At 45.8% G+C, this 57,671-nt stretch carries 53 protein-coding genes and 1 pseudogene (1 of these 54 running past the window's edge); 27 read left to right on the forward strand and 27 right to left on the reverse strand.

What is annotated here, in order from left to right:
* Positions 1–511 (reverse strand): ISAs1 family transposase (locus QUB39_RS16300; protein WP_333057251.1); only part of this gene is annotated, 511 nt, incomplete at its 3' end.
* A 79-nt stretch (positions 512–590) separates the two neighbouring features.
* Between QUB39_RS16300 and QUB39_RS16305 the strand changes: the two are divergent.
* Together QUB39_RS16305 and cas6 are read left to right on the forward strand one after the other, a co-directional pair.
* Positions 591–1,001, forward strand: a pseudogene (locus QUB39_RS16305) (class I fructose-bisphosphate aldolase); the annotation flags it as partial.
* 280 nt (positions 1,002–1,281) lie between these two features.
* On the forward strand, positions 1,282–2,163 hold the full coding sequence (cas6, locus tag QUB39_RS16310) for a CRISPR-associated endoribonuclease Cas6 (RefSeq protein WP_333055298.1): 882 nt from the start codon (positions 1,282–1,284) through the stop codon (positions 2,161–2,163).
* Here cas6 and QUB39_RS16315 read toward each other — a convergent pair whose 3' ends face one another.
* Positions 2,164–2,490: an antibiotic biosynthesis monooxygenase gene (locus QUB39_RS16315; protein WP_333055299.1), complete on the reverse strand. Its 327-nt coding sequence runs from the start codon at positions 2,488–2,490 to the stop codon at positions 2,164–2,166.
* A 119-nt stretch (positions 2,491–2,609) separates the two neighbouring features.
* Positions 2,610–3,569 carry an Rpn family recombination-promoting nuclease/putative transposase gene (locus tag QUB39_RS16320; protein WP_333055300.1) on the reverse strand — a complete coding sequence of 320 codons (960 nt, stop codon included), beginning with the start codon at positions 3,567–3,569 and terminating at the stop codon, positions 2,610–2,612.
* Between the two features lie 170 nt (positions 3,570–3,739).
* On the opposite strand from QUB39_RS16320, the gene QUB39_RS16325 reads away from it, so the two are divergent.
* Positions 3,740–4,207: a response regulator gene (locus tag QUB39_RS16325; protein WP_333055301.1), complete on the forward strand. Its 468-nt coding sequence runs from the start codon at positions 3,740–3,742 to the stop codon at positions 4,205–4,207.
* A 100-nt stretch (positions 4,208–4,307) separates the two neighbouring features.
* The gene (locus QUB39_RS16330; protein WP_333055302.1) at positions 4,308–4,601 is read left to right on the forward strand and encodes a DUF2103 domain-containing protein; all 294 of its coding nucleotides are present in this window, start codon (positions 4,308–4,310) and stop codon (positions 4,599–4,601) included.
* Here QUB39_RS16330 and QUB39_RS16335 read toward each other — a convergent pair.
* The 8 genes from QUB39_RS16335 to QUB39_RS16370 all read right to left on the reverse strand — a co-directional run bounded on the left by QUB39_RS16335 (position 4,590) and on the right by QUB39_RS16370 (position 12,670).
* Positions 4,590–5,216: a HEAT repeat domain-containing protein gene (locus QUB39_RS16335; protein WP_333259992.1), complete on the reverse strand. Its 627-nt coding sequence runs from the start codon at positions 5,214–5,216 to the stop codon at positions 4,590–4,592. The genes QUB39_RS16330 and QUB39_RS16335 overlap by 12 nt on opposite strands.
* Positions 5,217–5,617: 401 nt before the next feature.
* Positions 5,618–7,612, reverse strand: coding sequence for a hypothetical protein (locus QUB39_RS16340; protein ID WP_333259989.1), 1,995 nt, complete (start codon positions 7,610–7,612; stop codon positions 5,618–5,620).
* A 399-nt stretch (positions 7,613–8,011) separates the two neighbouring features.
* Positions 8,012–8,851 (reverse strand): HEAT repeat domain-containing protein, encoded by an 840-nt coding sequence (locus QUB39_RS16345; RefSeq protein ID WP_333485104.1) that lies wholly within the window; start codon positions 8,849–8,851, stop codon positions 8,012–8,014.
* A 237-nt stretch (positions 8,852–9,088) separates the two neighbouring features.
* A complete protein-coding gene (locus tag QUB39_RS16350; protein WP_333055307.1) occupies positions 9,089–9,361 on the reverse strand; it encodes a phycobilisome linker polypeptide in 273 nt (90 codons plus the stop codon).
* A gap of 172 nt (positions 9,362–9,533) precedes the next feature.
* Positions 9,534–10,403, reverse strand: coding sequence for a phycobilisome linker polypeptide (locus QUB39_RS16355; RefSeq protein ID WP_333209621.1), 870 nt, complete (start codon positions 10,401–10,403; stop codon positions 9,534–9,536).
* Positions 10,404–10,596: 193 nt separating this feature from the next.
* Positions 10,597–11,412: a phycobilisome linker polypeptide gene (locus QUB39_RS16360; protein WP_333209623.1), complete on the reverse strand. Its 816-nt coding sequence runs from the start codon at positions 11,410–11,412 to the stop codon at positions 10,597–10,599.
* Between the two features lie 148 nt (positions 11,413–11,560).
* A complete protein-coding gene (gene cpcA, locus QUB39_RS16365; protein WP_006631256.1) occupies positions 11,561–12,049 on the reverse strand; it encodes a phycocyanin subunit alpha in 489 nt (162 codons plus the stop codon).
* Positions 12,050–12,151: 102 nt separating this feature from the next.
* The gene (locus QUB39_RS16370) at positions 12,152–12,670 is read right to left on the reverse strand and encodes a phycocyanin subunit beta (RefSeq protein WP_332948147.1); all 519 of its coding nucleotides are present in this window, start codon (positions 12,668–12,670) and stop codon (positions 12,152–12,154) included.
* A gap of 1,280 nt (positions 12,671–13,950) precedes the next feature.
* Between QUB39_RS16370 and QUB39_RS16375 the strand changes: the two genes are divergently transcribed.
* The 6 genes from QUB39_RS16375 (at position 13,951) to QUB39_RS16400 (ending at position 23,832) form a co-directional block, all read left to right on the forward strand.
* A complete protein-coding gene (locus tag QUB39_RS16375; protein WP_333055312.1) occupies positions 13,951–16,773 on the forward strand; it encodes a cation-transporting P-type ATPase in 2,823 nt (940 codons plus the stop codon).
* Positions 16,774–17,212: 439 nt separating this feature from the next.
* Positions 17,213–18,445: an AAA family ATPase gene (locus tag QUB39_RS16380; protein ID WP_333209625.1), complete on the forward strand. Its 1,233-nt coding sequence runs from the start codon at positions 17,213–17,215 to the stop codon at positions 18,443–18,445.
* A 585-nt stretch (positions 18,446–19,030) separates the two neighbouring features.
* On the forward strand, positions 19,031–19,429 hold the full coding sequence (psb27, locus tag QUB39_RS16385) for a photosystem II protein Psb27 (protein ID WP_333055314.1): 399 nt from the start codon (positions 19,031–19,033) through the stop codon (positions 19,427–19,429).
* A gap of 359 nt (positions 19,430–19,788) precedes the next feature.
* Complete coding sequence (locus tag QUB39_RS16390; RefSeq protein ID WP_333055315.1) at positions 19,789–21,432, forward strand: family 10 glycosylhydrolase; 1,644 nt, start codon at positions 19,789–19,791, stop codon at positions 21,430–21,432.
* Positions 21,433–21,857: 425 nt separating this feature from the next.
* Positions 21,858–22,481, forward strand: a complete 624-nt coding sequence (locus QUB39_RS16395; RefSeq protein ID WP_333209628.1) for a restriction endonuclease subunit R — start codon at positions 21,858–21,860, stop codon at positions 22,479–22,481.
* A gap of 73 nt (positions 22,482–22,554) precedes the next feature.
* Positions 22,555–23,832 carry a bifunctional sterol desaturase/short chain dehydrogenase gene (locus QUB39_RS16400; protein WP_333209666.1) on the forward strand — a complete coding sequence of 426 codons (1,278 nt, stop codon included), beginning with the start codon at positions 22,555–22,557 and terminating at the stop codon, positions 23,830–23,832.
* A 158-nt stretch (positions 23,833–23,990) separates the two neighbouring features.
* Here QUB39_RS16400 and QUB39_RS16405 read toward each other — a convergent pair whose 3' ends face one another.
* Positions 23,991–24,590 carry a glyoxalase-like domain protein gene (locus QUB39_RS16405; RefSeq protein ID WP_333209630.1) on the reverse strand — a complete coding sequence of 200 codons (600 nt, stop codon included), beginning with the start codon at positions 24,588–24,590 and terminating at the stop codon, positions 23,991–23,993.
* 119 nt (positions 24,591–24,709) lie between these two features.
* On the opposite strand from QUB39_RS16405, the gene QUB39_RS16410 reads away from it, so the two are divergent.
* A complete protein-coding gene (locus QUB39_RS16410; protein ID WP_333209632.1) occupies positions 24,710–25,114 on the forward strand; it encodes a gamma-glutamylcyclotransferase in 405 nt (134 codons plus the stop codon).
* A 20-nt stretch (positions 25,115–25,134) separates the two neighbouring features.
* Here QUB39_RS16410 and QUB39_RS16415 read toward each other — a convergent pair whose 3' ends face one another.
* Both QUB39_RS16415 and QUB39_RS16420 read right to left on the reverse strand, forming a co-directional pair.
* Positions 25,135–25,803: a response regulator transcription factor gene (locus QUB39_RS16415; RefSeq protein ID WP_333055369.1), complete on the reverse strand. Its 669-nt coding sequence runs from the start codon at positions 25,801–25,803 to the stop codon at positions 25,135–25,137.
* Positions 25,804–26,093: 290 nt separating this feature from the next.
* The gene (locus tag QUB39_RS16420; protein WP_333209634.1) at positions 26,094–26,696 is read right to left on the reverse strand and encodes an ATP-binding protein; all 603 of its coding nucleotides are present in this window, start codon (positions 26,694–26,696) and stop codon (positions 26,094–26,096) included.
* A gap of 202 nt (positions 26,697–26,898) precedes the next feature.
* Between QUB39_RS16420 and QUB39_RS16425 the strand changes: the two genes are divergently transcribed.
* The 4 genes from QUB39_RS16425 to QUB39_RS30635 all read left to right on the forward strand — a co-directional run bounded on the left by QUB39_RS16425 (position 26,899) and on the right by QUB39_RS30635 (position 30,116).
* Positions 26,899–29,337 carry an NACHT domain-containing NTPase gene (locus QUB39_RS16425; protein ID WP_333055323.1) on the forward strand — a complete coding sequence of 813 codons (2,439 nt, stop codon included), beginning with the start codon at positions 26,899–26,901 and terminating at the stop codon, positions 29,335–29,337.
* Between the two features lie 88 nt (positions 29,338–29,425).
* The gene (locus tag QUB39_RS16430; RefSeq protein WP_333055324.1) at positions 29,426–29,707 is read left to right on the forward strand and encodes a type II toxin-antitoxin system ParD family antitoxin; all 282 of its coding nucleotides are present in this window, start codon (positions 29,426–29,428) and stop codon (positions 29,705–29,707) included.
* Complete coding sequence (locus QUB39_RS16435) at positions 29,704–30,018, forward strand: type II toxin-antitoxin system RelE/ParE family toxin (protein ID WP_333055325.1); 315 nt, start codon at positions 29,704–29,706, stop codon at positions 30,016–30,018. The genes QUB39_RS16430 and QUB39_RS16435 overlap by 4 nt, the downstream gene beginning before the upstream one ends.
* A complete protein-coding gene (locus QUB39_RS30635) occupies positions 30,003–30,116 on the forward strand; it encodes an NACHT C-terminal helical domain 2-containing protein (RefSeq protein WP_445243033.1) in 114 nt (37 codons plus the stop codon). The genes QUB39_RS16435 and QUB39_RS30635 overlap by 16 nt, the downstream gene beginning before the upstream one ends.
* A gap of 215 nt (positions 30,117–30,331) precedes the next feature.
* Here QUB39_RS30635 and QUB39_RS16440 read toward each other — a convergent pair whose 3' ends face one another.
* The 3 genes from QUB39_RS16440 to QUB39_RS16450 form a co-directional block, all read right to left on the reverse strand.
* Entirely contained in the window at positions 30,332–30,937 is a 606-nt protein-coding gene (locus QUB39_RS16440) for a zf-HC2 domain-containing protein (RefSeq protein WP_333055326.1), read from the reverse strand.
* 139 nt (positions 30,938–31,076) lie between these two features.
* On the reverse strand, positions 31,077–31,736 hold the full coding sequence (locus QUB39_RS16445; protein ID WP_041622468.1) for a sigma-70 family RNA polymerase sigma factor: 660 nt from the start codon (positions 31,734–31,736) through the stop codon (positions 31,077–31,079).
* Between the two features lie 93 nt (positions 31,737–31,829).
* Positions 31,830–32,321 (reverse strand): molybdenum cofactor biosynthesis protein MoaE, encoded by a 492-nt coding sequence (locus QUB39_RS16450; protein WP_333055327.1) that lies wholly within the window; start codon positions 32,319–32,321, stop codon positions 31,830–31,832.
* A 636-nt stretch (positions 32,322–32,957) separates the two neighbouring features.
* On the opposite strand from QUB39_RS16450, the gene QUB39_RS16455 reads away from it, so the two are divergent.
* Positions 32,958–33,362 (forward strand): SH3 domain-containing protein, encoded by a 405-nt coding sequence (locus tag QUB39_RS16455; RefSeq protein WP_333055329.1) that lies wholly within the window; start codon positions 32,958–32,960, stop codon positions 33,360–33,362.
* A gap of 280 nt (positions 33,363–33,642) precedes the next feature.
* Here QUB39_RS16455 and QUB39_RS16460 read toward each other — a convergent pair whose 3' ends face one another.
* Positions 33,643–34,623, reverse strand: coding sequence for an aspartate carbamoyltransferase catalytic subunit (locus QUB39_RS16460; protein ID WP_333055331.1), 981 nt, complete (start codon positions 34,621–34,623; stop codon positions 33,643–33,645).
* Between the two features lie 32 nt (positions 34,624–34,655).
* Between QUB39_RS16460 and QUB39_RS16465 the strand changes: the two genes are divergently transcribed.
* Positions 34,656–34,793 (forward strand): hypothetical protein, encoded by a 138-nt coding sequence (locus QUB39_RS16465; RefSeq protein WP_333055332.1) that lies wholly within the window; start codon positions 34,656–34,658, stop codon positions 34,791–34,793.
* A 469-nt stretch (positions 34,794–35,262) separates the two neighbouring features.
* Complete coding sequence (locus QUB39_RS16470) at positions 35,263–35,481, forward strand: DUF4327 family protein (RefSeq protein WP_193973492.1); 219 nt, start codon at positions 35,263–35,265, stop codon at positions 35,479–35,481.
* Positions 35,482–35,625: 144 nt separating this feature from the next.
* Here the strand turns inward: QUB39_RS16470 and QUB39_RS16475 are convergent, their stop codons facing one another.
* From QUB39_RS16475 to QUB39_RS16500, 6 genes are all read right to left on the reverse strand, one after another.
* Positions 35,626–36,867 carry a protein kinase domain-containing protein gene (locus QUB39_RS16475; RefSeq protein WP_333055333.1) on the reverse strand — a complete coding sequence of 414 codons (1,242 nt, stop codon included), beginning with the start codon at positions 36,865–36,867 and terminating at the stop codon, positions 35,626–35,628.
* A gap of 803 nt (positions 36,868–37,670) precedes the next feature.
* Complete coding sequence (locus QUB39_RS16480; protein ID WP_333055334.1) at positions 37,671–39,974, reverse strand: serine/threonine phosphatase; 2,304 nt, start codon at positions 39,972–39,974, stop codon at positions 37,671–37,673.
* A 481-nt stretch (positions 39,975–40,455) separates the two neighbouring features.
* Positions 40,456–43,032, reverse strand: a complete 2,577-nt coding sequence (locus QUB39_RS16485) for a DHH family phosphoesterase (protein ID WP_333209639.1) — start codon at positions 43,030–43,032, stop codon at positions 40,456–40,458.
* 118 nt (positions 43,033–43,150) lie between these two features.
* Positions 43,151–43,966: a PD-(D/E)XK nuclease family protein gene (locus QUB39_RS16490; RefSeq protein WP_333055337.1), complete on the reverse strand. Its 816-nt coding sequence runs from the start codon at positions 43,964–43,966 to the stop codon at positions 43,151–43,153.
* Between the two features lie 16 nt (positions 43,967–43,982).
* Complete coding sequence (locus QUB39_RS16495; RefSeq protein WP_445243032.1) at positions 43,983–44,351, reverse strand: DUF433 domain-containing protein; 369 nt, start codon at positions 44,349–44,351, stop codon at positions 43,983–43,985.
* A 121-nt stretch (positions 44,352–44,472) separates the two neighbouring features.
* Positions 44,473–45,141 (reverse strand): Uma2 family endonuclease, encoded by a 669-nt coding sequence (locus QUB39_RS16500; protein WP_333055339.1) that lies wholly within the window; start codon positions 45,139–45,141, stop codon positions 44,473–44,475.
* Here QUB39_RS16500 and QUB39_RS16505 point away from each other — a divergent pair.
* Positions 45,140–45,274: a hypothetical protein gene (locus QUB39_RS16505; protein WP_333055341.1), complete on the forward strand. Its 135-nt coding sequence runs from the start codon at positions 45,140–45,142 to the stop codon at positions 45,272–45,274. The two genes, QUB39_RS16500 and QUB39_RS16505, sit on opposite strands and share 2 nt — an antisense overlap.
* 14 nt (positions 45,275–45,288) lie before the next feature.
* Here the strand turns inward: QUB39_RS16505 and QUB39_RS16510 are convergent, their stop codons facing one another.
* From QUB39_RS16510 to QUB39_RS16520, 3 genes are all read right to left on the reverse strand, one after another.
* Positions 45,289–45,549, reverse strand: coding sequence for a hypothetical protein (locus tag QUB39_RS16510; protein WP_333055342.1), 261 nt, complete (start codon positions 45,547–45,549; stop codon positions 45,289–45,291).
* A gap of 321 nt (positions 45,550–45,870) precedes the next feature.
* Positions 45,871–46,455 (reverse strand): PAP/fibrillin family protein, encoded by a 585-nt coding sequence (locus QUB39_RS16515; protein WP_333209642.1) that lies wholly within the window; start codon positions 46,453–46,455, stop codon positions 45,871–45,873.
* Positions 46,456–46,710: 255 nt separating this feature from the next.
* Positions 46,711–48,387 carry a glycosyltransferase family 4 protein gene (locus tag QUB39_RS16520; protein WP_333209644.1) on the reverse strand — a complete coding sequence of 559 codons (1,677 nt, stop codon included), beginning with the start codon at positions 48,385–48,387 and terminating at the stop codon, positions 46,711–46,713.
* 412 nt (positions 48,388–48,799) lie between these two features.
* Between QUB39_RS16520 and QUB39_RS16525 the strand changes: the two genes are divergently transcribed.
* From QUB39_RS16525 to QUB39_RS16560, 8 genes are all read left to right on the forward strand, one after another.
* The gene (locus tag QUB39_RS16525; protein ID WP_190659900.1) at positions 48,800–49,039 is read left to right on the forward strand and encodes a DUF3134 domain-containing protein; all 240 of its coding nucleotides are present in this window, start codon (positions 48,800–48,802) and stop codon (positions 49,037–49,039) included.
* Between the two features lie 130 nt (positions 49,040–49,169).
* Positions 49,170–50,285 (forward strand): phospho-N-acetylmuramoyl-pentapeptide-transferase, encoded by a 1,116-nt coding sequence (mraY, locus tag QUB39_RS16530; protein ID WP_333209646.1) that lies wholly within the window; start codon positions 49,170–49,172, stop codon positions 50,283–50,285.
* Between the two features lie 325 nt (positions 50,286–50,610).
* A complete protein-coding gene (locus QUB39_RS16535; RefSeq protein ID WP_333209648.1) occupies positions 50,611–51,318 on the forward strand; it encodes a L,D-transpeptidase in 708 nt (235 codons plus the stop codon).
* Positions 51,319–51,400: 82 nt separating this feature from the next.
* Positions 51,401–52,387, forward strand: coding sequence for a glycosyltransferase (locus tag QUB39_RS16540; RefSeq protein ID WP_333209650.1), 987 nt, complete (start codon positions 51,401–51,403; stop codon positions 52,385–52,387).
* 498 nt (positions 52,388–52,885) lie between these two features.
* Complete coding sequence (locus QUB39_RS16545; protein WP_333055347.1) at positions 52,886–54,745, forward strand: NAD(P)H-quinone oxidoreductase subunit F; 1,860 nt, start codon at positions 52,886–52,888, stop codon at positions 54,743–54,745.
* A 104-nt stretch (positions 54,746–54,849) separates the two neighbouring features.
* A complete protein-coding gene (locus QUB39_RS16550; RefSeq protein WP_333055348.1) occupies positions 54,850–55,569 on the forward strand; it encodes a carbonic anhydrase in 720 nt (239 codons plus the stop codon).
* A gap of 290 nt (positions 55,570–55,859) precedes the next feature.
* On the forward strand, positions 55,860–57,413 hold the full coding sequence (locus QUB39_RS16555) for an NADH-quinone oxidoreductase subunit M (RefSeq protein ID WP_333209652.1): 1,554 nt from the start codon (positions 55,860–55,862) through the stop codon (positions 57,411–57,413).
* Positions 57,414–57,564: 151 nt separating this feature from the next.
* Positions 57,565–57,671, forward strand: the beginning of a protein-coding gene (locus QUB39_RS16560) for a NirD/YgiW/YdeI family stress tolerance protein (RefSeq protein WP_333209654.1). The gene runs 280 nt beyond the window's last position; 107 of the gene's 387 nt are visible here — the first part of the coding sequence; the start codon lies at positions 57,565–57,567; its stop codon lies off the right edge, out of view.

The raw sequence follows: 57,671 nt of genomic DNA on the forward strand, positions 1-57,671 counted from the left end.
TCTTATTGACTTTTTTTTGCCCTAAAACTAATTGATGGGATGAAGACCATGCACTGACTATATGCAATGGTTTTTGGCTGTGATTCCGGTCATAAGATTGTTTCATTGTTTTGCCATCAATGGCTATGACTTCTAGCTCCAATTTTTTGGTAATTGAATTTACCCAACTCAAAAAACACTCTTGAAACTGCTTCGGTTCAATTCGAGCAAATACTCGACTAAATGTATCATGAGAAGGAATTCCATTCGGCAGTTCTAGAAAACCTTTTAGCCATTCATATTTAGTTTTTCCATAGAGTTCTATTGCCCCCCATCCATCCGCACCGCTAATGACAGCTAGAATCGCAATGGCTACAATATCTATTAGTAAATGCTCTTTACTTCTTTCTATTCTTGGATCGGTCAAGGTCTCAAAATGGTTTAAAAAACTAACGTTCAATAAGTCTGTCGGATTCGATACACCTATTGTTTTTTGTTGGGAAGTTAAAGTCGAAGTAAACCCTTTCGCCATCGATCGCACCTATCAATTACGCACTTGATTTAGCTAAACACTTCATCTTATCATGTTTGAGGTTGAAATTAAGATGCGTTTACCCTGGCAAGCAAATCACTTGGGAGTGACAATTCAAGCTGACATTATCAAGCAGAAATTGCCCGAATGCAACAACGGTTACGAAGCTGTTGCTAAAGCAAGCGACAAGACTTACGGCAAAACCGACAAGCGCGTTTATTCGGATTTGACAACGGATCACCCGATCGATCTAACTCGCTATCAAGTGCTCAACTGTTATGCGGGAAGGATGGGTTTAATTAACTCCGGCGGTGCTTCCGGTAAAAGCGATTTTGCAGAAGCAATTCGCACGGCGGTAATTAACAAGCGGGCTGGCGGCTGCGGCTTAATTTCCGGTCGCAAAACTTTTCAGCGTCCCTTTGAAGAAGGCGTAAAATTGTTCCACGCCATTCAAGATGTTTATTTGTCGCCTGAAATCTCGATCGCCTAAAAATTTCCCGCACTCAATATCACCACCTAAACCTAGGGTGCACTAGGCGTACAAATCCCCCTCAACGTAAGGTGCAGAGTGTGCACCTTACGTGATTAAAATTCTTTAATCTAAGGATCGCGAATTAAATAACTTACAATTTTAATTGTTATTGTGGGATGGGCGGGACGCCCATCCCACAAACTTGTGGAAGTTATTTAATTCTCATTCCTAAGTGCCAACTTAGCTGTAATATTAATACGAGCTGAAAATATATAGAGACACAGTATAGAATTTAAAAATGCCGCACAGCCTTGTTTTAAACCTGCTGCCAGTTGCACCAATTCCATCCCAGTTTTTAACGGGGCGACATCTCCACGCTTTGTTTTTGAATCTTGTGAGTGCTGTAGACAGCGATTTGAGCGCGTACCTGCACGATCAATCTCATGAAAAAGCTTTCACTTTAAGCCCTTTTCAAGTAAGCAGAAAAGAGGCTTACAAAAGCAGCACGCCCCAGCCACAAAAGAGAGTTTTGCCTCCGGCTTCCCGCACAATATCTCCGGCCCTACAGTGGGAACACAAGCAAGCTATTCAGGAAAATACGCCGATTTGGTGGCGAATTTCTCTGCTGGATGACGGTTTGTTCGATCGCCTAACTCAACTTTGGCAGCAACTTAATTTCGCTCGCCCCTGGCATCTGGGCCCGACAAATATATACATTACTAATATTTTGAGGGAACCGCAATCCAACCAGCCGTGGGTAAACTTTTGTAGTTACACCGAATTGTTCGAGAGAGCTTCGGAAACTGAGCGCCAAATAGCTTTTAGTTTTTGCACTCCTACTAATTTTCGGCAAGGTGTCTACGATAGTGCTATGCCCACTCGTGAGAGTATTTTTGGCAGTTTAGCGAATCGCTGGAACAAGTACAGCCGGATGGCGATCGAACCTACTTTCACAGAAGCTATTTTTCCCAGTTTCTTCGATATCAGAACAGAAGTTAGTACGGATTCTCGCAGTAAATTTATTGGCTGCGTCGGCGATATTAGTTACCGAATTATGGGAGATATAGCTCCTGCTACTATCAAGCAAATTAACACTTTAGCAGATTTTGCGCTTTACAGCGGAGTCGGGCGAAAGACGCCGATGGGCATGGGAATGACGCGCCGATTGCAGGTTTTTTAATCATTCACTTTTTGGCTGAATTTCACTAACAATTTCATAAACATCAGTGTCTGGTATTTTCGCAAACAAAGGCGCCATCTGCTTCAATATTTCCTGATAAGCTTCGCTTTGATTGGCTGCCATATCTTCTACGCTTTCCCAAAAAATGATGGCAATACCTTTGTCTGTATTGGGCAATTGCAGCAGGTATGCTCCCTTAAAACCTGTGGCATAAGTTGCAACGGCTTTTTCAAAAAGTTGCTCTGCAGCTTCAAATTTTCCTGGTTTAAATTCGCCAATGGCAACGTAGGCAAACTGATGTCGGAGAAAGTCTAGAAATTCTGACATATCTTTTTCCTCACTTAATAGCGATACACTAAGTTATATTTTACCCGATCGCCCGAAATTTGTGAATATGGCTGTTTATAAGTCGATCGACCTAAAAAAACCTCACAGCGCTCTCTCTCTTATTCTGCTCTATCCAACCAAACCATTAAATCGGATAAACTAGAAAATCCGACTACCTCCTCCACCAAACTCTCTAATTGCTCAACCGATAATTCCCCAATCCGCGAAACTACATCGGGATTTACGGCTCCTACACGTCGCTCCAGCAGACGCAGAATTAATGCTCTTTGGCCTGCTCTAATCCCTTCTTGCATCCCTGCTTGACGGCCTTCTTGCATCAATTGAGCCCTAGCTCGCTCCAAACCTTCTTCTATACCTCTAGAAACTATTCCCCGCTGTTCTTCGATCGCCGCTTCTTGGGCTTCCATATCCTGGAACTCTTTCAAGCTTAAGTTAGCTTCATTGGCAATTTGAAAAGCTTTTTCTAGTTCTGGAACTGTTTCCATTGTGGCTGGGATTGTTTCTAGATCGGGAGTGTGCTTCATAAAATAAATCCATTTATCAGTCAAACTTGTGAGTTCATCTAACTCTTTTTTGAACTTCGGCAATTCCACAAAAAACATTTCAACTTGGAGATGGGGATAATCAAATAGTTTCTCTTTTTCCTTGAACACAAAATGAGAAATAACATCAGGTTGTTCTTTAAACATTTCAAAATCAGTGATCGTCAAAGCAATTACTGGTTTTAATCTAGGATAACCTTCTCTGATTTTGAGTTGGTTGGCATAGGTTTTGGCTAGGTTGTAGACGACTCGTTTTTCAAAAGCGGCTACATTCAGAACTTGCATTTCAATAATTACCGTCTTGTTGCCCGTAATTCGAGCTTTGACATCCAAATAACTATCTTTGAGTCCGCTAACGGTAGCAGCCGAGTAAGGGTCAATAATTTGCAAGTCTTGGATGATTGGCTCACCGGCGTAAATTAGAGCATTTAAGAAGCTGATGAGGATGTCTTGGCTGTCGGTGGAACCAAAGATTTTTTTGAAGGCAAAGTCTGTTTTAGGGCTGATAAATTTCATGATATTTTTCCCGAACTGTTTTATTGATTTATGAAAAATTTTGAGCTAGTGCGATCGCTTCGGGGCTGCGAAAACTGGGTAGCTGCAATAGCCCACTTGAATTTAGGAAAATACGGGTGATATAAATTTAACATACAAGTAAAAATAAAACCAACATAAAAGTAACAAAAATGACCAAAATATTAGTAATTGAAGACAATAACTTAATTCGAGAAACCGTATTAGAACTTCTGCAATCGCGCGGTTTTGAAGCTGTGGGTGCTGAAAATGGAAAAGTCGGTATCGAGTTAGCAGCCCAAATTCCAGATTTAATTTTGTCAGATGTCATGATGCCAGAGCTAAACGGTTTTGAAGTATTCGCAGCCGTGCGATCGCACCCTGCAACCGCCAGCATTCCGTTTATTTTTATGACAGCCTCCGAAATGGAAAAAGCCCTGGAACTCAAAGCAGACGGCTATCTCCAGAAACCTTGCAGCCTAGCAGAAATGCTCGCGGCGATCGCCACTCAACTAGAAAAACCGACAGTTAGCAACCCACAACATCAAAAAGTACAGGACAATTCTGCACCATCAAATCTCAGCTTGCGCGCCAGCCATCAAAAATCTCGGTTTGAGATTGCCTCGGTTTGCTCGCAATAACACGCACAGTAACGTTATTGATACATAAGTTGAGGGAATTTCAAATTGGTTCCCCCCAGGGGTGGCTTAGACTGGGTATGTTGAATTTGGTTAAATATTTATGAACGCACAACCCAAAGGCCGCCTAGTTTGGAATCACTCTACCCACCTTCCCGGTTTGATACCAATTTTAGAGCGCCTCACCCTAAAAATGGGCATTCAAACAGTCACTCCCGGCGTCATCAACAAAGTTAAAGGACACATCCCCCGCATGACATTAAGAGTGTCAGTACCCATCCGCGGGGGATTTAAAATCATCGCCAGACAGGGCAAAACCGTACAAGAAGTCTTTATATTAACCACTCTCACTCAAGGGGACTTGGAAGAGACGATCGCCCAAACCCTACCCAAGTGACAATTTTTCCTTAGCAAGCAAAGCCCGAGCCCTAACTGAAGTAGTTTCATCGCTTTGGGTGATTTCCTCAAGTCGGGCCGAAACTTCCGCTAACCAATCCGGTTTAACAGTCGCAGCACCCGCCAAAGCTTGCAAACCCCCCGCTGCTGCGTAGCGCACCACCCATTCTGGATCTCGGGACGCTTGCAGTAGCGTTTTCACAGCGCGAAGTTGAGCATCTGCAATTTGTTCTGCCGGCATCAATTCCCAGCAAATCGTCCCCAAACCCCTAACCGCCGCCCGCCGCACGCTCAAAGCAAAGTCATTCGCCCCTGCATCGAGCAAAATCTCCAAACCCCTGGGGTCGCCAATTCCCGCCAAAGCCCGAACAGCCCAAGCTCTCGCCCCGTAATTGTAGCCGTCAAGCTGTTCTAGAAGCGGCAGCACGGCAGCTTCTCCGAGTTGAATCAGCCCGTCAACGGCGGCAACAGCGGCGCCTGGGTTGTTGTAACCGAGGACTGTAATTAAGGTAGGAATTGCTTGTGTTGAGGGAGTCGCCGCCAGTGCTTTGACCGCATTTAACAAGCCTTCGGAAGAATCTGCTTTTTCGACAGCCTGAATTAGTTCTAATGCCATTTATTTGTAAGCTTTACCGTGACTATTGTAATTGTAGGTTGGGTCGTAAATTTTTGACCCCACCCCAACCCTCCCCTTATCAAGGGGAGGGAGTAAGAAATTTACAAATGATTTAGGATGGCTATATTGTAATTGTAGGTTGGGTCGATCGCGCGATCGAACTTTTTGCAGCGTGCGTGAGGCGCGGCGATCGACTTGAAAAGCTTACCCTACTCGAAGTAGGACAGTCTGAGGAATGAGAATTAAATAACTTCCACAAGATTGTGGGATGGGCGTCCCGCCCCTCCAAAAAGGACGGGCGGGACGCCCATCCCACAATAACAATTAAAATTGTAAGTTATTTAATTCGCGATCCTTAGTTAAAGAGTCGAATCCGCAAAAAACTCGACTCGATACCCGCGCTAGGAATTCTTGCGCTGTGCATCCTCACCGCCTTCGCGCTTCCGATAAGCCTTAGCCCAAGCATAGCGCTGCGGATCTTTTTTCAGCAGATATTCCACAACTTCCCGACGCTTCCCATTTTTAGCATTTTTGACAACCCGCTTCATTTCCGCATCCTGATCTCTGGGTGAAGCACCGCGTTTAATTGCCTCATTAAACCAACGCTCACCCTCTAAAAATTGACCCCGCTCAAAACAAATAGCTCCCATCAAAGTGTAAGGATGATGACTCTGAGGCTGATACTCAATAGCTTTTAGCGCACATTTTTCGGTATCATCTAGTTTATTAATATCTCGAAAAGCACCGCCCCTAGTTGTTAGCAAAGCGGACTTGAGCTTATTTTCTTTAATTTTGTCTAAGTCCAGATTTTCTGTCAGGTTCAATGCACTTCTCGGTTGCTCTGCCTTCCGCCAATGACTGCTGGCATTAGCCAAGTTCCATTTATTTCCAGTGCCTTTGTACTGCTGTTCATAAAAAAGTGCTTCGATTTTGTGGTAACCTGTAAAAATCTTGCCAGAGAACAGTCTCTGCCCTTGATATCGGCGTTCTTCCTGCCACCCATAATAGCTATAGCTGGGTTGAGATGCTTCAATTTTATTCTCCTCAAGCCAAGCAACATCTGTTGGTTCCAGTCGCTCTCCTTTATCCAGTTTTTGCAGAATTACGTATAACGGACTAGAAGGTGTCTTATCTTTATAGTTCGAGACATCATACTTAGACTTCAGAGCAGCAAATTCCTTTTCTTGGGCAAAAGTAATTACGTCTTCATATCCATTCTGTTTTAGCCAATCAATATCAGCCTCACTTAAATGCTCTCCCGATTGGATTTTGGATTTCAGACTAGCAGCATATTTGTCTTGGGCAAAAGTAATTACATCATCACGTCCATTCTGTTTCACCCAATCAAAATCAGCCTCACTCAACGGCTCTCCAGATTGAATTTTGGACTTGAGACTAGCAGCATATTTGTCAAGCGCCAGAGTAATTGTCTCGGTCAGTTTACGCTTTTTCAGAAAGTTAATATCCTGCTCACCTAGCGGATTGTCTAAATCAATTTTCTTGAGAACTTTATACAGATGGCTAGAGAGCGATGAATCCTCATAAGTAGTAGCTTTATACTTAACTTTCAGTTCAGCAAAGTGTCGTTTCTGTTCAATCTCCAAAACAATGCTAAGCGTTTCGCTAAGTTGATGCTCTTCTAGCCAGTTAAGTTCTGACTCGCTCAACTGCCGATCTGCCTCAAGATTTTTCAGGATGGGATACAACGGACTTGATACAGATGTTTCTGGGTATTCACTAGCTTTGTACTTATCCTTGAGTTGGGCAAACTTAGCTTCCCGTACAGCTTTTTGTTGCCAAAAAATTTCTAGAGTATCAACCAGTTGGTTATTGAACAGCCAGTTAGCCTCTACATCACTTAATATTTCTCGTGCATCCAGTTGCTTGAGAATTTGATACAAGGGGCTATCAAGTGAACAATCTGGGTATTCAGTTGCTTGGTACTTAGCCTTTAGTGCAGCAAATCGCGCCATCTCTTGAACGATAGCAACTGTTTCAGTAAGCCCCTGTTGTTGCAGGTATTTAACTTCTAAGTCAGTTAGCTGATTTTCTGAGTCAAGTTTCCAAAGGATAGGATACAAAGGACTGGATAGCCGTAAATCGCGATGTCTGGCTACTTTGAACTTAGACTTGAGTTGAGAAAAATTAGCATCTAGTTTTGTTCGTTCTTCAGCCTTATGTAGTGGCTCTTGCTCGATAGCTTTTATTGTTTCCAAAAGCTCTTGGTTTAGTAACCAATCCCACTCGAAGTCGGTAATTGCACATTCTAAATCAGCTTTTCGCAGAATGAGATACAGAAGACTACAAGGAGATGAATCTTCATATTTTGTTGCTTGATACTTGGACTTAAGCGCTGCAAAATGTTGCACCTGGACTTCAAAAGGATCGTTGCTCATGATGAATCCCCCGATTTATACTTCTAGTCGCTACACAACCATCTCCCAGCATTCCGCGATCGCCCGCAGTCAAAACCCAAACTTTTTTAACTGAAAACTCATCCAGATGGTAATATTATTTTAACAGTTCGGTTTCACCAACTACAGCTACAAACCTCAGTATTTTCACTGAAATTTATAATAATTAATACTTAAAGCCTCGTTTCTTATTCCATCAAATCATCAGCCATCGGTTCACCGGGATAAAAGCGAGAAAATAGCAGTTCTCAACTCCATGAAATACAGATATGCGGTAGGGAAACAGCACGGCGCTGTGTCCTGAAATGTGCTGTCTATTGAATGTACGGCAGACTATTGAGAATCTCTACAGCAATCCTATTTTAGTTGTGAACTAATTTTTCAAAGTAAACTATCCATTAAATCCATAACGCGGATAGCTTCATCTGACAAAGATAGAGATTCTTGTTGATTGAGGTGATGCTCCAAAACTCCTTTGAGCGCAATCAATTTCAGGCTATTTTCTGCTAAAGTCTCAGAAATAGCTTGCGCTCCCGGCAAATAGCCGATCGCCCCCAAGTCCATCAAAGCCGATCGCCTCAACTGCAAATTATCCCCATTCAAAGCACTTACCAACCGCTCTCCGTAAACCCGCTCACCAGTTAGCTGATACATCGCCCGCGCCGCAGCGTACTGCACCCGCTCCACAGAATGTTCTAAAAAAGGTGAAATTAGCGGTATTGCTTCTGTCGCTTGCAGCGTTCCCAAAGCTTCAATTACCGAGTCGTAAGGTTGCACGAGGTGCGATTTTCCTGGTACTCGCACAGCAACAACTACGCCCCCATCCAATAGGTTCATTAGCGGCTCAATAGAATCGCGATAGCCCAGCATTTCTAGAGCTTGAGCTGCCGCTTCCCGCACGTAATAATCGGCGCATTCCAAACAACGAATCAGGGCAGGTAAGGCTTGTTTGTCGCCCAATTTACCCAGGGCCCGCGCCGCATTTCGCAATAGGGAATAGTCGCCGATTTTCGTTTGTTCTGACTCTTCTTCCAATGCGGCAATTAAAGCTGCAATAGCTGCCGGTTCCTTGACTCGAAATCTGCCCACCCACCAAGCAGCATAATACCGGAGACTGTAATCTTGGGAGTGCAAATTTGCGATCGCCTGTTCAACAGTTAAAGACTCGCCCTCAGCTACACCCGCCGGCGGTGAGTCGGATTCGTAATAATTCATAGTCATTAGTTATTAGTTATTAGTTATTAGTTATTCGGCTCTTGAAATGGCTGCTATCCAGAAAAAACCTGCAAGGGTTAGGGAAACTGGCCGATTAAAATCGCTACTAAACAGACAAAACCCGCCGGGGCGGGTTACATTAACTCTTAGTCCGCTTGGAGTGGACGAAAGTTTGTCTAGGAGCGATTTTCATCGCCCCTTCTAGCTTGTGTCGGAGCGATTTTCATCGCCCCTGCAACCAAACTATTGGTGATCGTGGGATGATTCATGGGATGATTCTGCACCCGCGTTTAAAGGATGAATGCTGACAATTTTCCCGCCCATGCGAGTAATCCGCTGCATTTCTTGATTCATCCGATTGTAAGGCACAGTGATAAATGTACTCGCGCTCGATCGAATCGAATAATCCACATTATCTGTTTCATCGCTTTGGCGCAAGCCGACAACTTCATACCGAAAGCAGCGACTAGCCGAAGCTGTATTGCCACTTTTTCCAGCTACAATTTGACCCAACATAAGCTTCTTGGTAATTGGTAATTGGTCAGTAGTCCTTAGTCCTTAGTCCTTAGTCCTTAGTCCTTAGTCTCTAGTTCAGAATTTACGCAGAACCTAATTATGTAGGTTTCCGTGCACCTCGCACCTTACGCAGAAACTAATTATCTAATGACTAATGACTGATGACTAACAACTAAATTGGAGTAATGCTGGCGATTTTCGCGCCCATGCGTTGAAATTTCTGCATTTGCGAGGACAACTCCTCAACAGGTACGATGAAAGCCTTGCTGCTGCGGCGCACGCTGGGATATCCGCCCGTGCGAATGCCCGAAACTTCCACGCGCACCAGCCGCCCTTCTTTGCCGTAAGCTGCCGCACCGCCGAAAGTGCTGGCGGGAGTTACGTTTCTGGCGGAAGGCCGATATGCCCAACCTTCGTTACCGCCAGAAGGCCCAACTACAGCCGTAGCGGTGTTAGTGCCGAGTTCGACAGCTAAGCGAGAGATATTGCCTTCTAGCTGAGATGTATCGCTGTTTGCATAGCCCCGATACAACCGGAACATCCGGGTAAAACCGACGGTTTTTTGACCGCGCTGGGTGTTAAAGCCGCGGTAGTAAGGGACGATACTTTCGCCGAAGTTTTCTTGATACTCTACTGAATCGATGTAAGAATCAATATCAGCGTCGTAGCCTTTTGTTTGGTACAAATCTAAGTGCTCAATTACTTCAGATTCGTCGTAGGTAGCGCGACCGAGCAAGTGTTTGTAGTTTAGTTCGATCGTCCGAGTTTGGAAGCTGTTGTAGAAAAACTTGGTTTTGTACAGTTCTGACTTAGCTACAGCGCGTACAAATTCTCGTACACTCAAACTGCCGTCTCGCAGCAAAGACTCGGAACTTGTAAGTCGCTCGGATTTCATTAAATAGTCGTTGCCGAGCACCTGACGGTAAACGGCACGAATCACCGTTTCAACGTCGTCTTTGGTGTAGTTCGGGCGCAATTCTACCTTCGGCGCATCGCTCAATGCGGATGTGCCCAGTCTGGACGCTGCTGTTGTAATCGCCACCAGATTTTCTCCTAAATTATTAATGACAAAAGTTTTATGCTTCGTTGCACTTGAAATTTTTAGGACTAAGGATAATATGCCTCAAAGTAGGGTGTGCACTGCACACCTTACCTATACATATAAAATTGAATAATTTTTTAGCCTTAGTCCTAATTTGCTAAAGACGTTTCACAAAAACGTCAATACACAAACTTTAAGCTGTGGTAATACTTACCACTTTGCCGCCACGTTTGTTGATTTGCTGCAAGCGGCTCGAAAGTTGCTCGTAAGGCACGAGATATTCGGTAGTAGTCCGCCGCACTTGGGGCAGAAAATTACCCGCACCTTGCATTGCGGTGACTCGGTAGAGTTGGTCGCGAGAACCGCCGGATGTGCCGCCAAGGGCTTTTCCGGTGGAGGCCGTGTATATCGGCGAAGCCATATTTCTCGCTACTTCCCAAGTCAGCCGGGCTTGGGTTTGGTTTTGCGATCGATCGCTGGAAGCAAAACCCCGGTACAGTTGAAACATCCGGTTAAAACCGACGGTTTTTTGACCTCTTTGAGTCGCGAAACCGCGATAGTAAGGCACTACACTTTCGCCAAAATTTTCTTCATACTCAACGGAGTCAATGTAAGAATTAATTTCAGCTTCGTAGCCTTCTGCATTGTACAAATCAACGTGGAAAGCAATTTCCGACTCGTCGTAAGGAGCGCGGCCCAACAAATGCTTATAATTAAGCTCAATTAACCGCGTTTGCGAGTTCGGATAAAAAAACTTTTTCCGATAGGTTTCGGAATGTGCAATTGACCGCACAAAATCTTTCACTGAAATCTGCCCTTGCAGCAGCAGAGATTCAGCACTGGTAAGTCGTTCGCTCGACATTAAATACTCGTTGCCTAAAACTTGGCTGTAAGCAGCGCGAATTACTGCTTTCGCATCCTCTTGCGTCCAGTGGGGGCGCAGTTCTACCCGTCCCGCTTCTTCAAATGCTTTTATTCCCAACCGTTCTGCAGCTGCTAGTCCCGCCATCTTCGCTTCTTCCTTTTTTGCTGTAAAAATTGAAAACTGCTTAAAAAAGTATTTGCAAAACTAGGCTTGGATCGCAGATGCCCGGAATTGTAAACAACCGCTAACACTTAAGCTAACAGCAGCTTACAATCCCGGGCATCACGCAAATCTAGCTCAGAGCGTTGATTGCGTAGTCGATGTAGGAATTCGCTTCAGTTGCAGCGTCGCCACTGAGACCGTGGTTGCCTTTGATGTACTTGAGAGCTTCAACGTACCAGCTAGGAGACAATTCAAATGTCCGGTTGATTTCGTCAACACCTGCAATCAGGTACTCGTCCATCGGACCTGTGCCACCTGCAACTAAGCAGTATGTTACCATCCGCAGGTAGTAGCCGATGTCGCGAGAACACTTGGCTTTACCTGTTGGGGTAGAAGCGTAGTTCGGGCCTTGCATTTGTTGCGTGTACGGGAATTTGTTGTACACAGCTTGAGCTGCACCGTCGATCAAACGCTGAGAGTTGGCGGTCAACGCTTTGGCTGCTTCCAAACCTGCTGCTGCTTGGCGGAAACGGCCGAAGGCGACTTGCAGTTCAGTGCTGCTCAGGAAACGGCCTTGAGAATCGGCTGCGGTTACTGCTTCAGTCAAAGGGGTTTTCATTGTTCTGGTTTCTCCCTAATGTTGTGTTGTTTTTGTACAAAAATGATTGTTTGCAAAAATGCGATGCTCGCTTCTTTACAAGAAAGGTTCGCTTGGCTATTTTTAGCCGACTGCACTAGCTGCGCGGTCGAAGTAGCTGCCGATTTCAGACATTAGCGAGCTACAATCACCACGGGTAACACCGTTGGGGTCGTTAGCGATCGCAATTGCTGCTTCCTTCATTTTTTGCACACCGGCTGCAACTGAGCCACCGGGAACTCCCAGAGCTTGGTATGTTTCACGCAGACCGTTCAAGCAGCGGTCGTCCAAAACGCTGGCGTCGCCTGCAAATGTTGCATAGGTGACGTAGCGCAAGATGATTTCCATATCGCGCAAGCAAGCTGCCATGCGGCGGTTGGTGTACGCATTGCCACCAGGAGCGATCAGTTGTGGCTGTTCGGCGAACAGGGTGCGAGCTGCATTGGCTACGATGCTGGATGCGTTGCCGGTGATGCGGTTTACTGCATCAATCCGCTTGTTGGCGTCGGAAACCATGCTGCTGAGAGCATCTAGTTGACCCTGAGCTAGAAATTCGCCCCGAGCGTCAGATTGGGAAACCACTTTTGTAAATGCGTCAAACATGAAAGAACTCTCCTACTTGAGTTAATTGAGTTTGGTTGCGGTATAAAACCGTTAAGTTAAATTTGTTCAGGCTACGAGTGCCTGCAAGGGTTGAAATTTGATGCCAGCTAATCTGCTGGTCCGATCGAGTTTTCCCTTTCCGCTACCTGCACTATTGTTACATCGTAACGGACGTTTAAGAAACCTTAGAAATTTTAACATCTTTTATGAGATGCGACAAACCTTGTCAATCAGTGTTTTTGTTAACTTTGGCCTGTCGTTTCAACCCTCTGATAATCTTTATACAACGCCCGCCCATCTTTGTTTATTACAAATTATTACAGAAAGTTATCTCTCTAAGAAGGGAAATGTCTGGGTGGAGAAGTGCAGGCTAATCTCCTTCCTGCGATAGATGCGGGGTTGCACAACCCAACGCACAGTTTGCTTCCCTCGCCCCAGCAGTCGCGGTTGAACCGCCCCGAACCCTCTCGTGGGCCGATCGCCTTTGTTAGCTTTCTGTGGAAAAGCGGGATTGTTAAGAAGTGTTAAGTAAATTAAAGTTTTGGTAATAGAAGGCTGGGGGAACAGGGAAAAAACCAAAAATTCTGCCCAATGTCAGGAGGCCTGCAAAATTCGGTGTGGGAAAAATCCCCAAGATTGTGAAGCCCCTCGCCAGAGCCTCAGCTTTTGCCGGAAATATCACCATTTGAAGAGTAAACTCAGCCGTTGGGCATTGGGTAAAAGCCGAAGAAATTGCTAATTTTTAGTAGTAAGGTGGATAGGTGCTATCAGATACATTTAACCCGGTAAATCCAGGATTGCGCCTCGATATACTGTGTATGGCAGATCGGGCATCGCTTTTAGCGATCCCTAATAGGGAGGTATCTCTCAAAGCTTTCAACAAAATATTGAAAGCGCTATTCAATGCGTTACGTTTTTGGGGGCTGAGCCGTTACGCTTACTACGAAACTTTTTCGCTTAGTCCGATGCTTCGGCGCTGGTTTTAAACGGTAGCCTATCCTATTACATACTGCCAATGTCTACCGCTATCTTCTAAGAGTTTACAAGAATTCGTTTACTATACGAAAACAGCCGTAGGTCTACAAACGGCGCGATCGAGCCACCAGACGCATTGAAGTTAAAAGCTTTTTGCTTCCCCGGCATCGAAGCGCCCAAAACGAGTAGCAAGTTAAACAGTTTTTTATTCAGAACTCAAAACTCTCTCTCTGTAATCAGCCAGATGGATCGGCTGTAGCTGTCCGGCCGCAACCACCTTTATCCCCCATGCTCGATCGTAATTTATGTCTTCAAATTCTCCCTCTTCTTGGCACACCGTAGCAATTGACCAAACTCTCCAGCAGCTAAGCAGCAACAAAGACGCTGGCTTGAGCAGCAAACAGGTGTCAGAACGCTTGCAGCAATACGGCCCCAACGAACTCGAAGAAACAGGAGGCCGCAGTCCGTGGTCGATTTTTGTCGATCAGTTCACCAACATCATGTTGTTGATGCTGATGGGTGTGGCCGTGATTTCGGGTTTTTTGGACATCAGGTCGAATACTTTTCCCAAAGATGCGATCGCCATTTTTGCGATCGTCATACTCAACGGCATTCTCGGCTATTTCCAAGAGCAAAGTGCTGAAAAAGCCCTCGCAGCCCTCAAAAACCTCGCTTCCCCCCTAGTCAGAGTCCTGCGGGACGGCAAAACTTCGGAAATAGCCGCCAAGGAACTCGTACCCGGAGACGTAATGCTGTTGGAGGCTGGGGTAAAAATAGCAGCAGACGCACGCTTGATCGAAACATCAAATCTGCAAGTCAGAGAATCTGCTTTGACAGGAGAAGCCCTAGCAGTAACCAAGCAAGCCGATCTAGAACTTCCAGAAGATGCTTCCTTGGGCGATCGACTCAACCTGATTTTTCAGGGCACAGAAGTTGTTCAGGGACGAGCAAAGGCGATCGTCACCAACACCGGAATGAAAACTGAACTGGGCAAAATTGCCACCATGCTTCAGTCAGTAGAAACCGAACCGACTCCCCTGCAACAGCGGATGAGCCAGTTAGGAAATGTTCTAGTCTCCGGTGCCCTAACCTTAGTCGCAATTGTCGTCATCGGCGGCATGATTACCTTCCAAAACGGCGGCATCGGGTTCGATACCAGCAGGTTTGAAGAGTTGTTAGAAGTTTCTCTAAGCATGGCTGTGGCTGTGGTTCCCGAAGGACTCGCAGCAGTCGTGACAGTTACTCTGGCACTCGGAACTAGGCGGATGGTGAAGCGAAACGCCCTGATTCGCAAACTCCCTGCGGTAGAAACTTTGGGTTCGGTAACTACCATTTGTTCTGACAAAACAGGTACTCTGACTCAAAATAAAATGGTAGTTCAGCTAGTGTCTACGGGCGACTGCACTGTCGCCGTCGCAGGGGATGGCTATGCCCCGATCGGAGATTTTACCGATCGCCTGACAGCGGCCAAAATTAATAATTTAGAGGAATATCCAGAACTCGAATCTTTATTAATTGCCTGTGCAGTTTGCAACGACGCAGTATTGCAACAAGAAAAACAAGAATGGCAGATTTTAGGCGACCCCACAGAAGGAGCTCTGCTTTGTGTAGCGGGAAAAGCAGGCATTTATAAGGAAAAACAGTCTCAATTGCTGCCGCGGACGGCGGAATTTCCTTTTTCTTCCGAACGCAAGCGGATGAGCGTGATTTGCGAAGTGCCCGGCCGATCAGGACATTCGGGATTTCCCGCAGAAACAGGACAGCAGTCGAATTATTTGATGCTGACCAAAGGTTCTCCAGAGTTGACTTTGGAGCGCTGCAAAGGCATTATAGTCGGCGATCGAGTACAACCTTTAACCCAGGAAATGCGCGATCGCATCCTCGTCGAAAACAACAACATGGCAAGCGGCGGTTTGCGAGTCCTCGGGTTTGCGTACAAACTCTGGGAAAGCCTGCCGCCCGAAGGTTCTGAGGAAATTAGCGAACAAGACATGATTTGGCTGGGACTCGTCAGTATGCTGGACGCCCCGCGGCCGGAAGTGCGGGAAGCTGTGGTTAAGTGCCGCAATGCTGGCATTCGGGTGGTGATGATTACAGGAGACCACCAGTTGACTGCAAAAGCCATCGCCTACGATTTAGGTATTGCAACAGAGGGCGATCGAGTTCTCACCGGTCAAGAATTAGAAAAGCTCAGCCAAGAAGAACTCAAACAGCAAGTCGAACAGGTTAGCGTTTACGCCCGCGTCTCCCCAGAACACAAATTGCGGATTGTCCAAGCTTTGCAAAGTTGGGGCAAATTTGTCGCCATGACCGGCGACGGCGTTAACGACGCCCCCGCCTTGAAACAAGCCGATATCGGCATCGCCATGGGGATTACCGGCACCGATGTCAGCAAAGAAGCTAGCGATATGGTGCTCCTCGACGACAACTTCGCAACTATTGTCGCCGCCGCTGAAGAAGGGCGAGTGGTTTATAGCAATATTCGCCGCTTTATTAAATACATTTTGGGCAGCAACATCGGCGAAGTTTTGACAATTGCGGCCGCACCTTTAATGGGTTTGGGAGGAGTGCCGCTGACGCCGCTGCAAATTTTGTGGATGAACTTAGTAACAGACGGCGTTCCCGCTTTGGCTTTGGCGGTGGAACCGGGGGAACCGAACGTGATGAAAAGGCCTCCTTTCAGTCCGCGAGAAAGTATTTTTGCGCGGGGTTTGGGTTCTTACATGATTCGGATCGGGATTATTTTTGCAATTTTGACGATCGCAATGATGTCCTGGGCTTACGGATATACTCACTCTCCCGGACACGGCAATCCAGATGCTTGGAAAACAATGGTGTTTACAACTCTTTGTTTGGCACAAATGGGTCACGCGATCGCAATTCGGTCTAACACTCAGCTAACTATCGAGTTAAATCCCTTGACTAATATTTTTGTTTGGGGAGCTGTGATTGTTACTACTGCTTTGCAATTAATGCTGATTTATGTTCCGCCACTGAGAGCATTTTTCGGCACTCACTATTTGTCGCCTTTTGAATTGCTAGTTTGCTTCGGTTTCAGCGCTCTGATGTTTGTCTGGATTGAAATGGAAAAACTGTTTGTGCGCTTTTACAACAAATCTAGGAAATAGTGTTAACGGCTGACGGATAGTGAGCTAAGTTTGATTATTAGCTAGAGCGCTCGATTGGGTACTAAGCTGTTGGGCATTTAAAAGAGGATAGTAGGGTGCGGATCGTACATAAGTATTTCCCATATCCCGCCAGTGTTCGCGGATGACGCACCCTACCTCTATCGTTATTGGTTTAAATGTGTAACAGCTTATTTTCAAGAAGATCCGCCAGGGTTGAAACCCCTGGCTCACAGCGAAAGTCATTGCTACGAAAACTAAATAGATTGTGTCACAATTAAACATTTATTAGTTCGTTATAATGTCATTACGAATGCAACGTTCGGCGAAAATCGCCATCGTAAAGGCTCACGGCTACCAACCCTTAATGTTCGCCCTACGATGACTGTATTACAATTACCAATTACCGATTACCAATTATCGATTACCAATTACTAATATTATGTATTTGAAAACGCTGCACCTACGGCAGTTTCGGAACTACTTCGATCAAAAGGTAGCGTTTGACGCTCCCAAAACAATTTTAGTAGGAAATAACGCTCAAGGAAAATCTAACTTATTAGAAGCGGTAGAGTTGCTTTCTACACTAAAAAGCCACCGGGTAGGGCGCGATCGCGATTTAATACTCGACTCAAAGCCGATCGGGCAAATTGATGCTACACTCGAACGTCAAACCGGAGCGATCGACTTAGCTTTAACTCTTCGCTCAGGGGCGCGTCGGACACTGAAGCTCAACGGTGAACCGCTGCGCCGCCATTTAGACTTTTTGAGCGTCTTAAATGTAGTGCAATTTTCTTGTTTGGATTTGGACTTAGTGCGGGGCGGGCCCGAAGGAAGGCGTAATTGGATCGATCGCCTAGTCATCCAGTTAGAACCGATTTACGCTCACATTTTGCAGCAGTACAACCAAATTTTGCGCCAGCGAAACGCTCTGTTGAAACGTTCTAAAGAAATCAGGAAAGCGGAATTTTCCGACAGTTTTGACAAGATGCGATTTATTGCACCCGAAAGTCCCGAACCAGAAAATACAGAAGACTTACCAATTCCCAATTCCCAATTCCCCATTCCCAGTTCAGAATTAGCTTTGTGGGACGCGCAGTTGGCGACAGCGGGCGCTCGCGTTATCCGCAGGCGCGATCGAATTTTGGAGCGTTTGATGCCTTTAGCTCGAAATTGGCACCGTTCAATTAGCGGTTCAGCAGAAATTTTAGATGTGAAATACGATGCTAATATTGAAGTAAGTTCAGAATTTATCGCTAAAGACAATCTCGAAGGAGTGCGGCAAGCATTTTTAGAGAAAATTCAAAAAAGGGCGATCGCAGAACAGTTTCAAGGAACCACTTTAGTCGGCCCCCACCGCGACGACATTACATTTACCATTAACAATACCCCAGCTCGTCAATACGCATCCCAAGGTCAGCAGCGAACTCTGGTATTAGCATTAAAATTAGCCGAACTGCAGCTTATTGAAGAAGTCGTCGGCGAAGCGCCTTTACTGTTGCTCGACGACGTACTTGCAGAACTCGATCTGAGCCGCCAAAATCAACTTTTAGAAACAATTCAAGAACGATTTCAAACTCTGATTACTACAACTCACCTAGGCGCTTTTGATGCTCAGTGGCTGCGACAAACCCAAATTCTCTCCGTCGTTGCCGGACAAATCAATCGATTTTAGATTTTAGATTTTAGATTTTAGATTGACAAATTTTCTGTTTCATGGTATGAGAACAAAAAAAAGTAGAAAGTGGCATTATTACCTCAATTCGAGATAGGATAAAGGTTAATTTTGATTACCGCTTTCGCTTCCATTTTTGTAAACCTTGTCAACGACCCAGGTCTAAAGACACTGGGCTTCTAGCCTAAGACTTAAACCACAGTTGACCAGACTAAGTACCTCGCGTACTACGTTAACGGTAAGAGTTTAAAGACCTACCAAGGGATGCGAAGCTAGTTCCTTGCTCTAGAAATTTAGGATTAAACAGACTTATTGGGTTAAATCAGTGTCCTAGATATAGTACCGGCCGTTAACTTTGTCGAAGCTAACATTACCCCGAAAGGGAGGCTCATAAAAGAGCGAACATTATGCGTACAGGGTTGCGAAGTTTGAGATGGTAATTGTCCCATCGAAAGTACACTACAAAAGTACACCGAATCTAGCAATCCCAAGGCGGTAATGGAAAGATTCACGCCGGTTTCAACCGCCGAGTCGTTTCCCTCTCAGCACTCTTCGTGACTGAGTTTCCCACTTACCGAATTTTTTATGAAGCATTACATTTCCCGTCTGTTAGCCCTGGTATTAGTTGTTGTCATCGGCGTAGCGGGCTGTACCAATGTTCCCGCCACTCTGAGTGGAGATTATGGCCAAGACACATTAGCATTAGTGAACAGCTTGAGAACAGCGCTCACTTTGCCAGAGGGCACGCCGGAAAAAGCAGCCGCTCAAGCCAAGGCTCGCACGAGTATCAACGATTTTTTTGCTGAATACCGCCGCGATCCCGCTCTTACCAAGCTGGCCTCTTTCACGACAATGCGGACGGCATTAAACTCTTTGGCCGGACATTACAGTTCCTATCCAAACCGTCCCGTTCCTGAAAAATTGAAAAAGCGTCTTGAGTCAGAATTTCAGCAAGTAGAAGCTGCTCTTAACAGAGGAGCTTAATCTCAAAATTTAGGATCGAGGATAAATTTCACTAATTCATCTTTCATCCTTGATATTTGAGTGTTAACAATTTTTAGTAGAAATATCAACTGCTTTTAGCGCCCACTGTATTCAGGCGCTTTTTTATGCAGCAGTTAGGGAAAAAATACTGCAAAACCGTTTAATCGCGGAGTCTTGTCTTACCCGATCGCCTTTATTGAATTTAAATAGCCGCCAGATAGAATTTGCACTGTGCGATCGACTTGTGCCATAACTAAGTCAACAGAAAAAAGTAGAAAATTTGTAGCTGCTTGTGGAGCGCGATCGCAAAAATGCGATAGCCACCCAATTTAAACCAGAAAACCCCATTCAATTCTCCCATGAAAATTGCACCAACTCGCATCGCGAATTTTCAACACCAGCGACGCTTTTTAAGTGCGGTAACTGCTGTTTTAACCAGTAGCATCATCAGCCAGCTTGTTTGGCCGTTTATCGGAAATCAACCAGCTTTTGCCCAAACATCAGCCTATTGCCAATTATCCCCAGAACAGGTCAATCAAAAAGAAGACTTGCGCCGCGCCGCGCTGTCGGGAAAACGGGAATCTCAGCAAGCATATTTTGCTGTTTTGAACAAACACGCGCGGGAAATAGCAGAATGCCGTAAAAAAACTTGGCCCGAAACCCAAGCAGTTTGGCTGCGTTTGTATCCCTGCGATGTCAGACCCGGAGAACTCGATCGAGTATTAGACAAAGTTGTGAATAAAGGCTACAACCAAGTCTATGTCGAAGTGTTTTACGATGGTCAAGTGCTTCTCCCAGTTGCAGACAATCCTACGGCTTGGCCTTCTGTTGTGAGAAATCGCGGTTACGAGAAATACGACTTGTTAGAAAGGGCGATCGCCAAAGGCAAACAACGAGGTTTAAAAGTTTACGCCTGGTTATTTACCATGAACTTTGGCTATAGCTATGCTCAGCGTCCAGACAGACAGCAAACCCTCGCTATCAACGGTAAAAATCAGACAAGTTTAATAGTAAGCGAAGACGCAGCAATTAACCAGGACTTCGGAGAAGTTCCGGGCAATCAAGCCTTTATCGATCCGTACAACCCACAAGCACGGCAAGACTATACTTTGTTAGTAAATCAAATAGTCAAGCGCAAGCCCCAAGGAATGTTATTCGACTACATTCGCTATCTAAGGGGCATCGGGCCCGCTTCAGTTGCTACCAAAGTTCAAGACTTGTGGATTTACGGCCCAGCATCGCAGCAAGTTCTTTTGCAGCGGGCTAGCAATCAGCAAGGGCGAGATTTAATTCAGCGATATTTGACTAAGGGATTTATCAATCCTAATGACGTTCAAGCAGTAGTCAAACAGTATCCAACTGAGCGAGAACCTCTTTGGCAGGGTCGAATTCCGCAGGCGATGTCAGTAGCAACTCCACCTTCTAGAAGCCAGAATGCCGCATCAAGATCGGCCTCAACAAATCCCGCCCCTAACAAGCCAAACCCTGCAACTCCCACACCAAAACCGACACCGCGGCTTCCCGATACCGGCACTCTGCAAAAAGACCTGTGGAAACTGAGTGTTGCTCACGCCGTTCAAGGGATTTTAGATTTTTTTGGACTAGCTATTCAGCCAGCTCAAAGGATGGGAATTCCTGTAGGAGCAGTGTTTTTTCCTACTGCAAATCAAGCGATAAATCAAGGGGGATATGATTCGAGATTGCAGCCTTGGGACAGCTTTCCGGCTGCCGTAGAATTCCACGCCATGTCTTACGGAAATTGCGGGGATGTAAGCTGCATTGTCCCACAAGTGCAGCGGACTGTAAGTTTAGCGCCTCCGGGAGCAAAAATCATTCCTGCCATTGCTGGAGATTGGGGAAAACCTCTCAAAAATCGACCGTCTTTGGAGATTCAAATGGCGGCAATTCGCTCGGCGACTCCGCAAATTAATGCGGTAAGTCATTTTGCTTTTGGGTGGCAAGAACCGGAGGATGAAAGGGCGCGGCAAACTTGCCGATTGTAGATATATTCCTGGACGAAAAGGGTGTCATCATCTTGTTTTATGGTTGCGGAGCCTAAAAGCGTAGATTTTGGATCAATAAACCGGGTTTTTCTATCGGAATCGGCTGCGAACCACGATTGATTTGCCTAAAAAAACCCGGTTTTTGCCTCAGTATTGATTGAGTGCGATCGACCTTTTGCAAAAAAAATAATTTACCCAACTTTTAAGCTAGCTGAACAATCAGGCATAATGAGATTGTTCAAAAATTGCTGGAAATGCAAGCGGGACAAAAACAGCGAATTGCCGATCGCAAATCCCAATGAACAGACATCTGGGCCAAATTAACTTACTCAGAATTTCATCTGCGTTCATTTGCGTTCATCTGCGGTTAAAAATCCAAATTCTGCTAAACTTATTAATAACCATAAAAGCCTTGCTTAATCATAATGCAAAAAGTACAAGCAAGAGATATCAACCTCCGCTATCTAATCGATAACTTCGGTTTACAGCGAGTTCGCAACAGCGAATTTTTCCGAGAATGGCAAGAAAACTTACCCGAAGTAACCGACTCAGAAAAACAATTGCTCGATCGCGTCCAAGACATATACTTCAACTTGGTAGACAACCCGCCTGTATTGGAAAATGCAGTCAAGCTAACAATCATCAGCCCCATTTTGTTTATTGCCGGTCTGTATGAGTCTCCTTTTCAAGTCAAAGCCGAAAAGTCGATCGCAATTCAAGAGGAAGACGAAGGCAGAATCATCGAAGGCAGAATAGATATTTTAATTATGAAAGCAAACTTGTGGGTGACAGTAATAGAATCCAAACAACTTTCGTTTTCAACAGACGAAGCAATCGCACAACTCCTGACATATATGCTGGCATATCCGAACCCAGAAAATCCTACTTTTGGAATTATTTCCACAGGTGCTAACTTCAATTTTGTCAAGTTAGTTAGAGGCGAAACTCCCCAGTATGCGCGATCGGCTGAATTTGTTATTTCCAATTCCGGCAATGAATTGTACCGCGTTTTGCTGATTTTAAAACGCCTGAGTCAACTGCCAGACTAGCAATAAAAGCCATTTTGAGTTATCTTTCAAAACAGACAATCTCTAATATCTCAAATTTCAAACTAATGTGAGCATGGTAAATTACTGGATAGTCGGCGCTGTGGCAATAGCTTCTGTCTGCTGGGCAGAAATAATACGAGACTTTTATCACGTCGTGTCCCATTATTGGGCACCGCTGCAAAAGCTGCACACTTGGCATCACCGCGTTTTCCGCCCGAATTTGACCCCCGTCAGCGAGACAATTTACAAGCAAGCACACTGGCGTCACGACGTGCCCGAAGGTGCGGCGATGATGGTTTTAGGCTTGTTGCTGTGGGTTGTAGCTTATTTTGGGCTGCCGGAATATCACTGGGGTGCAGCAGCCGGTTGTATTTATACTTTAGGCTTTTTGTTGAGCGCGATCGCCCGCGGGTGCGGCATCAAAGGCGCAGACGAATTAACAGACATCACCCACCAACCGGGAGACTTCCTTACTCCCCCTGGCAAGTGGTTAGTTAATAAACCTTATCACTGGCGGCATCACTTCGACAATCAAAATGCTTACTATTGCGGTACTTTCACCTTAATAGATAAACTTATGGGTACAGCACTTTCTCTCAAAGGCAAAACTGTAGCCGTCACCGGTGCATCGGGAACTTTAGGACGTTTGCTACTCAAACACCTGCACAAAGCTGGTGCAAAAGTGATCGCCCTCTCATCGGGAAATGAGGAAATTACTTTGGATGTAGACGGCGAAAATTTACCTGTAAAAACCGTAACTTGGCAAGCTGGCCAAGAGGCAGACTTAGCCCTATTGTTAGAAAAAATCGATATTCTCGTCATTAATCACGGGATTAACGTACAGGGAGAAAGAACAGGAGAGGCGATCGCAAACTCATACGAAATTAACACTTTTTCCGCGTGGCGGCTGATGGAACTCTTTTTCTTAACAGTCCGCACTAACGAAAACATCGCTTGCAAAGAAGTCTGGATCAACACTTCCGAAGCAGAAGTAATTCCCGCTGTCAGTCCCCTGTACGAACTCAGCAAGCGCGCCCTGGGAGATTTAGTCACCCTGCGCCGGCTAGACGCACCCTGCATCGTTCGCAAACTGATTTTAGGGCCGTTTAAAAGCAACTTAAACCCGATCGGCATCATGTCTCCCGACTGGGTAGCGCAGCAAGTTGTCAAACAAGCTAAAGCTGATGCCCGCAATATCATCGTGACAATTAATCCTTTGACTTTTATCGTTTTTCCAGTCAAAGAGTTTTTTGTTTCCCTCTACTTCCAAATTTTCAGCCGGAAAGCGATTTCAGAGATTAAAGCAGTGGCGACATCGGAAAAATCTAGCGTTGAATCTAAGATTAATTGACAAAAAAGAAACCCGGTTTTTTAGATAAACCGGGTTTCTAACTTGGTTCTAACTTGGGATGTAATACCAAATTCGGCTTTAATACCCCTTTTATTCTTTAGTCGCTCTCTGCCGTGACCAAAGTTTGTGTAGGATAGCTTTTAACCGCTGAGTCTTATTTAATTACTAACCTCAGCCATTTCAATCACGCGGCCATCGTAATCCTTGACCAAAAAATTCAGCGGCTTTTCCCGGCGAATTTTATAACTAATGCCGCGAGTTTGTACCCTCATCAATAGCTGATCCAAACAATCGCGATCGAAACAAACGTGACGCGGACGATTTTTTTCCCCTGCACCGGCCCCGCTAATAATGTGCAGTTGGGTATTTTTCATCAACTGATACCACAAACCATCGGGACTCCCCATCGTTTGAGAGCTCGCTGCCCTCCCGACATTCGGCGACAAATACAGCGGATCAATACCTGTTGTGCCCAAAGTTTGCTCGTAATTGTAGTAGTAGTGCAGTGGCACTTCTGCTACGGGCAGGTTTAGCATACCTTCATAGAACTCCCTCGCTTGTCCGAGATCCGATACCATCACCGTGTGTACCTTCGGAGCACTGGTGAGAAACATCCACATCGCCCCCGCATAGGCGGCCAGCAGCATCACCATAATCCCTTGAGTCGAAAACAAGCTGTCAAGGGGCAGGAACGGCAAAAAAGAGCTCAAGTACAAAGGCCGAAGTCCAAAAGCAATAAAACTAACTGCTAGAGTCATGAATTATAAGAAAGGTAAACAACGAAATTTATCAAGATTGCAGTCGCGATCGCCCGCGAGACTTAAACTATTAGCTTAGCCATCTATGTTAGCAAAAACTAGCGGTTAGGCCCTACCCGATGAAAGTCTTTGTCTATGGCACTCTCAAACCCGGGGAGTGCAACTACCTCCGCTACTGCGAAGGAAAAGTTGTGGATGCTTGCCCCGCGATCGCCCGCGGTCAACTTTTTGCGCTGCCGATCGGCTATCCTGCGATGATGGCCGGAGATGGCACAGTCTGCGGTTTTCTCCTCTGTTTCGCAAATTCGGCTATTTTGGACGATTTAGACCGATTGGAAGACTATCATCCGCTGCGGGAACCGACACAAAACGAATATCAACGGCAGGAAATTGAAATCTTCGATCGACACCTCAAACCTTTAGGCACGGCTTGGGCATACTTCATGTTACCCGATCGCGTCCGTTCCCTAGGAGGCATCTGGCTGCCCCACGGCAGGTGGGAAAATCGGTTTTTCACCAAATAAAGTGGTTAATGCCGATGAGCTTAGGAAATAGCCCTTGCAGTGCGATTCGGCGGCTCGAACCTGTAACCGTAACCCCGAATTGTTTTAATAAACTGCGACGCATTAGCATCAACTTGAATCATTTTCTTGCGAATCTGACCGATATGTACGCTAACAACGTTCTCTTCTCCTGTGTCGTTGCAGTTCCACCCCCAGATTTTTTCGATTAGCTGTTGGCGACTCCAAGATTGATTGGAATGACTAGCCAAAAAATACAAAATATTAAATTCCAAGGCTGTTAACTTGATAGTGCGATCGTTGAGTGTTGCTTCCCGACGCGCTGAATCGATCGCGAACTGATCGAATACAATACGTGATGAAGTGACAGGCCTCATCCGTCTCAACACAACTTCTATACGAATTGCCAACTCCGCCAAACCAAAGGGTTTGCAGATATAGTCATCAGCACCTGCAGACAGGACTTTAATTTTATCACCTTCGTCTGTGCGGCTGCTTAGCATAATCACAAAAACATTAGTACGGCGCTGCATTTCCTGGCAGAGGTGATAGCCTGTAGTATCCGGCAAATTCCAATCAAGAACGACTAGCAGTGGCTTTAATTTCTCAAACAATGTTAAAGCCGTCTCGCCATCTGCTGCCGAATCTACTTGATATTTCTGATTTAAAAAGCGATGAACTAGAGTGCGGATGGATGAGTCACTCGATTTTAGATTTTAGATTTTAGATTTTAGAATTGAAGCATTGAAGCATTGACTTGCGCGAGATAAATACGTTCGGCAAGTTTCATCGAATACAGGTTTTTTATTTCTGGACTGATGAATCCGGGGGCTTGTATCCTGGATGCTTTCGGTCATCATCCACAACGAGAATCTTGGGAGTAGTATCAGTAGTCATCACCAAAAAGTTTCTTTCTTTTGTCAATTTCAACCGGGCAATTAAAGAACAGCTTTAGTGAAGCGAAAATCCCAGGTCGTTCCAACTAATACAGACTTTTTTCTGGCAATTCTTCTTTCAACTTCGCTTGGAAGTCAAAAGGCTCTCCCCAATCCCAAATTTTTACTTCTAGGTGTTCGTTAAATACCCTTATTTCAATCTCTATCCGAGTTTCTAATGGCAGATTTTTGTGAGCGTGGCGAACAGCATTCGTAAACCCTTCAATCACAGCAAGTTTACACTGATGCAAAACGACTAGGGGAATGATTGGTAGAGGATCTAAAAAAACTGTATCAACCCACGATAAAACTTGAGCAACAGCCTTGATATCAGTATTTATGTGAAGGCTAATTTTTTTAACTTGCTGGTTAGAACTTGGCTGTGATTGCGGAAGTCGTTGCTTTTGAAACCAAAAATTAAAGCTGGTTAAAACATCTATCGCCCGCTTAAAAAAACCATCTTGAATACTGTCTTGGGATGGTACTATACCAGGCTGCTGATAATATTTTACAATGAACAGACAGTTTCTGCCGTCAGAAGTGCGGGTATAACTTAGCTCATCGGCAATTTTGCCAATAATTTTTATACCTATCCCACCTGACGGAATTTCATCTATGTTATCTATCATGGTGCTATCCTTTGTCATCATTTAATGTGTACTTTTTTACCTAAAAAAGAGAGTGGCATTCGGAACGATTAAGTTTGCATGATTTATGCCTGACTTTTCGCGTAGGCCGTGCAGTTGTTGTCCTGATCATTTTCTCTTTTTTGCTCAGGTCTTGACAAACTCAGTTTGCGATCGCTAAACTGAGGGAAAACTGATATTGACAATTAGATAAGTAAATTATATAATGACAACCCTCAAAGCCTCTGAAGAGGGATTAGTAAAAATTAAGCAAGCTAGAAGAGAAAGGGGCTCGACCATAGAAGACCCCAGATGGCTAGTAGAAGCTAGTAAAACATTAGAACCCGATCGAACTTGGACAGAGGCCGGGCCTTATGCTGATGGCCTCTCCCTGCCAACTTGGAGGCGTTTTTTAGGAGGAAGAGAACCCATTAAGGCTAATGCTTTCAAGGCTTTCTGCACGGTTTTGCAGTTGAATTGGGAAGAAATTGTCGATCGTCCTCCTTTAGCCCCCTCTTACCAAGGGAGGGTTGGGGGGGTTAAAGATTTTTGCCAACAGCATATTGATTCGGTAGTGCAAGAGATACGGCAAAAATGCCACAGCAAAATTCAACAGCTTTACAGCAAAATGCAACTGTTGGATATTGCACAGCCCGTTGATGTCAGCAACCTCTACGTTGAAGTCAACATTTTGGAGGAAATTACCAGTTGGCAGCCGGGAGAAATTAGCGATTTACTGAGAGACTTCAACCCAGATGCGGATAACTTTAACCGCTTGGGATTAGGTAAAGTATGCCAGAAACGAGTACCAGGATTGGATGCCGTGAAATCTCACTCTAAATTGATGGTACTCGGCAAACCTGGTTCCGGTAAAACTACCTTTTTGAAACACATTGCCATTCAGTGCGATCGCGCAAAATTTGAAGCCAACAAAATACCGATTTTTATCCCCCTAAAAACCTTTGCTGCAATCGCTAATCTTGACTTATTAGAATATATCAGCGACGAATTTGCCAGTTGCGGAGTTGAGGCGCGATCGCAAACTGAATCTGTACTTAGTCAAGGCAGATGTTTGATTTTATTGGACGGCTTAGATGAAGTGCCAGAATCAGATAGCGATGCAGTCGTCAGACAGATTCGTCAGTTTGTCCAAAAGTATTACAACAATCAGTTTATTATTACCTGTCGAATTGCCGCGGCTAAGTACCGATTTCACGACGAAGCTTTTACCTGTGTGGAGGTAGCCGATTTTAATTGCGAGCAAATCGCTGCCTTTGCGAGCAATTGGTTTGTGGCTTTTTCCCAGAATATGGAGGCAGGGAAAGCTTTAGCATCTCAATTTGTAGAGAAGCTGAAACTGCAAAAAAATCAGCAAATCAGAGAACTGGCAGTAACGCCAATTTTGCTTAATCTGACTTGTTTAGTATTCCAAGCCAAAGCCGATTTTCCATCCAACCGAGCCAAGTTGTATGAGGAAGGAATGGAAATTATGCTCAGAAAATGGGATGAAACTAGAGGCATTCTACGGGATGAAGTTTATCGCGATTTGAATTTGTGCCGCAAGAAACATTTACTTGCTTTTGTAGCAGCTATTACTTTTGAGCGGGGCGATTATTTTTTTGAAAAAAACACAGTTCAGCAATTGATTGCCGACTATCTAGCTAATTTGTCCGATGCCACAACTGACCGCGTTCAGTTAGAAATAGATAGTGAGGTTGTCCTGAAGGCGATCGAGGCACAACATGGATTATTAGTGGAGAGGGCAAGAAGGATTTATTCGTTTTCTCATCTAACATTTCAAGAGTATTTCACTGCTAGAGAAATTGTTACCAATTCCGATCCACAAGCTTTGGAAAAACTGGTCAGCCACCTGACCGAGAAGCGTTGGCGAGAAGTTTTGTTTTTAGCAGTTGGAATGTTGCAAAAAGTTGATGACTTGTTGCTGTCAATGAAACAGCAAGTTGATGGGCTGGTCGCTGAGGAGGAGCAGTTGCAGCAGTTCCTAACATGGATCAACAAAAAATCCCTTTCTGTTGATTTTCCCTACAAACCTGCGGCAGTTAGAGCATTTTACTTGACCCTTGAATATCCCCTCCTTGACTGCGGCTTTGCCCTTTCTCTTGACCCTTATCTGAAAAAAGTTGTGGGACAAGCTTTGGAACAGGTTCTTAACCTTGCACTTGAAGGTGCTCTTGACCTTGCCCTGAATACCGTCCTTAAGGATGCACTTGAGCCTACCCTTGGTTACATCAGCCTTACCCTTGAACGTACCCTTGTCCCTAACCTTGACCTTGTTCTTGACTCCGACCTTGTACCTGCCCTTAAGCCTGAACAAAGGCAAGGGATACAAGAACTTCTGGAACAACTGCCCGATCCAAAAAGTGACAAAGAGATATTTGCAAAATGGTGGCAAGATAACGGTCAGTCTTGGGATAAGCGATTAAGACAAATGATGATTTTGTATCGCGATGTGCGCCGCGTTTGGCAATTTAGCGAACAGCAGAAGTCATTGCTGAGGAAGTATTACGATGCTAATAAATTGCTGGTATATTGCCTCAATAGCGCTTCTAATGTATCTCCTGCTGTGCGGCAGGAAATTGAGGAGACATTGCTATTACCGATCGCCAATATTCAAAAAACCAGTGACAAGTGCGATCGAGTTTAATTGATCGCCATCGCCTTCCCCTTCGCCTTTACACGGAGAGAGCCACTGGAAATGATATAATGGCTAAAAGTTATTAGAAGTAAAGCGTATGAACATTACTCTAAAACCTGACCATAATAAATTCATTGAAGCCCAAGTCAAAAGTGGCAAGTATTCTTCGGTGGATGAGGTAATTGCTGCGGCCTTGGAACTACTCGCAGACAGAAGCGATCGGCAACAGAGCGATCGTTATCAAGAATGGGTCGATGAAACTCGTCCAAAAGTAGCGGCCGGACTAGCTCAGCTTGAACGCGGCGAAGGAATTGATGGGGAGATAGTTATAGCTAGATTGCGGGAAAAATTTCGCAAAATGCGGGAAAATCAACAATGAGCCGCTACATTATTTCCCCTGAAGCCAGTCGCGATCTCAATGAAATTACCGATTACTTTGCAACGAGAAATGTAGAAGCTGGTGAACAATTTATTGAAGACTTTGATAAAAAGTGTCGTAATTTAGTTAAGTTCCCCAATATAGGGCGCAATTACGAAGAACTAGCTCCTTCTGTGCGGGGAATTCCTATCAGGGGTTACATAATTCTTTATCGGGCACTGGACAACTTAATTGAAATTGTTCGGATCGTGAGGGGAGAACGGGATTTACCTTCTCTATTTTCTGATGAGGATGAGTGCAATTGCTGGTAGATTGCCTCAATAGCGGTTGTAGTGTATCTCCTACTGTGCGGCAGGAAATTGAGGATGCATTGCTGTTGCCGATCGCAAATATCAAAAAAAATCGGTGACAAGTACGCGCGTGCGAAACTATCCCGTAGGGAATCGCCCGCTCTAATTCCACTCGCTACCTACTCCCATATTAAGATGCGATCGCCCCACAATTCGTCATTCAAAGCCAGGAAAGCGTCAAAGGATAATCCACCTTGAAAAACTGGGAAAAACGGCAAAAAGCCCCCTTTTTTAGGGAGCTTAGTAACTTCCGTTATTGCTCAAAACAGAAATCCTACTGCGGCTTTGGCAATGACTTTTGAGGGGTTGCTACACCAACTTTGGGAATATCCACGATCGGTGCATTCACCCCAAGCATCAAATCGTTAGGATTAACCATCTCCACCAGAGGCTCGTTTAAAGCCATCATCAAACCGTCAGATTCAGCAGGAACGGGCGATCGAGCAAACTGAGGAGCAAACAATTGGCGGCCGCCACCGACACCAGACACCACCGCAACCAACAAAGCTGCGATCGCACCTCCACCCAAAATCCAAGTTTGTTTCGGCTTGCGTTCCACCCGCTGCAAAACCTTCGTCGCCAACTCCTGTGCAGATTGTTCCGCAGCAGGCACCGGCATTGCCTGAAAGCTCTGCTGCATCATCAGCAGTCGCGAGTACAAACGCTTCGTAGTGGGGTCATTTGTCAGCCACTCCTCAACTTGCCGGCGTTCTGTCGCCGTCACTTCACCGTCGAGGTAGGCACTTAGCAATTCAAAGCGATCGCGCATCATAGTAGTTACATTGCCCTGGGCATAATTGTTGTTAACTTGATTTTGGGCGAGTGAATCCCCGACGCCTTGCTGATTTTGATTTTTATCGGATTCAAAGTTACCCTTCATATTTCACACTTGCTCTAATTGGGGAATCACGCACTCGCTATTAGAATGATTTACTGCTTATTTATATTTTAAAATAGAAGTTTTGATGTCACAGCAAACTTCATCAAATCTTCTTAACCCGCCTCTGAAATTACTCTTGCTAATTACCATCAAGATATTTTTGCAATTCCAACTGCAATCTTTGGCGAGCTCTAGCAATTCTCGACTTGACAGTTCCCAGAGAAACTCCGGTCATTTCGGCTATTTCCTCATAGGCTAAACCTTCTATTTCTCTCAAAACAATTGTTGTGCGGAATACTTCCGGCAAATCTGCGATCGCCACCCGCAACTGGTCGTAAAATTCTCTCGTCGTCAAATCTTCATCAGGCCCCGGACTGTCTGCCGGAATTTCCCAATCAACCTCGCCATCTTCCAGAGTACGAGGTACGTCGAGCGACAGCGGAGTTCGCACCCGTTTGCGCTTCCGCAACTCATCGTAAAACAAATTAGTGGCGATGCGGCTCAGCCAGCCCCGAAATTTAACAGGCTCTTGCAAGCGGTTAATATTGCGGTAGACCCGAATCCACACTTCCTGAGCCAAGTCTGCTCGGTCTTGCCAGTCAGGGGCCAAGTGATAGAGAACCCTGTCTACGTGGGACTGATACCGCTTCAACAGTTCTGAAAAGGCCGTGGTCTCAGGTCGATTTCCTTCCTGACACCGCAACACCAAGTCATAATTAGAGAGTTTTTCGGCTGGCAATTGCACTCTTTGAACGGTCGCCACAACCGCAGACCAGGACACGGAAATAAAGTCGCTCATCGGTGGAATTGGCTCATCGAACATTCCACACTTTTTGACGTTAGGAGATCGTAACAAGTTCCCCTCTTCTATCTCAAATCTCAAATCGATTGACTAATGCCCGACAACCTCGCACGCTCCAATACTAACCCAACTGCTAGAACCGTCGGCCCAATGTTCCTTTTTCCAAATCGGTACATTGTGTTTGAGCGTATCTATGGCGTACTGGCAAGCTGCAAAGGCCGAGTCCCGGTGGGGACAGCCAACAGCCACCAGTACGCTGATTTCGCCTACCTGCAAGTGTCCGACGCGGTGGTGAATGGCGACCCGATTGACATCGGCCCACTGGCGGCGGATTTCAGTAGCAATTTGCTGGAATACTCTCACGGCCATCGGTTCGTAGGCTTGATATTCTAGGGAAACTACAGCTTGACCGTCAGTTTGGTTGCGGACTGTACCGCTCATCATTACCACCGCTCCGTTCGCGGGGTCATCTGCCAAAGCGTATATTTCCTCTACAGACAACGGCGCTAAGGTAATGGCGAAGCTGTCTGATTCATGGCGTTGAGGAATTGTGCCGATCGAAAGTGCAGCCAAGGAGTTCATTGCGAAAGAATTGGTGCTGGAGAAGTTAATTGATCTTGACACAAATCAAGTCGCGATGGATTTGTCTTGCATTCTTGTCGGGGACATAGGGCGACTAATCTTGAGACCCATCTTGTAGCACGGGTAAGAGCTCGACTCCATCGCCCCGAACTTCTGCACCAGTGCGATCGGCTACACTATGACTGACCAGAAGCAAATTAAGATCGTGCTTGAAGACGAGCCGGATGCTTGTTCGATCGAATTAACTGCCGATATTGCTGTAGCAATTCAATAAATCAGCACCAAAATAAGTAGTGTCATTCGCAACTCAGTACAAGCAATTTCCAACCCCAATCGATAACTTCGTTCCCTTTTGAATGAAACAGTTAAGTTTAATTGAGCCCGGAGTTCCGATCCGCGTCTGCAAAATTTTGAGCAGTCGATGTAAACTTTATTTATTTTTTTGTTCCGGAAAGCTACATCAATGACATGATATACCTGTGCAGGGTTCAGGAAAATTAGCCAATACTCGGCAAAAGCAAGACCTTAACGCCATTTTGTGGCTTTTATGAAACATAAGTTAATAATTTGGGCTGTTAATTGAGGTTTTGACCTGAGTCTGCACCAATAAAGGTTAACAACAATCACGAGGAAACTATGGAAGCACTAGCATTGAGCCACTCTTTTGTTGCTTATGAATCTCCAGAGTCCGAACTCCAAGTCAAGTCGTTAGACCAACTGGGCTTGAAAATTCCTAATTCTGCATGGATAGGCGTTGCAGGTATGGCAGTAGCCCTATCTGTTCTGAGTGTCGGTGGCGAAGCCCAGGCCGCAGGTTGCTACCGCAAACACTGTGGCCATCGCGCCCATCACGGTCATCACAACTACGCCAAAGTTGTCACCAATGGGGGCCGACTGAATATCCGCAACCGCCCCAGTAGCTGTTCTCATGTAATCGGCAAGTTATATCGTGGAGACCACGTAAAATTAACCGGTCGTTACAAAAACGGCTGGGCACAAGTCAAAGGTGGCGGCTGGGTATCTGCGTCCTGGCTTTCCTAACTCTTAACTAGAGCACTTGACATTTCTAGAAAGAGTTTTAATCGTTACCCGGCCATACTGGGTAACGATTATTGTAAAGAGGCGATCGATCCTGAAAATCATGGAATATCCGAAATTCATGACCACGAATTTCAAAGGTGGTATCAAGCCCCCGGATTTATCCGTGGAATCAATCCAAAATCGAAAATCCAAAATCCTCAAGAAAGAGCATTTATCTCGCGCAAGTCAATCGAAAATCCAAAATCCAAAATCTAAAATCGATTGACTAACAACTAACAGCCTAAACTTTACCGCCGCCGATTAGATAAAGTAATGCCATCCGCACCGCCACGCCGCTGGTAACTTGCTGAGAAATCAGGCTAAACTGGGCATCGTCCATCAAATCCGAACTAATTTCCACGCCGCGGTTAACTGGGCCTGGGTGCAACACCTTCACATCCGGCTTGCAGAGTTTCAGTCGATCGCGCGTAATCCCGTACAAAGAATGGTACTCTCGTAAACTAGGCAGCAAATGGTCGCTCATCCGTTCCTTTTGCAGCCGCAAAGTCATCACAAAATCAGCATCGGCCAAAGCAGGTTCAAGCTGCCAGTGCAAAAATAACTTGCCTTCCCTACCATCGCCACACTCAGCAAACAACAGCGGTAGCAAAGTCGGCGGCCCGGCCAAATGAACCTCTGCCCCAGAAGCCGTTAAACTCCAAATATTAGACCTAGCCACCCGCGAATGCAAGATATCGCCCACCACAGCAATTTTTTTGCCCGCTAAAAGTTCCAGCCGCGGATTTTCGTTATCTAACAGAACACAAATAGTAAATAAGTCTAGCAAACCTTGCGATGGGTGTTCGTGCTGGCCGTCTCCAGCATTGAGAACGCTGACTCTTGACCCCAAGCGATCCATTTCCGAAGCAATCGTGCTGGGAACTCCAGCTTGTTCGTGCCGGATTACCATCAAATCCGTTCCCATCGCCAGATAAGTCTTAGCCGTATCCAGAATAGTCTCCCCCTTCGTTAGAGAAGAACTTCCAGGGGTAAAATTCAGCGTATCCGCTGACAGCCGCTTCGCCGCCAACTCAAAACTATTGCGAGTCCGGGTAGAAGGTTCAAAAAACAAATTCGCGACCACTTGACCCTGCAGGGCCGGCACTTTCTTCGTGCGGCGGCCGAGCACATCCCGAAAACTGGCTGCTGTTTGCAGCACCGTATCGTATTCGTCCGAGGTAAAATCAGCCAGAGTGAGAATGTGTCGCCTTGTCCAAGTCATACAATTTTAGATTTTAGATTTTAGATTTTAGATTGAATCAATCAGGACGGACGATGGGTTTGGAACTTGCTGGTACGCCCGCTGTGCTGTCGCCTTTGAATGTTCGATCGACATTTAGGGGTGGCGATCAACAGTATCCAACAATTTTCGATCGCTTTTGCGGTCAGTAGAGTTATAATCGGTTTATGTAGTTCACATCCCACTCTCACAGCGAACCCAGCGTCGAAGGTGAAACAGGTGTGGTTTACCCGCAGGAAAGCGGAAATTACGCTGTAGCAGCGAAAGCGCAGTAGTTGCAGTTTCTCCTACGCAAACTCAGCCTTTTCCAGAACAAGCCGAGCGCAGCCCTTGCATCTACTACTATGTGGAAACAATTGAGGCGGCAAACCTTCCACTGCCGATCGACAGCATACAGTGCGACATTTCACAGATGATTAATTCTTTGAAGTCGGTCTTGACTATTCAGTCTTGCTTATAGGGCCTTGTCAAAACGAACAGTGTTGAGATACAAGTTGAATATGTAGCTTCCCGACTAAAATCTACACGTATCTTGGCTAGACTGTTCTTGGCGAAACTGCGATAAAGAGTGTGCGCTGGGAAGTGGTAATTACACAAGATTTAAACAATTCAAGAGGTATTATGAGCCAGAAGGTGATACAGCCGATGGTTAAGTTCCAGCGTCAGGTGCATTCTCTCGTCACGTCTGACATTATCAAGCCCACAGACAGTATTTGGAAAATTGCTCTGCTTTACGGCGACGAATGGCCGTACTGGAAACAGCAATTGCTAGAGTTTGATTTTTCTATGCAAGACCCCGTGAGCGAATTGATAGCTGTAGAAGCTTGGGACGAAGAATAACAGAGGAGACGGAGGACTGGGGTGTCGGAGAGAAATTTTGAGGCGATCGGGTAAATTTTCTTTCATAAATTTCCGTTGCTAAATTCTTCCCTCTTCCCTCGGACCTTTGCTCTGTTCCTAATGACTAATGACTTCTGACTTCTATTAAAGGGAAGCTGCTAAAGCTCGAGCTAATTGTTGAGCAGTTTGAAAGCGATCCCCAGGCTTAGCTGCGGTGGTTCGCAAAATGGTGTCCCGCAGCTTGGGGGCGATCGTCGGAATATTATCGAGCTTAAACCCGTAACCTCCCGGTATTTTCCCGTAAAAGTTTTGAGGGCTTTGGGCCGTTAGCAAAAAAATTAAAGTAGGCCCAATAGCATATAAATCCGACTGAGGGAGAGGCTGTCCCCGGTCTTGTTCTGGTGCGGTGTAGCCTTCAACGCCGATGCGAGTGCCCGGAGGAGTGCCGATTTCTTTAACGGCACCAAAATCCAGCACTGTAATGCAATTGTCGCGGTGGCGCACCAGCAAATTAGCAGGTTTAATATCCCGATGGACGATCGGGGGTTTTTGAGAGTGAATGTAGTCCAAAACCTCACAGGTTTGGATCATCCACTCTATTGCTTGTTGGGGAGCAACAGGGCCGCGGTTGTAGATGCGTTTTTCTAAATCCTCGCCGTGGAGCATTTCCATCACCAAGTATTTTTTACCCCCTTCCACAAAAAAGTCAAAAAACTGAGGAATTCCCCGATGGTGGAGGGCCTTGAGAGTTTTAGCTTCACGTTCAAACAGTTCTTGAGCTTTGGCGATTTGAGCCATATCAGCATTCATTTCCTTGAGGACTACCAGAGAAGCGGCGGGGGAACTTCCGGGTTGTTGAGCTTTCGCTTTCTCTCGATCCCAGGCTAAAGTCGTTGTCCCCATACCGCCTTGGCCCAAAGTTCTTAGCACTTGGTAGTGGCGCACCGTGCGATCGACTTTAATCGGTTCGCCGCAGTGGATGCAGAATAAATTCCCCTGCGGGTTTCCCGCATGGGTACATCTCGGTGCCACGAGATTGACGGTGGGGTTCGCCTTAATTTTGCCGCCGAGTTCAATAGTAATCACTTGGAAATGCAGAATTGGGCCGCCCCGCGCCAACTGGATCAGGGCACCGTCGGATATCCAACCCTGAGACATGAGAATACCGTTAACCAAAGTGCCATTTGTCCCCGAATTGACTAAGTACCACTGGCTGGATCTCCCGCTATTAACTCTTTGCAGTTCCAGATGCTGCCGCGACACTAGAGCATTGGGGATCACAACGTGATTTTCAGGAGAGCGGCCGATGCGAATAATGGATTCGCTCTGGAAACTCCACTGTTGCAGGGGGGTTTGTTTTTCTGGATCTAAAAGAGTCAGCAGCATTTTCGCTTGATGTGGTTGAACTCCCTAATGTGGCAGTGAGAGTTGGCGGGAATTTACAGATTAGGGGCGTAGGGCTTTGAAAAATTAGAAATTAAAAATTAATTATGAGCTTCACACGTTAGTTTTAGGAAAACTTTATAATATCCTGATTATGATTAAAGATTTCATAAACCATGAATTTATAAATAGTTTTTGGGGAACAATTATTCATAAAATTTGTGAGGGGTCGATCGCTCCTTAAAAAACAGTCGATCGATTTAACAATTGCCACAACAAAAACTAGGTAAACAATCGCTAAACTTTTACGTAAATTTGATGTAGCAGCAGATTGTGATGTCAGCCCCACATATATATGTAGAGAAGACACTTCCCACGTTGCCCCGATAGCGATCGAGTATAAAACAGATTTTGCATCAGCCCGCCTGCAGACTAACTTCATTTTAGTTTATTTTTTTTCATTAGACTAACTATTTTTGTAAGTGAAAGCTCTTTCAACAATGATGAATCCACTTACTATCAAGCAACTTTATTCGGTAGATTTCCTGAACATAGTCTCAAAATTAAAGCTACTGATAAATGGTTGGTACTCCACAGCTTTTCTGCAATCTTATGGGTCTGCAATCAGTTTTTGAACACTCAAGCTGAAGCTGCTTTAACACCGGATACCTAGAAAACAGAGCGAGAAGTAAAGCTTTGCCCGGAAACGACAGAAGCTGTTTTTTTTCTATGCAACAATCGGAGGTTTAACCCAGGCAGTCACGGGGGAAAGCGCCACCTTTGGAAAAGTTGGCAGCATCCAAATTCTAAAATCGAAATGCGCCTACCTGCGCCCGAATGATAATTGCCGTGATATTGTCGTGACCGTTGCGTTTGTTGCCGAGTTCAATCAACTGGGCAACTCCCTGGTCGAGATCAGCTTGGGGATTGAACAGGGGTTCGAGAGTGTTCTGCCAGTGAGTTTCCAACAAATCATTATCTGTCAGGCCGTCGGAAGCCAAAATCAACAAAGTATCTTCGCACAAGTCTAAAAACTGCACCTCTGGCTTGAGAAAATTACTGTCTCGCGGGCCGATGGCTTGAGTTAGTTGATAGGCGTCGGGACGGGCATAAGCAGTTTCCGGGTCAACCCCGCGCTTAATTTCGCGCTGGCCTACTTCGTGGTCTGAGGTGATTTTTTCTAGGGTTTGTCCCTTTCTCAGTCGGTAGAGGCGGCTGTCGCCGACGTGGGCAACGGCGAATTGGGTGTCTTGAACTAAGACTGCGACTAGAGTTGTACCCATGCGGGCGCTGCCGGAGCGTCCGTCTTTTTGATTGATTTCAAAGATGGCTTTGTTGGCTAGCAGGACTCCCTCGCGGATGGTGTCTGCCGGAGGTAGTTGATTTTCCCAACGGGTTTGAAAGAATTCTCTGAGGGTTTCAGCCGCTAGTTGACTGGCTACTTCTCCGCTGTCGTGTCCGCCCATGCCGTCGCAGAGAATGTAAAGCCCTTTGGTTTGAAAAATGCGACCGAAGGAGCTTTCGAGTTTGTTTAGCTGAGTCCAGATGCTGAAGAAGTCTTCGTTGTGGTCGCGCGTGCGGCCAACATCGGTGAGGCCTGCGTCTTCTAAGCTATAAATCTGGAGTGGCATGGGCTGGGTTAAGACCTCGCCAACTTCGGGGGGGGACTCGTCGGGGCTGCGGTAATGCCTGCGCGTCGGGGTTGAGCTTGGTGAAGGTGCGGGTTGGAGTTCGAGGGGAACTGTTTCTAGGCGCGATCGCAATTCTTCGATTGTGTTAATCTCGCCTCTGTACATTTGTTGCAGCAATTCGAGCAATGCGCCAAACTGAGTGCGACGATCGGACTGGCTAAATATCACCTGCCACAATTGCCCCAAATCTACCAGTTGCAGGTTGGAGCCGGCCGGTTCGGGATAGAGGTATTGCAGCCGCAAAGAAGCCAAAGAAAAGGAAGAGTCGGGGTTGACTCGCAAATTTGTCAGTTCCAACAAGCTTTGCCGACAGCGCCAGGGTTCTAGGGCAGCCCACAGTTCTGTCATTTCGTGCAGCCAGTATAAAATTTGCTGGGTGGAAGTTTCGGGTTGATTCCAGCGTTCTACCAGCGGCGGCCATTGGGAACAGTCTTCTAGCAGCAGCACTGCCTGTTCGTTGTCTGACCAGCTATCGTGAATGACTGGCAGGTTTTGAGAGAATTGCCACCGGAGTGCCAGATAAGGTTCAGCTATGCCTTGGCAAAGCTCTGCTAAGGCGGGATTGGTTGAATTTTCTCCGTCTTTGATTGCTGCGGTGTAGGGGGATGTTCGTCTGGCGACGCTGGCAGAGTTGGCTGCTAGCATGGCTTTGAGGGGTGACATTTCCAGCGGCTGACAGTCCAAGACTGTTACTGCTACTGTGTCTGAGCGTTTTCTCGGCGGCACGGTTTCTAGGAGTTGGTAGCGCTGCTGAGTGTCTAAATAAGCTCCTGCTGGCTGGGAAGGGATGACATATTCTGAATTGGGGATGGGGAATTCTGGAGATGGGGGGGAGATGTCAGCTATGTTTGGGCTGTCGGGGTTCTCGGTTGCTTCCGGGATTTGTTGAGGCTGTGGTGCGGTTGTAAAATGCTGCTCAGATGGGGTTATTTCGCGCTCTGGTGCTGTAGTAGAGCTTTTTTCGGTTGTTTGAAAGGATGCTGGTACGATCGCCCCCACGGCTACCACAGGGTCAATTTCTGTGCTGCTGAATTCGCCGTCGCTTGGCTGTGGAGAAGTTGATGCGACTGCTATTGGGGGTTCGGCTGGGGTGGTTATTTCGGTTTTAATGGCGTCTGTGATTGGTTCAGGAGAGTTTTGGCGCGATGCGATTTCTGGAACCCTCTCTGGTTTTTGGGGAAACTCGGCTGGGGGTAGGGTGGACTCGTCTGCCTCGACTGCTGGAAAATTCGATCGACCGCAGATAATGGCCCGCCACACTTGACCTGTTGCGACGCCGCAATTCTGACATAATGCGGCGCTAAAAGCGACTTGGGCACCGCATTCGTGGCAAGGTTTGTAAATTAGGGAATTTCCGCATTGTTGACAAAACTTGTTTGGATTGGGATTTTCAAATTGGCAGCGGGGACAGAGAAGCATAGGGGTTTTAAATTGGAGATGGGCGATCTAGTGAAAGCGGTGGGGAGTTTTGGGTTGTGGCCTGTGAGTTAGGAGTTATGAGTTTTGGGCCTGACTCGCAACGGATAACTCTCATTGCCCTATGCCTTATTTTATCGGGATGAATTCAGAAGTAAGATATTTCTTAGAACTGAGATGTTGCATCGGTGTCAGGAATAGGCTTCTTAAGCCACATCTACAACAACCTCTCTCGCTTCAGGGCCCCAAACGCCAGCCCCACCGGCGGTAACAGCGTGCGGGCCCGACAATAAAAGTTATCTCATGAGTGGAACGGGCCGAAGAGCCCGTTCTTAACAATGGTGCAATATGTCAGTCAGAACTCATGTGTTGCACCATTCTCAATTACTTGTTTAGGAACAGGCAAGATGCCTGTTCCACAAGAAAATTCCTTCTTTGTGGAACAGGCATCTTGCCTGTTCTTGACAATAGTCCAATATCTCAGTTAGAAGAGAATTGCTGTAGAATCTTCTTGGAAAACGGTTTCTCGGGCGATCGACACAATGGTGGAAAGGGGTACTTCACAGAAATATTTCCGCCGGAATTGTTCTTCGGATACTGCTGCTAGGAATTGCGCTGCAAAACGGGCGGCGATGGGGGAATTTGGCACTGAGGATTGGATGGATTGGCTATGTAATAACTGTTGGGGGATTTGCTTTGGCGCGTCTTCCTGCTGTGCGGTTTCGGGTTGTCTGGTGATGTGGAAAGCTCGATCGCGATAATTGATTTTAAAACCGAGATATGTTAGGGTTTTGAACCCTAGTTGCAAGGATGTGTCGCTGATGCCGAGTTTCTGGCGGAGTTGCTGTCTGGTGACGGGTTTTTTGGTGCGGCTGAGGTATTTGGCGATGCCGATTAGCTGTTGGCAGATTTGCTGTGGGGGTACGAGTGGGGGTAATGTGTAGGCGATCGCGAGTTTTTTCTGAGTTTGCTGTGCTTGGCGAAACCAGATCCGCAGTTCGTCCCAGCTTGCGGGGCATTCTTTGAGGACGATCGAGTTGTCGCGATCGACCTTTTCGGAATTGTAAACTAGATTGTCGATCGGCATTGGAGATTCTAAGTTTGTGCTGGCTGCTAACAACTCTTCATCATTATTTGTATTGCGCCAGTCTACGATCCAATCTATTTTAGTTGGGGAATTGATTTGATTGTCTTCCGTGCGTTCCCGCACTGCTATGAGACGCACTTCATACCGAGATTTGTAAGTATTAAAATCGAGTTCAACGGTGACATCGCAGCGGCCTTGGGGAACTTCGTTTTGATTGTGTCCCCACCAAATGCCGGGAAATCCCGTATCGGTAGATTCATCCCTAATTGTAAATTCTGTTTTAAGATATTCTACTTTTTGCCCTTTCAAATCCTTGATTTTTTGATTCCATAGATTTTCAAACCAGCAGTTTTCAATCAGCAATTTGGGTGCGGGGTTGCCCATACCGCACGGTTCGAGCAATTTTAGTTCTTGAAATAAGTCTTTGCCTAATTCGGAGACAGTAATTTTTAGGTCGGCTTGAACTGGGGCGGCTGTTAAACTATCTGTACTGTATTGTTGTCGCAGTTGCTGATTTACCGCATCGGTAAATAGGGGGATATTTTCAACAGGGAGACTCAATCCGGCTGCAAAGGGATGACCACCAAATCTGTCCAATAAATGCGCTTGGTCTTTGACTAATTGGTAAAGGTCAATTTGATTGGCAGAACGGGCGGAACCCCTAGCTATTTTAGATTTTGGATTTTGGATTTTGGATTGGGGGAGTGTTGGTAATTCTGGGTTTAAGGAATCGATAAATTGTGTTTCCGGGGAATTTTCGTTAATTTGTTCGCTTCCTTCTGTGCTGAATAAAATCACGGGGCGGCCGTATTCTTGGGCGATTTGTCCCGCTACTAATCCTAATACTCCTACGGGCCATTGGGGGTCGCTGAGGACGATGACGCTAGTAGTTGAGAGGTCGAGTTTGGCTAGTTTGTTGGCGGCATCTTTGGCAACATCTTTTTGTAAAGATTTGCGCCGGGAGTTGGCAATTTCGGTTAAATTTGCTAGTTCTTCGCAGCGTTTTTTGTCGCGGCTGGTGAGGAGTTCTACGCAGAAGCTGGCGTCACCTTGAATGCGGCTGACGGCGTTGATTCGGGGGCCGAGTCCGAAGGAAATGTCGGTTGGGCGATCGCCCGATCTTTTGCACAGTTCGAGCAATTTTGCAACTCCTGGGCGGGTGGGATTTGTGAGTTGTTTTTGCAGTTGTTCGATTCCGAGTTGTGCTAGGTAGCGGCAGTCTCCTGTGAGTTGGACTAAATCGGCAATTAAGCCGATCGCTACTAATTCTAATAAATCTGCGATCGGGCGCTGCGGAATATCCGGTAATGTGTGATATAATGCTTCAATTAATTTGTAAGCTACTCCCACTCCTGAAAGGTTAAATAGTTGGTGGTTTGGGGGAAAGTAGCGGGGATTGATAATGGCTGTAGCTGGCGGGCGATCGTCTGGTAATGTATGATGGTCGGTGACAATTGTATCGATGTTTAAGCTGGTGGCATATTCGATTTCGGCGATGTTTGTACTGCCTGTATCGCAGGTGATAATTAAGCTAATTTCCGCTTTTGCTAAGGCATCTATTCCTGGGATATTGAGTCCGTGAGATTCGGTTAAGCGGTTGGGAATGTAATAAGTTAGTTGGTCATTTTGAGTAAAAAATTCTCCCAGTCCATCCCACAAAACGGAGGTTGAGGTAATGCCGTCGGCGTCGAAGTCTCCCCAAATTGCGACTTTTTCTGCGCTGTTTCGTGCTTGCTGGATTCTTTCTATCGCCCAGTTCATTTCTAGTCCGAATTCAAAGGGACTTGCTGGTTGGTAAAGTTTTGGATTTAAAAAACCGGGTATTTGTTCTGGGTTGTGAATTCCTCTATACCAGAGAAGTGCGGCGGCATAGTTTCCGGGGAGTTCTGGTGCGTGGTTCCTGACAGCTTGGATCAGCCAAGCTGGGGGTTGGGATAGGGGTTGAGTTGGCAAATTTTGAAGTATTTCTGTCATAAGTTATTTCATTAATTCCTGTAGGGGCGGGTTCACCAACAATCTTTCATTCACATCCACAATATCTATAAACCCGCCCCCACCGGGCGACTAATAGTTGCATAGTACAAGATTTGAATTAAATAAATATTTCATCGATTATAGCAAGATTTGGTAGCCAATCTGTAGGAGTTTCTGCGAGAAGATCGGGTGAGGTAATTTTTGTGTCGGTTGTGCGGTTGCAGCGAGTGGCAAATTGACAGGAATCGCAAAGATTGGAACTAATTTCTACTTGGGGTAAGAATTCGCCGCCTTCGGTATAGCGCTGTCGCCAGTCGGTTAGCTGCTGCAAGAGGTTGGTTAAATCTTGTTTTGTGCGATCGTGTTCTGTTTGGTTGTAATAAAATGTGAGTTTTTGCGGCGGTTCTTCTCCTTGCAATTGTACGAACCAATATGTCATGGAAACTTGTTCGGGGGAATAGTCGCTGGTTTCTACTAGAACATATAAATAGAGGCGAGTTTGCCAACTTTCAGCTATCCATTTTGACTTTTGAGGGCGGGGATAGGTTTTCCAGTCGAGAATTTGGGCGGCGTTTGGTTCGGCTATTAGCAAGTCATAGATAACGGTGAATAGGTAGTCTTGGAAAATTAGGGTGCGGGGGTGTTCGGCTTGGCGGAAAATTCTATCGCTATTTTCTGAATTGGCGAAAAGTTCGGGTGCGGTGTTGATAAATGCTGCCACACAGCGTCCCAGTTCGGGGTCTTGTTGGATGATGAATTCAATGGGAAGTCCGAGTTCTCGCTGCTGCATTAATAGGTGAAAGTGGCTTCCCCATGTGAGTTTTTCTTTGTGTTCTGGGGATGCGGTGGTGGCTAGGAGTTCGAGGTAGCTATGTTGGAATTTGCGGGGGCATTCTTCGAGGATTTTGAGTTGGGTTTGGGAGAGTCGGAGCATTTTTATTTAAGGATATTCATATTGTTTGTTGCTGCTGCTTGTAGTTAGAATCTTCGTCGCAGTCAATAGTACCGAACAATTCCAATACTTTCAGTTGTTTTCTCATTGCAGCTTTAACAGCAGGATGAATCAATTCTTCAGGAATTCGATTGCGCTCAATATAAGTATTTATTTCTTCTTGGTTATCCAAATAAAAGCTCAGCGCGTCAAAAATTTGAGCTAATTTCAGGTGAGGTAAGTGCATGGGGATTTCTTCAGGAGTAATACCCAAACGCCACAATTCAACGATCGCCCGAACGGAAGTCCTGGTTCCTGCGATAATTGGTTCGCTTTGCAAGATTTCAGGGTGACGTGCGACATAACGCGAAACAGATTGTAGATTCATGGCAGATTAACAGGGCAGATATATTTTTATTATATGTTATGATTGAGGCTATAAGTGTGTAAAAAATTAAGGGCGATTCTCTACGGGATAGCTATGCTTCACGCATTTTTCGCTAACTTCTCTACAACTTCCCAATTTGTTGAGCAAACCACATCGCCGCCGTCCCATTTCCCTCACCCAAAAGTTTTAAAGTCTCCGAGAGTAAAGCAATTGGCAATCCCTCAAGAGCACCGGAAATTTCGCATTCTTGATATTTCCCGTTTTCCTGCAAGCGAAATGCCAAAACTCTCTCACCCTTAATATCTACTACCCAATACTCAGGAATTCCCAGCGCAGCATACAACCGCTTTTTTTCATCTAAATCGCTGGCCAAAGTAGTATCGGAAGTTTCTATAACTAAATCGGGGATTCGCGATTTATTCAGATTGACTCGGCGCGGTTCACCTTTTTGCCACTGGATGAATTCTCCGCCGACATATAAAATGCGATCGGGCGCACCTCCTCCCACCTTTGGCTTCTCAATTACACATCCACCCAAATCATCGAAAGCTTGTCCTCCTTTGCTGACAAACCAAAATCCAAACACCAGAGTCAAGAGGTTGTTAAATCTGGCGTGATTAATTCCTTCATTACCCATGTCTATCCAAAGATATCCTTCATAAAAAAATATTCTGGCTTCCTCCAAAGATGGATCTTCGCAAGCCGCTACATAATCTTCCCACGTCGCGGCTTGCCATTGGGGAATTTCACCCACTTGAGACACGATGAATTTTGGAGTTGTATAAGTCATGATTCAAAAGCAAATTGAGGATATTTTTATCCTAACTGAAGTTGATATTTATCTGCTGGATGCCCAGAAACCGGGTTTTTGCGAAAATACTCGTTACAGCCCGCAAAAACCGCAAAAAACCCGGTTTCTTTGATTTTGATGCGGTGTTTATCGAATTGCTGTGGGCGCCGCAATTGGTACTTCTAAGTCTGGTTGCAAGTCAAAGACTACGACAAGTGTTGCTTGAGGCATGAGTTGACGCAGACACAGCAAGTGCCCGTCAGCATCCGATCGACTGCGAAATCGCCCCACAATCGCCCGCTGCATACTGGGCATGAGTTTGGCAATCGCCCAAGGGTAAAGGCGTTTTTGGTACGCGATCGCACTAGGATTCGCTGCGAATCCCTGTTGATAACCGTTTTGTGGCATAATCGTGTTGTATTCGTAAGGAGTACACAAAAGGCGTTAGTAAGTTTCTTCGCGGGAATGTACTAACGCCTTTTCCATTAAAATTCAAGCACATATCACAAGAATTGTCAATTGTCAATTCTTAACGCTAAGTTTTAACGGTTATCCTATCTGAAGCTTTTATCGGCTATGGATTTGAGGGTTTTAGTAAGTGTTGAATTGTTTGCAAAAGTGATATATTTTTGATTGTTAACCGCAAATGAACGCGGATAAACGCGGATGAAGGAAAGATAAATTTAGTATGAGTTAAGGGGCGATCGCACTTAATCACACATCACAAAATCACTCTTTTGTTAATACAAAAACACTGTCTTTATTCCCCCGTCCAATCCGCAAATCTTTATCCAAATAAGTGACATCCAGCCATCCCTGCTGTTCGCGAGTATCCAGCCCGAAATCTACAGCAGCGAACTTTTTACCCGACTCAATCTCATCGATAAACTTCCCCGGATATTCATAGCCAATCAACCTGCTTAAACCTACTATAGACCGCTCAAACTTCACCTGCACTCGCCGTTCGGAAGTTGGCTCAAATCTTGCTGCTACACTGACAATTCCTTCCAAATAAGGCAAGCCGTAAAGTTCGCCAATGTTGTAAATTTTAGATTCTTTGACGCGGATAGATTGATAAATTTGACCCAATTTCACCAAGGGAAAACTGTCGAGATTCAGCAGTTCGCGGCTGGTGGTGTACAATAACCGCCAATCACCATTTAAAAGCTCTCCGGCTTCGACAGGGCGTGGTGTGGGGTTGTAATCTTCCAATTGGGCGATCGCGCTTAAAATCGCTTGTTTGTCGCTAGGGGTAGCCAGCAAACCGCGATTCTTACCAGCAATTATCTCTAAGAGTGCAGATTTTCTAAGCATGATTTTTAAAGAAGGAAGAACACGGATTTTGACACGAATACACGGATTAATTATCGAAGGTGAGGCAAAAGTCAGACCCCTCTTTTCTTCAGTCTCAAGAGAGAGGGACGAAATTTTGTGTACTAGCGATTAAAATCGCCGATTCCGCAGAGTATTAAGCTGTTGTGCATTTAAATAGAATGTCAAAAAACAATCTAATTCTTGTGGGGTGGGCGTCTCGCCCGCCCTGAATATGCAATTTAAATGCGTGACAGCTTAACAACTAATAACTAAGATATCAAATTTCACCAAATAAAGCAAAGTCCGATACAGGTCGGCTAATTCTTGCTCGTTTTTAACGTAGCGTCGGATAAGTTCCCCCACGCCGATCGCACCTTCCTGCTTAATTGTCTCCAATATCTCCATCTGAATGTTAACAGATGTTCTCCTATCCTCACCAAAACTGGTAAACCTAATTGTCTGTACCTGCTTGAAAAGTTCTGGTGTGGCGATCGCACCCAGACTCAGCATCATCTCATTGCTTAAACTTCTAGTCGCATAATTAGCCAATACCCGAAACGGATCGTCGCCTAGGGGATAAGGCGGCTTCCCAGGTTTTAAAGGTGCTGACTCCGGTGCCCCCTGGCGAATTTCTGCTAATTCCCGCCACAATTGTTCGTAAGCAGCAATTACTACTTTCCAATCATAAATTTCCCTCGCCCTTTGTCGGGCATTTTCCCCCATCCGCTTTCTCAATTCGGGGTTTTCAATTAATTCACACAACGCCAGGGTGCAAGCATCAATGTCAACTGCTGTGGCGAGGGAAGTGTGACCCATGTAAGTCGGCCAATTTAAGCTGCCGTCGAGATAATTTAGGGCTAAATCTAAACAAGATTCGGGGGGCGGGATGAGTGTGGGAATGCGGAAGCCGTCTATTTCGTGGCGTACAGATTCTTTGTATCCGTTCCAATCGGAGACTATGGCCGGGAGTCCGTTCGCCATGGCTTCTATTGGTGTCAGTCCGAAGGATTCTTGAATGTTGTCGGAAAGCGAAATGAAAATGTCGGCCGCCGACCAAATATTTATTCTAATTTCGGGCTGTCTCCCATCTAAAAAAATAGCATTCACCGAGGGACAAAATATTGGCGCGCTCTTTTTAAAGTCGGGTTCTTCTCTCGGATCTTCGATCCAACCGGCTTGAATTAAGTGGATTTTGGCTTTTGTCTGTTGTGCGGCCCGTTCTAGGGCGATGTACATGGGTACTGGATGAGCTTTTGCAGAAAAAGTCAATCTACCGACAAATAACACAACAATATCTTCGGGATAAATGCCGAGTTCTTGTCGCATTTGGTGGCGAATATTCACTGCTTCCACACCCTGCGGAAACGCGCTGCAATCGACTCCGAGGGGAATAACGGGGAATTTGACCAAAATTTCCGGTTTACCGCCGTTGCGCTGGGCTAAATATTCAGACCACTCTCTCATAACTCCTTCTACTGCTGTTTTCACGGCGGCAGATGTGCAGATCAGGGCGTCCCAAGGCTGCATGGGTGCGGTGATCAAATCGCCGATCGCCTCCATGATGTATTTTGTACCGATCGTGTGAGTAACGCCGCAAACGCTGTAGGCCCGCTGATCGACAAATCTGCGCGCCCAAACCATCTGCGACAGAACCGGATCGGGTCGGTAAATTGTGCCCGGTTGAGATAGCAAATCCGGTCGTTCCATGGGAATCCAGCGGACTTTCCGAGGTGTTTGCAGCCAAGGTTGGATGTGCGAACAAAACTCTTTAAAGGTTGTTTCGCTATCGGCGCAACAGTAGAGAGAGTCGGCGGTTCCGTGTTGGACTAAGCTTTTGAGAAACCCTTCTCCGGCTGAATGACGCCCCAGAAGTTTTTTGCCTCCGGTGTGGTAGCCCTCTTTGTTGTATAAAACCGCTGCCGTTATATCCATTCTGAGATTTATTGCTTGAGAGTTGACTGAAGAAGCCAGAGGGCATTCGGGATCAGGCTTTGATGAAAAACCAGGAGACTGTTGTGAATCAAACCCTTGCTGTTAGGGAGGCTTGCAGAACAGGATCGCCGCTTGTCCCGCGATATCTTAAAGACGATCGTCTTAGAGTACAATGCTTACGGCTAAAGAAGGATTGGCAAGAGCGGATTTTAGTGCTATCCTCATGCCCATGCTTGGGGGCGATCGCCTTTTGGGTCTCCCATCTTATCCGATCCGGAACCAAACAGTGCCTGTGGTATAATGCTTTAGCCTTGCTAAATGCCCGATTTGCAAGTGCTTGATCAAAGCAGCAGTTCGTCGGCAAAACGTTACCTCTACTCGATCGCGTCTTTGTCTTTAAAAACCGATAATCATGTACAACCCATCTCTGCGTCAAATTCCTCGCCATTTACCTGCGGATGTAATTCCATTAAAACAGCAATCTTCTCTTTTAGACTGGTTGGAATCTAACAATCGCCTGTTAGCAAGGGATGTCCAAGAACCCGACTATCTGCACGAAGAAGAAATTTCTGAACTGATGGCAGTTGACGACAGTCCTTACGATGATTTAGAAGATGAAGTAGAAGAGGATGTGAGTGTAGGCGAAGAATAACGGGTAAAAGGGTGAAGAAATCAACCGGAAACAGGGAAGAAAAACTCAGAGATTTCTCAATCTCCTGTATCGCACCCTATTCCCCCATTGTCAATTGCTTATTCTCAAATAGTGTGTGGTGAGGAGTGTTATGGATAACTTTTTGGATGAGAAAATCTCTTTTAGTCTGCCTTTCAAACTTACAGGCAAGAATTTATTCCTGCTGCTGGGTTTGGGGCTCGGCACTGTAGCGATCGGTTTAGATGTAGTAGCGGGTAGATTTTTGAATTTACCTGCATCGCTATTTATGCCGCTAGTTGTTTGTGCTGTAGTTGCGTCGGGGTTGGGCTATGCAGTGGTGCCCGTACTCCAGCAACTAAAAGCAGGACAAATAATTCGCGAAGACGGCCCCCAAGCCCATTTGAAAAAAGCGGGAACGCCGACAATGGGAGGCATCTTTTTTATACCTGCTGGGGTAGCAGTCGCTTTACTTTGGTCTAAGTTTAACTCAGATGTTGTTGCCGTATCGGCTTTAACTTTAGCTTACGGTTTCATTGGCTGGCTCGATGACTGGCAAATTCTGCGACGTAAGTCGAACAAAGGTATTTCACCTCGGATGAAATTGGCTTTGCAAATAAGTTTTGCTGCTCTATTTTGTCTGTGGCTGATGTTTCATCAACCTGCAATTTCTACGAATGTTGCTTTGCCTTTCGGTTGGGTATTGCCATTAGGTTTGCTGTTCTGGCCGCTGGCTGGTTTTGTGCTAGTTGCCGAAAGCAATGCTACTAATATTACCGATGGTGTTGACGGGTTGATGGGAGGTTTGGGGGCGATCGCACTTTTGGGATTAGGCGCATCTGTAGCCTCAACTTCGCCAGAATTAATGATATTTTGCGCTTGCATCAGCGGCAGTTGTTTCGGTTTCTTAGCACACAACCGCAATCCAGCCAAGGTGTTTATGGGCGATACAGGTGCTTTAGCTTTGGGCGGTGCGTTGGGTGCGGTAGCTTTATTAACAAATAGCCTTTGGATATTATTAATTATCAGCGGGATTTTCTTTATTGAAACGCTGTCAGTAATTGCTCAAGTAGGTTATTACAAAGCTACAAAAGGGCCTGATGGAATCGGCAAGCGTCTGTTAAGAATGGCTCCACTGCACCATCATTTAGAGTTGTGCGGCTGGTTGGAAACTCAGGTTGTTGGGATATTTTATTTAACAAACGGGGTGTTAGTGTTAATGATTTTGATGTTTACTAGCAACAGTTAACAGCGGATTTGGTAACGGATTGTGCAGGGGATGCAAGAGATATTTTCTCCTATTTCAAAGAAACAGGCTTTCCGGCCTGTTCCACAATAACTGAATGCAGTTGTGGAACGGGCCGGAAAGCCTGTTTAAGGGAAAGAAACAGGCTTTCCGGTCTGTTCCACAATAACTCAATGCAGTTGTGGAACGGGCATCTTGCCCGTTTAAAGCTAAAGCAACACGCTTTTGGGCTGTTCCACATTTCTTAGTCTCTTAGAGAGGGACTTCGTTTCTGTAGTAAGTAGCAGTTTCAACCGCCGAACAATCTATAATATCCCTAGTTAATGCAATGGAAACAAAAAAAATCAGGGGCAATATTGGAAGAATTGTTTCATCTACAAGCCTTCTATTGCTGGCTGCTAGCTTAGTTTTTTACTGGAACCTCGTTAGGCTGGGTTATGCTGTTCCAATTCCCTACATTTTAGACGTTTTCTGCTTAAATAACTGTCCGGCTGATGATTTAAATATTTGGCATACCCAATTACCGCCCGATAATTTATTAAACTATGACAAGCCGCTAAGACAAATTTTAGGCGAACCAGATAAGTTAGATAAAAATAGAATTTCCATCCTAGTTGAAAAATCCAAATACAGGCTGACTGTATACGATAGCAAAAAGCCAGTAAAATCTTATCCTGTAGTATTTGGTGGCAACCCCACAGGTGATAAATTAAAAGCAGGGGATTTGCGGACGCCGGAAGGTGTTTTTAGTATTAAAGATATGTACCCTCACGAAACTTGGTCAAAGTTTCTGTGGCTGGATTATCCAACTAAACAATCTTGGCGCAAACACGTAAAAGCCAAGCAAAACGGTACAATTGGCTGGGGCGACAGTGTAGGCAGCGAAATCGGGATTCACGGCGTTCCTCCTAATTCGGATAATATTATAAAATATCGATCGAACTGGACTTTGGGATGCGTTTCGCTGGAAAATAAGGATGTTGAGGAGTTGTATCAGTTTGTGCAGAAGGGAACGGCAGTAGAAATTAGTCCGTAGTCAGCAGTCAGTAGTCATTAGGAGGAAGTACAAACATTAATCCGTGTATCCGTGTCATAATCCGTGTTGTGCCTCCTTCCCCATGAACAACAAAATGTTTTTACCGGAAGTTTCGGTGGTAGTGCCAGTTTACAACGGCGAGGCAGATTTGCCGGATTTGATCGAGTGTTTACGATCGCAAACTTATCCGCCACACAGAGTAGAATATCTCTTAGTAGACAACAACAGTCGCGATCGCACTTCAGCAATCCTCCAAACAGCAGCCTCTAACCCCCCCTCACTCCCCCCCTTGGTAACGGGAGGAAGCAATTTCAATCACATAACCATTCGCCACCTCACCGAAAATCAGATTCAAAGTTCCTACGCCGCCCGCAATCAAGGAATTCGCGCATCCACAGGCGAAATCATTGCATTTACCGATGCAGACTGTCGCCCGGAATCTGACTGGCTGGAAAATTTAGTTAAGCCATTTGTTGACTTAGAAGTAGGAATTAGCGCTGGGGAAATACTCGCTTTGCCCGGTAAAACTATCTTAGAACAACACGCCGATCGCCAAAATACTTTATCTCAAAAACATACTCTCGCTCACCCTTTTTGTCCCTACGGTCAAACAGCAAACTTAGCTGTACGGAGGCTAGTCTTACAACAAATAGGATTATTTCGCCCGCATCTCACCAGCGGCGGCGATGCTGACTTGTGTTGGCGGATTTTGCGGGAAACATCCTATAAAATGTATTTTGCCGAAAATGCGATCGTCCGACACCGCCACCGTTATACAATAAAACAGTTGCAAAGTCAATGGTATCGGTACGGCGAATCTAATAAATATTTGCACGAACTCCACGGTGTCGATTTGATGCGAGAATTCACAACAGGGGAATATTTTTACCGGCTGGCTAGGTGGCTGTTAAAGGAATTTCCGGTTGCGGCTGCCAAAAGTGCGATGGCCCAAGCCGATATGGTAGATTTGTTTAATACGCCGATCGGTCTAGTGAATGTTAGGGCAAGGGCGATCGGACAGCGCCAAGCCAAACTTCCTTTAGCAGCTTGGCAGATTGAGCGATTTTAATATTTTAGACCATAAGCACTTCACGGGCGGGGAGGATGCCCAACTCCTACTCCCCACAAAAAAATTGAATTCTTTGTGGAACAGGCATCTTGCCTTTTCTAAATAAGCATTTCACGGGCAGGCAGGAAGCCCAACCCCTACTCCCCACAAAAAAATTGAATTCTTTGTGGAACAGGCATCTTGCCTGTTCCTCAAAATGGTGCAAGATGTGCGATCGACAAATATTCGTTTGTACACCATCCCGCCCCTATATACCTATAAGTAGAGGTTATCGGTATAGATAAGTATGCTGAATCAGAAATATGAAAATTTAACGCAATACTTAATATAAAATTAATAAGTCTATTCTTCCCGCCTAGTATCAAAACAACGAGTAACTCGAATACTGACGCCAAAATAGCCTCTAATTCTGCCTTCTGGCTTTCGCCGTGCTGTTGTTTGCCCGATCGGAATTATTCTCAGAATTTTAAATTTTTGTAACCTTTACAGGTAATGCCAATGGCTCAAATCTTACTCCAGACCGTTTGGTTTATACCTTGCTATCCACTTATCGGCGGAGTTCTGTCGATGCTGTGGTTTCCAGCAGTTACCCGCCGCACGGGGCCAAGACCATCCGGTTACGTGAACGCCATCTTAACCTTGTTCGCTTTCTTACACGGCGTCATAGCCCTGACAGCTATCTGGAACCAACCGGCGCAACACCAGTTAATTCCCTGGCTGAATGTAGCAGGTTTAGACTTAACCATTCCCGTAGAAATCTCTGCTGTCACCGTCGGGGCGACAGTTTTGATTACCGGACTGAACTTGCTGGCGCAGATTTATGCTTTCGGTTACATGGAAATGGACTGGGGCTGGGCGAGGTTCTTTTCCCTGATGGGGCTGTTTGAAGCGGGGATGTGCGGCTTGGTACTGTGCAATTCCCTCTTCTTCAGTTACATGATTTTAGAAGTTCTGACTTTGGGCACTTACCTGTTAGTCGGGCTGTGGTTCAATCAGTCTTTGGTGGTGACAGGAGCCCGCGACGCTTTCTTAACCAAGCGGGTGGGAGATTTATTCCTGCTGATGGGAGTAGTCGCAATTCTGCCGCTGGCTGGAACTTGGAATTTTGATGAGTTGGCTGTTTGGGCTCAAACTGCAAAGCTTGACCCTACTGTAGCGACACTGTTGAGCTTAGCCTTGATTGCCGGCCCGATGGGTAAGTGCGCTCAGTTTCCCTTGCACCTGTGGCTGGATGAGGCGATGGAAGGCCCGCTACCGGCGACGATTTTGCGGAACACCGTAGTTGTGGAAACTGGTGCTTGGATATTGATTAAGTTGCAGCCGGTGATTGCTTTGTCGCCGATCGGACTGAAGACAGCTATTATTGTAGGCGCCGCGACGGCGGTTGGCGCTTCATTAATTGCGATCGCCCAAATTGACATCAAGCGCACGCTTTCCTATATAGTCAGCTCTTACATGGGCTTAGTATTTATCGCCGTCGGCACCGGACAAGCCCAGACAGCCCTGACATTAATATTTGCCTACAGTTTGGCCATGGGTTTGCTGGTGATGAGCATCGGTTCGGTAGTTTGGAACAGCATCACTCAGGATGTCCGATCTCTCGGCGGTTTGTGGGAAAAGCGGCCAATATCGGCAATATCGTTTATTGTCGGTAGCGCTGGATTGGTGGGACTACCGCCCTTCGGCTGCTTCTGGGCTTTAGAAGACTTCACATCAGGACTGTCGGAAGCTCACCCTTCCTTGTTAGGAATAGTGCTGTTTGTCAACGGTGTAACTGCTTTTGGGTTGGTGCGCGTCTTCGGTTTAGTTTTTGGCGGCAAACCAAAGCAAATGACCGAACGTTCGCCGGAAGTTCACTGGCCTTTTATCTTGCCGATGACTGTTTTAATGGGCTTTACTTTGCACGTTCCGCACTTGCTGGCTGCGTGGCATTTAGTGCCGGGGGCAAGTTTGAATTATACCGCAACTGGATTGCTAGTTTTGTCAACGGCGATCGGCATCAGTGCCGGAGCATTTGTTTACCTGAACGAAAAATGGGAAAAACCGGTACGAATTGGTTCTGAAGCTTTGCAAGACTTTTTTGCTTACGACTTTTACACGGCAAAACTTTACCGGGTGACTGTGATATTTGCAGTCGGTTTAGTTGCTCAAATCATCTCGTGGTTCGATCGCAATATTGTTGACGGATTCGCGAACTTAATCGGTTTTGCAACGGTTTTCGGCGGGCAAAGCCTCAAATACAACGTTAACGGTCAAACTCAGTTTTACGCCCTAACAATTCTGTTCGGAGTAGCAGTTTTGGGACTACTCATAAGCTGGCCTTTGCTAGCTCGCTTGTCGCTGATTGTAGGCGGGTAAAGACATATAAAATTGAAGATTTTAGGTGACAGTTTTAATCTAAAATCTTAAAAACCTGAAATCTTGAACAAAGATTTCCCACTCGTTCAAATAAGGCAGCATAAATGACCTCAGACAACAGACACTTCAATCTTTCCCGACGCAATTCCCTCAAATTTGTCGCAGGAGCCATTGGTACAGGGATACTCGCAGCAGGAGCAGGCGCTGATTTGGCTGCACCCGAACCAGCAATTGCTCAAAATGACATGACTCCCGATGCAGCTTTGCAAAAGTTAATGAGCGGGAACAAGCGGTTTGTTGAAAAAAAACGCCGAGGTTTTAACCAAAACTTATCCGATCTCGCCCAAGTTGCCATATCTCAAAAACCTTTTGCTGCTATTCTCGGCTGTTCGGATTCCCGTTTCCCTTCCGAGATTATTTTCGACCAAGGATTTGGAGATTTATTTGTCTGTCGAGTCGCCGGCAATGTGGCGACTCCCGAAGAAATTGGCAGCCTGGAATTTGGCACGTTGGTGTTGGGAGCAAAAGTGCTGATGGTAATCGGGCATAAAAGGTGCGGTGCGGTAGAAGCTACCATTAAAGGTGCTCAAGTTCCCGGTCAAATTGGCAGTTTGCTCGACGCCATTAAGCCTGCTGTAGAAAGCTCAAAAAACCAAACGGGCGATCATCTAGAAAATGCTTCAAAAGCAAATGTTATCCTGCAAACTAGAAAATTAAAAGCATCTCCAGTGATCTCTCAGTTAATTCTGGAGAATAAACTGAAAGTGGTGGGTGGCTATTACGATTTAGATACGGGTCTCATCAATAGGTTGGTTGAGTCTTAAACAGTTAACAGTTAACAGTTAACAGTTAACAGTTGACAGTTGGTAGGGGCTGTGCCCCCGTGCCCGCCCCCAGAGTTAGTTGACCTGGGACAGTTGACCTGGGACAGCAAGGGGTTTTAACAGCCTACAATTGACAGTTGACAATTGACAGCGAGGGGTTTGTAACAGCGAAAAATTGAAATTTGACAATTGACGCTTGATAACTATCAACTATCAACTCTCAACTCTCAAAGATTGACTATCAACTATCAACTCTCAATAGATTCTTTACTCTTTACTCTTCACACATTATGCTTAGTGCCTTGCTCTGGTTGCCCGCGTTGGGCGCTGCGGTAGTCGGGTTCCTGCCCGGAAACATAAATGGGATGCGCCTGCGTTCAATAGCCTCAGCTTTTGCTGCTGTTGTTTTCCTGTTGAATATCTGGCTGTTAACTCAATTCGATCCAGCAAATTCGGGACTGCAATTTCAAGAATATTTGCCTTGGATTCCACAATTAGGTTTGAGCTACAATTTGGGCATTGACGGCTTGTCATTGCCGCTGCTGGTTTTAAGTGCTTTGCTGACGCTATTAGTCATTTACGGCACGGGCGAAAAGATGGAGCGCCCCCAGCTTTACTACGCTTTGATTTTGCTAATCAATGCTGGTATTGCCGGAGCTTTGATGTCTCAAAATTTGCTGCTGTTTGTACTGTTTTACGAAGTAGAATTAATTCCTTTTTACCTGTTGATTGCGATTTGGGGCGGAAAGCAGCGGGAATACGCTGCCATGAAGTTTTTGATCTACACGGCAGTTTCGGGACTTTTAGTGCTAGCAGCATTTTTGGGTGTGGCTTGGCTTAGCGGTTCTTTAAATTTCGATTACAGTGCGATTACCACTCAAGAATTGCCGAGAAATGTGCAGTTAATCCTGCTAACAATTTTGCTAATTGGGTTGGGAATTAAAATTCCCTTGGTGCCACTGCATACTTGGCTACCGGATGCTTACGTGGAAGCTTCGCCAGCAACAGCAATTTTGCTGGGAGGGATTCTGGCGAAGTTGGGAACTTACGGTTTAGTGCGGTTTGGCTTGCAGATGTTTCCCGAAACTTGGTCGATTATCGCTCCCGGTTTAGCGATTATCGGGACTGTGAGCGTGATGTACGGTGCTTTGAGCGCGATCGCCCAAAAAGACATCAAACGCATGGTAGCCTATAGTTCGATCGGGCATATGGGCTACATCCTCGTTGCCTGCGCTGCGGGTACGAAGCTGGCATTAATCGGTGCAGTCGGGCAAATGGTAAGCCACGGCTTAATTTTAGCTTTGCTATTTTATTTAGTAGGCATCATCGAAAGCAAAGTCGGCACGCGAGATTTGGACGTGCTCAACGGTTTGATGAATCCGATGCGGGGTTTACCCACGGCTAGTTCCCTGTTAGTTTTGGGCGGCATGGCAAGCGCCGGCATTCCCGGTTTGGTGGGTTTTATTGCCGAATTTTTAGTATTTCAAGGCAGTTTCTCTATCTTTCCAATTCCCACTTTAATCTGCATTTTAGCTTCGGGTTTAACAGCCGTTTACTTTGTGATTCTGCTCAACCGCACCTGTTTTGGGAAGTTGGACAATGCCACGGCTTACTACCCTCCAGTTACGTTTGCTGAAAATATGCCGGCGCTGGTTTTGGCGGGCATCATTTTCGTGTTGGGAATTCAACCTGCTTGGCTGCTCAAGTGGAGCGAATCGACTACAAATGCGATCGTTGCTACTCTGCCGGCTGACAGGAATACCCAAGTTGCTATTAGCTATCCTTGGAAAAAATCAGCGATTGAAATCGCCTTTACACAAACGAAGTCTGTCTCCGCAGACTGAGATAGTTCAGCGATTAAAATAGGGTCGGCACTTGCCTTGTGTCCGACTATGCTGCCTCACAAATATCTACTCGTTACTAGGCTCTGTATCCAATTTTAATGCAAGATTTTGGACGCAGAGCCTCCAGATAAATACCAGGAGATGAGCGCTCATGAAACCGAAAAAACTTTTCAGTTTATCCGCCGTTACAACCCTTCTTTTAGTAATGGCAACTTCTGCTTTTGCACAAGCTATAACTCGAATTCGCGATTTGCCAGC

Source organism: Microcoleus sp. AT8-B5 (assembly GCF_036705565.1).
Lineage (GTDB): Bacteria > Cyanobacteriota > Cyanobacteriia > Cyanobacteriales > Microcoleaceae > Microcoleus.

What these genes read in the sequence shown, in the direction of transcription:
- cas6 (WP_333055298.1), top strand. Translation starts at nt 1,282, where the DNA reads ATGCCGCACAGCCTTGTTTTAAACCTGCTGCCAGTTGCACCAATTCCA.
- QUB39_RS16315 (WP_333055299.1), bottom strand. Translation starts at nt 2,490, where the DNA reads ATGTCAGAATTTCTAGACTTTCTCCGACATCAGTTTGCCTACGTTGCC.
- QUB39_RS16320 (WP_333055300.1), bottom strand. Translation starts at nt 3,569, where the DNA reads ATGAAATTTATCAGCCCTAAAACAGACTTTGCCTTCAAAAAAATCTTT.
- QUB39_RS16325 (WP_333055301.1), top strand. Translation starts at nt 3,740, where the DNA reads ATGACCAAAATATTAGTAATTGAAGACAATAACTTAATTCGAGAAACC.
- QUB39_RS16330 (WP_333055302.1), top strand. Translation starts at nt 4,308, where the DNA reads ATGAACGCACAACCCAAAGGCCGCCTAGTTTGGAATCACTCTACCCAC.
- QUB39_RS16335 (WP_333259992.1), bottom strand. Translation starts at nt 5,216, where the DNA reads ATGGCATTAGAACTAATTCAGGCTGTCGAAAAAGCAGATTCTTCCGAA.
- QUB39_RS16340 (WP_333259989.1), bottom strand. Translation starts at nt 7,612, where the DNA reads ATGAGCAACGATCCTTTTGAAGTCCAGGTGCAACATTTTGCAGCGCTT.
- QUB39_RS16345 (WP_333485104.1), bottom strand. Translation starts at nt 8,851, where the DNA reads ATGACTATGAATTATTACGAATCCGACTCACCGCCGGCGGGTGTAGCT.
- QUB39_RS16350 (WP_333055307.1), bottom strand. Translation starts at nt 9,361, where the DNA reads ATGTTGGGTCAAATTGTAGCTGGAAAAAGTGGCAATACAGCTTCGGCT.
- QUB39_RS16360 (WP_333209623.1), bottom strand. Translation starts at nt 11,412, where the DNA reads ATGGCGGGACTAGCAGCTGCAGAACGGTTGGGAATAAAAGCATTTGAA.
- cpcA (WP_006631256.1), bottom strand. Translation starts at nt 12,049, where the DNA reads ATGAAAACCCCTTTGACTGAAGCAGTAACCGCAGCCGATTCTCAAGGC.
- QUB39_RS16370 (WP_332948147.1), bottom strand. Translation starts at nt 12,670, where the DNA reads ATGTTTGACGCATTTACAAAAGTGGTTTCCCAATCTGACGCTCGGGGC.
- QUB39_RS16375 (WP_333055312.1), top strand. Translation starts at nt 13,951, where the DNA reads ATGTCTTCAAATTCTCCCTCTTCTTGGCACACCGTAGCAATTGACCAA.
- QUB39_RS16380 (WP_333209625.1), top strand. Translation starts at nt 17,213, where the DNA reads ATGTATTTGAAAACGCTGCACCTACGGCAGTTTCGGAACTACTTCGAT.
- psb27 (WP_333055314.1), top strand. Translation starts at nt 19,031, where the DNA reads ATGAAGCATTACATTTCCCGTCTGTTAGCCCTGGTATTAGTTGTTGTC.
- QUB39_RS16390 (WP_333055315.1), top strand. Translation starts at nt 19,789, where the DNA reads ATGAAAATTGCACCAACTCGCATCGCGAATTTTCAACACCAGCGACGC.
- QUB39_RS16395 (WP_333209628.1), top strand. Translation starts at nt 21,858, where the DNA reads ATGCAAAAAGTACAAGCAAGAGATATCAACCTCCGCTATCTAATCGAT.
- QUB39_RS16400 (WP_333209666.1), top strand. Translation starts at nt 22,555, where the DNA reads ATGGTAAATTACTGGATAGTCGGCGCTGTGGCAATAGCTTCTGTCTGC.
- QUB39_RS16405 (WP_333209630.1), bottom strand. Translation starts at nt 24,590, where the DNA reads ATGACTCTAGCAGTTAGTTTTATTGCTTTTGGACTTCGGCCTTTGTAC.
- QUB39_RS16410 (WP_333209632.1), top strand. Translation starts at nt 24,710, where the DNA reads ATGAAAGTCTTTGTCTATGGCACTCTCAAACCCGGGGAGTGCAACTAC.
- QUB39_RS16420 (WP_333209634.1), bottom strand. Translation starts at nt 26,696, where the DNA reads ATGATGACAAAGGATAGCACCATGATAGATAACATAGATGAAATTCCG.
- QUB39_RS16425 (WP_333055323.1), top strand. Translation starts at nt 26,899, where the DNA reads ATGACAACCCTCAAAGCCTCTGAAGAGGGATTAGTAAAAATTAAGCAA.
- QUB39_RS16430 (WP_333055324.1), top strand. Translation starts at nt 29,426, where the DNA reads ATGAACATTACTCTAAAACCTGACCATAATAAATTCATTGAAGCCCAA.
- QUB39_RS16435 (WP_333055325.1), top strand. Translation starts at nt 29,704, where the DNA reads ATGAGCCGCTACATTATTTCCCCTGAAGCCAGTCGCGATCTCAATGAA.
- QUB39_RS16440 (WP_333055326.1), bottom strand. Translation starts at nt 30,937, where the DNA reads ATGAAGGGTAACTTTGAATCCGATAAAAATCAAAATCAGCAAGGCGTC.
- QUB39_RS16445 (WP_041622468.1), bottom strand. Translation starts at nt 31,736, where the DNA reads ATGAGCGACTTTATTTCCGTGTCCTGGTCTGCGGTTGTGGCGACCGTT.
- QUB39_RS16450 (WP_333055327.1), bottom strand. Translation starts at nt 32,321, where the DNA reads ATGAACTCCTTGGCTGCACTTTCGATCGGCACAATTCCTCAACGCCAT.
- QUB39_RS16455 (WP_333055329.1), top strand. Translation starts at nt 32,958, where the DNA reads ATGGAAGCACTAGCATTGAGCCACTCTTTTGTTGCTTATGAATCTCCA.
- QUB39_RS16460 (WP_333055331.1), bottom strand. Translation starts at nt 34,623, where the DNA reads ATGACTTGGACAAGGCGACACATTCTCACTCTGGCTGATTTTACCTCG.
- QUB39_RS16470 (WP_193973492.1), top strand. Translation starts at nt 35,263, where the DNA reads ATGAGCCAGAAGGTGATACAGCCGATGGTTAAGTTCCAGCGTCAGGTG.
- QUB39_RS16475 (WP_333055333.1), bottom strand. Translation starts at nt 36,867, where the DNA reads ATGCTGCTGACTCTTTTAGATCCAGAAAAACAAACCCCCCTGCAACAG.
- QUB39_RS16480 (WP_333055334.1), bottom strand. Translation starts at nt 39,974, where the DNA reads ATGCTTCTCTGTCCCCGCTGCCAATTTGAAAATCCCAATCCAAACAAG.
- QUB39_RS16485 (WP_333209639.1), bottom strand. Translation starts at nt 43,032, where the DNA reads ATGACAGAAATACTTCAAAATTTGCCAACTCAACCCCTATCCCAACCC.
- QUB39_RS16490 (WP_333055337.1), bottom strand. Translation starts at nt 43,966, where the DNA reads ATGCTCCGACTCTCCCAAACCCAACTCAAAATCCTCGAAGAATGCCCC.
- QUB39_RS16495 (WP_445243032.1), bottom strand. Translation starts at nt 44,351, where the DNA reads ATGAATCTACAATCTGTTTCGCGTTATGTCGCACGTCACCCTGAAATC.
- QUB39_RS16505 (WP_333055341.1), top strand. Translation starts at nt 45,140, where the DNA reads ATGATTCAAAAGCAAATTGAGGATATTTTTATCCTAACTGAAGTTGAT.
- QUB39_RS16500 (WP_333055339.1), bottom strand. Translation starts at nt 45,141, where the DNA reads ATGACTTATACAACTCCAAAATTCATCGTGTCTCAAGTGGGTGAAATT.
- QUB39_RS16510 (WP_333055342.1), bottom strand. Translation starts at nt 45,549, where the DNA reads ATGCCACAAAACGGTTATCAACAGGGATTCGCAGCGAATCCTAGTGCG.
- QUB39_RS16515 (WP_333209642.1), bottom strand. Translation starts at nt 46,455, where the DNA reads ATGCTTAGAAAATCTGCACTCTTAGAGATAATTGCTGGTAAGAATCGC.
- QUB39_RS16520 (WP_333209644.1), bottom strand. Translation starts at nt 48,387, where the DNA reads ATGGATATAACGGCAGCGGTTTTATACAACAAAGAGGGCTACCACACC.
- QUB39_RS16525 (WP_190659900.1), top strand. Translation starts at nt 48,800, where the DNA reads ATGTACAACCCATCTCTGCGTCAAATTCCTCGCCATTTACCTGCGGAT.
- mraY (WP_333209646.1), top strand. Translation starts at nt 49,170, where the DNA reads ATGGATAACTTTTTGGATGAGAAAATCTCTTTTAGTCTGCCTTTCAAA.
- QUB39_RS16535 (WP_333209648.1), top strand. Translation starts at nt 50,611, where the DNA reads ATGGAAACAAAAAAAATCAGGGGCAATATTGGAAGAATTGTTTCATCT.
- QUB39_RS16540 (WP_333209650.1), top strand. Translation starts at nt 51,401, where the DNA reads ATGAACAACAAAATGTTTTTACCGGAAGTTTCGGTGGTAGTGCCAGTT.
- QUB39_RS16545 (WP_333055347.1), top strand. Translation starts at nt 52,886, where the DNA reads ATGGCTCAAATCTTACTCCAGACCGTTTGGTTTATACCTTGCTATCCA.
- QUB39_RS16550 (WP_333055348.1), top strand. Translation starts at nt 54,850, where the DNA reads ATGACCTCAGACAACAGACACTTCAATCTTTCCCGACGCAATTCCCTC.
- QUB39_RS16555 (WP_333209652.1), top strand. Translation starts at nt 55,860, where the DNA reads ATGCTTAGTGCCTTGCTCTGGTTGCCCGCGTTGGGCGCTGCGGTAGTC.